Annotated in this window: 53 protein-coding genes and 6 tRNA genes (1 of these 59 running past the window's edge); 29 read left to right on the top strand and 30 right to left on the bottom strand. The window is 40.1% G+C overall.

Annotated elements, in window-relative coordinates:
• From ACSLUK_RS17075 to ACSLUK_RS17045, 7 genes are all read left to right on the top strand, one after another.
• Positions 1-2,197 carry the 3' portion of a heavy metal translocating P-type ATPase gene (locus ACSLUK_RS17075; protein ID WP_448549987.1) on the top strand. Its footprint begins 188 nt before the window's first position, so the window shows 2,197 of its 2,385 coding nt (coding positions 189-2,385); its start codon lies beyond the left edge, outside the window; it ends in the stop codon at positions 2,195-2,197.
• Positions 2,194-2,394: a cbb3-type cytochrome oxidase assembly protein CcoS gene (ccoS, locus tag ACSLUK_RS17070; protein WP_448549985.1), complete on the top strand. Its 201-nt coding sequence runs from the start codon at positions 2,194-2,196 to the stop codon at positions 2,392-2,394. The genes ACSLUK_RS17075 and ccoS overlap by 4 nt, the downstream gene beginning before the upstream one ends.
• Positions 2,391-3,065: a sulfite exporter TauE/SafE family protein gene (locus ACSLUK_RS17065; protein ID WP_448549983.1), complete on the top strand. Its 675-nt coding sequence runs from the start codon at positions 2,391-2,393 to the stop codon at positions 3,063-3,065. Before ccoS ends, ACSLUK_RS17065 begins: the two co-directional genes overlap by 4 nt.
• Before the next feature lie 35 nt (positions 3,066-3,100).
• Positions 3,101-3,820: a fumarate/nitrate reduction transcriptional regulator Fnr gene (locus tag ACSLUK_RS17060; RefSeq protein WP_448549981.1), complete on the top strand. Its 720-nt coding sequence runs from the start codon at positions 3,101-3,103 to the stop codon at positions 3,818-3,820.
• Positions 3,821-4,003: 183 nt separating this feature from the next.
• The gene (uspE, locus tag ACSLUK_RS17055; protein WP_448549979.1) at positions 4,004-4,936 is read left to right on the top strand and encodes a universal stress protein UspE; all 933 of its coding nucleotides are present in this window, start codon (positions 4,004-4,006) and stop codon (positions 4,934-4,936) included.
• 120 nt (positions 4,937-5,056) lie between these two features.
• Positions 5,057-5,995 carry a tRNA 2-thiocytidine(32) synthetase TtcA gene (gene ttcA, locus ACSLUK_RS17050; RefSeq protein WP_448549977.1) on the top strand — a complete coding sequence of 313 codons (939 nt, stop codon included), beginning with the start codon at positions 5,057-5,059 and terminating at the stop codon, positions 5,993-5,995.
• A 206-nt stretch (positions 5,996-6,201) separates the two neighbouring features.
• Positions 6,202-7,494 (top strand): NCS2 family permease, encoded by a 1,293-nt coding sequence (locus tag ACSLUK_RS17045; protein WP_448549975.1) that lies wholly within the window; start codon positions 6,202-6,204, stop codon positions 7,492-7,494.
• A 19-nt stretch (positions 7,495-7,513) separates the two neighbouring features.
• On the opposite strand, the gene ACSLUK_RS17040 is transcribed toward ACSLUK_RS17045, so the two are convergent.
• From ACSLUK_RS17040 to ACSLUK_RS17020, 5 genes are all read right to left on the bottom strand, one after another.
• On the bottom strand, positions 7,514-8,338 hold the full coding sequence (locus ACSLUK_RS17040) for a glucosaminidase domain-containing protein (protein WP_448549973.1): 825 nt from the start codon (positions 8,336-8,338) through the stop codon (positions 7,514-7,516).
• A 26-nt stretch (positions 8,339-8,364) separates the two neighbouring features.
• Entirely contained in the window at positions 8,365-9,159 is a 795-nt protein-coding gene (locus ACSLUK_RS17035) for a YciC family protein (protein ID WP_448549971.1), read from the bottom strand.
• Positions 9,160-9,306: 147 nt separating this feature from the next.
• Positions 9,307-9,852: a DUF1415 domain-containing protein gene (locus tag ACSLUK_RS17030; RefSeq protein ID WP_448549969.1), complete on the bottom strand. Its 546-nt coding sequence runs from the start codon at positions 9,850-9,852 to the stop codon at positions 9,307-9,309.
• 3 nt (positions 9,853-9,855) lie between these two features.
• Positions 9,856-11,640, bottom strand: a complete 1,785-nt coding sequence (locus ACSLUK_RS17025; RefSeq protein ID WP_448549967.1) for an ABCB family ABC transporter ATP-binding protein/permease — start codon at positions 11,638-11,640, stop codon at positions 9,856-9,858.
• Positions 11,641-11,845: 205 nt separating this feature from the next.
• Positions 11,846-12,418: a hypothetical protein gene (locus ACSLUK_RS17020; protein WP_448549965.1), complete on the bottom strand. Its 573-nt coding sequence runs from the start codon at positions 12,416-12,418 to the stop codon at positions 11,846-11,848.
• An 82-nt stretch (positions 12,419-12,500) separates the two neighbouring features.
• On the opposite strand from ACSLUK_RS17020, the gene ACSLUK_RS17015 reads away from it, so the two are divergent.
• The gene (locus ACSLUK_RS17015; RefSeq protein WP_448549963.1) at positions 12,501-13,028 is read left to right on the top strand and encodes a DUF2937 family protein; all 528 of its coding nucleotides are present in this window, start codon (positions 12,501-12,503) and stop codon (positions 13,026-13,028) included.
• A gap of 141 nt (positions 13,029-13,169) precedes the next feature.
• Here ACSLUK_RS17015 and ihfA read toward each other — a convergent pair whose 3' ends face one another.
• Genes ihfA through pheS form a run of 3 tightly spaced genes read right to left on the bottom strand, consistent with a single transcriptional unit; the run spans position 13,170 to position 16,845 of the window.
• Positions 13,170-13,460, bottom strand: coding sequence for an integration host factor subunit alpha (gene ihfA / locus ACSLUK_RS17010; RefSeq protein ID WP_448549961.1), 291 nt, complete (start codon positions 13,458-13,460; stop codon positions 13,170-13,172).
• Positions 13,461-13,464: 4 nt separating this feature from the next.
• On the bottom strand, positions 13,465-15,852 hold the full coding sequence (pheT, locus tag ACSLUK_RS17005) for a phenylalanine--tRNA ligase subunit beta (protein ID WP_448549959.1): 2,388 nt from the start codon (positions 15,850-15,852) through the stop codon (positions 13,465-13,467).
• 12 nt (positions 15,853-15,864) lie between these two features.
• Positions 15,865-16,845 (bottom strand): phenylalanine--tRNA ligase subunit alpha, encoded by a 981-nt coding sequence (gene pheS, locus ACSLUK_RS17000; RefSeq protein ID WP_448549957.1) that lies wholly within the window; start codon positions 16,843-16,845, stop codon positions 15,865-15,867.
• A 486-nt stretch (positions 16,846-17,331) separates the two neighbouring features.
• Between pheS and ACSLUK_RS16995 the strand changes: the two genes are divergently transcribed.
• On the top strand, positions 17,332-18,537 hold the full coding sequence (locus tag ACSLUK_RS16995) for an EAL and HDOD domain-containing protein (RefSeq protein WP_448549954.1): 1,206 nt from the start codon (positions 17,332-17,334) through the stop codon (positions 18,535-18,537).
• 108 nt (positions 18,538-18,645) lie between these two features.
• On the opposite strand, the gene ACSLUK_RS16990 is transcribed toward ACSLUK_RS16995, so the two are convergent.
• The 5 genes from ACSLUK_RS16990 to thrS form a co-directional block, all read right to left on the bottom strand.
• Positions 18,646-19,749 (bottom strand): phosphoribosylaminoimidazolesuccinocarboxamide synthase, encoded by a 1,104-nt coding sequence (locus tag ACSLUK_RS16990; protein WP_448549952.1) that lies wholly within the window; start codon positions 19,747-19,749, stop codon positions 18,646-18,648.
• Between the two features lie 186 nt (positions 19,750-19,935).
• Positions 19,936-20,292: a 50S ribosomal protein L20 gene (rplT, locus tag ACSLUK_RS16985; protein ID WP_184422580.1), complete on the bottom strand. Its 357-nt coding sequence runs from the start codon at positions 20,290-20,292 to the stop codon at positions 19,936-19,938.
• A gap of 19 nt (positions 20,293-20,311) precedes the next feature.
• Positions 20,312-20,509 carry a 50S ribosomal protein L35 gene (gene rpmI, locus ACSLUK_RS16980; protein ID WP_448549949.1) on the bottom strand — a complete coding sequence of 66 codons (198 nt, stop codon included), beginning with the start codon at positions 20,507-20,509 and terminating at the stop codon, positions 20,312-20,314.
• Between the two features lie 181 nt (positions 20,510-20,690).
• Positions 20,691-21,230: a translation initiation factor IF-3 gene (gene infC / locus ACSLUK_RS16975; protein WP_448550005.1), complete on the bottom strand. Its 540-nt coding sequence runs from the start codon at positions 21,228-21,230 to the stop codon at positions 20,691-20,693.
• 30 nt (positions 21,231-21,260) lie between these two features.
• Positions 21,261-23,171 carry a threonine--tRNA ligase gene (gene thrS, locus ACSLUK_RS16970; protein ID WP_448549947.1) on the bottom strand — a complete coding sequence of 637 codons (1,911 nt, stop codon included), beginning with the start codon at positions 23,169-23,171 and terminating at the stop codon, positions 21,261-21,263.
• Between the two features lie 175 nt (positions 23,172-23,346).
• On the opposite strand from thrS, the gene ACSLUK_RS16965 reads away from it, so the two are divergent.
• The 3 genes from ACSLUK_RS16965 to ACSLUK_RS16955 all read left to right on the top strand — a co-directional run bounded on the left by ACSLUK_RS16965 (position 23,347) and on the right by ACSLUK_RS16955 (position 25,384).
• Complete coding sequence (locus tag ACSLUK_RS16965) at positions 23,347-24,099, top strand: START domain-containing protein (RefSeq protein WP_448549945.1); 753 nt, start codon at positions 23,347-23,349, stop codon at positions 24,097-24,099.
• 38 nt (positions 24,100-24,137) lie between these two features.
• Positions 24,138-25,007, top strand: a complete 870-nt coding sequence (locus ACSLUK_RS16960; protein WP_448549943.1) for a fructosamine kinase family protein — start codon at positions 24,138-24,140, stop codon at positions 25,005-25,007.
• A gap of 170 nt (positions 25,008-25,177) precedes the next feature.
• Positions 25,178-25,384 carry a CPXCG motif-containing cysteine-rich protein gene (locus ACSLUK_RS16955; RefSeq protein WP_448549941.1) on the top strand — a complete coding sequence of 69 codons (207 nt, stop codon included), beginning with the start codon at positions 25,178-25,180 and terminating at the stop codon, positions 25,382-25,384.
• On the opposite strand, the gene ACSLUK_RS16950 is transcribed toward ACSLUK_RS16955, so the two are convergent.
• Complete coding sequence (locus ACSLUK_RS16950) at positions 25,381-26,004, bottom strand: riboflavin synthase subunit alpha (protein ID WP_448549939.1); 624 nt, start codon at positions 26,002-26,004, stop codon at positions 25,381-25,383. The two genes, ACSLUK_RS16955 and ACSLUK_RS16950, sit on opposite strands and share 4 nt — an antisense overlap.
• Positions 26,005-26,055: 51 nt before the next feature.
• On the opposite strand from ACSLUK_RS16950, the gene ACSLUK_RS16945 reads away from it, so the two are divergent.
• The 3 genes from ACSLUK_RS16945 to ACSLUK_RS16935 all read left to right on the top strand — a co-directional run bounded on the left by ACSLUK_RS16945 (position 26,056) and on the right by ACSLUK_RS16935 (position 28,924).
• The gene (locus ACSLUK_RS16945) at positions 26,056-27,420 is read left to right on the top strand and encodes an MATE family efflux transporter (RefSeq protein ID WP_448549937.1); all 1,365 of its coding nucleotides are present in this window, start codon (positions 26,056-26,058) and stop codon (positions 27,418-27,420) included.
• A gap of 114 nt (positions 27,421-27,534) precedes the next feature.
• A tRNA-Val gene (locus ACSLUK_RS16940) sits at positions 27,535-27,611 on the top strand.
• Positions 27,612-28,060: 449 nt separating this feature from the next.
• The gene (locus ACSLUK_RS16935) at positions 28,061-28,924 is read left to right on the top strand and encodes a prohibitin family protein (RefSeq protein ID WP_448549935.1); all 864 of its coding nucleotides are present in this window, start codon (positions 28,061-28,063) and stop codon (positions 28,922-28,924) included.
• A gap of 110 nt (positions 28,925-29,034) precedes the next feature.
• On the opposite strand, the gene ACSLUK_RS16930 is transcribed toward ACSLUK_RS16935, so the two are convergent.
• Both ACSLUK_RS16930 and ACSLUK_RS16925 read right to left on the bottom strand, forming a co-directional pair.
• Positions 29,035-29,451, bottom strand: coding sequence for a GNAT family N-acetyltransferase (locus ACSLUK_RS16930; protein WP_448549933.1), 417 nt, complete (start codon positions 29,449-29,451; stop codon positions 29,035-29,037).
• A 69-nt stretch (positions 29,452-29,520) separates the two neighbouring features.
• On the bottom strand, positions 29,521-30,549 hold the full coding sequence (locus ACSLUK_RS16925) for a TRM11 family SAM-dependent methyltransferase (RefSeq protein ID WP_448549931.1): 1,029 nt from the start codon (positions 30,547-30,549) through the stop codon (positions 29,521-29,523).
• A 226-nt stretch (positions 30,550-30,775) separates the two neighbouring features.
• Here ACSLUK_RS16925 and ACSLUK_RS16920 point away from each other — a divergent pair, with 226 nt between their 5' ends.
• Positions 30,776-31,045, top strand: a complete 270-nt coding sequence (locus ACSLUK_RS16920) for a hypothetical protein (RefSeq protein WP_448549929.1) — start codon at positions 30,776-30,778, stop codon at positions 31,043-31,045.
• A gap of 51 nt (positions 31,046-31,096) precedes the next feature.
• On the opposite strand, the gene ACSLUK_RS16915 is transcribed toward ACSLUK_RS16920, so the two are convergent.
• The 3 genes from ACSLUK_RS16915 to ACSLUK_RS16905 form a co-directional block, all read right to left on the bottom strand.
• The gene (locus tag ACSLUK_RS16915) at positions 31,097-32,146 is read right to left on the bottom strand and encodes an AI-2E family transporter (protein ID WP_448549927.1); all 1,050 of its coding nucleotides are present in this window, start codon (positions 32,144-32,146) and stop codon (positions 31,097-31,099) included.
• A gap of 132 nt (positions 32,147-32,278) precedes the next feature.
• Entirely contained in the window at positions 32,279-34,798 is a 2,520-nt protein-coding gene (locus ACSLUK_RS16910) for an ABC transporter permease (protein WP_448549925.1), read from the bottom strand.
• Between the two features lie 4 nt (positions 34,799-34,802).
• On the bottom strand, positions 34,803-35,510 hold the full coding sequence (locus tag ACSLUK_RS16905; protein ID WP_448549923.1) for an ABC transporter ATP-binding protein: 708 nt from the start codon (positions 35,508-35,510) through the stop codon (positions 34,803-34,805).
• Between ACSLUK_RS16905 and ACSLUK_RS16900 the strand changes: the two genes are divergently transcribed.
• The 5 genes from ACSLUK_RS16900 to ACSLUK_RS16880 all read left to right on the top strand — a co-directional run bounded on the left by ACSLUK_RS16900 (position 35,509) and on the right by ACSLUK_RS16880 (position 39,386).
• Entirely contained in the window at positions 35,509-36,129 is a 621-nt protein-coding gene (locus ACSLUK_RS16900; RefSeq protein WP_448549921.1) for an arylesterase, read from the top strand. The genes ACSLUK_RS16905 and ACSLUK_RS16900 overlap by 2 nt on opposite strands.
• Before the next feature lie 7 nt (positions 36,130-36,136).
• The gene (locus ACSLUK_RS16895; protein ID WP_448549919.1) at positions 36,137-37,702 is read left to right on the top strand and encodes a cation:proton antiporter domain-containing protein; all 1,566 of its coding nucleotides are present in this window, start codon (positions 36,137-36,139) and stop codon (positions 37,700-37,702) included.
• A gap of 703 nt (positions 37,703-38,405) precedes the next feature.
• Positions 38,406-38,552 (top strand): hypothetical protein, encoded by a 147-nt coding sequence (locus tag ACSLUK_RS16890; RefSeq protein ID WP_448549917.1) that lies wholly within the window; start codon positions 38,406-38,408, stop codon positions 38,550-38,552.
• Positions 38,553-38,554: 2 nt separating this feature from the next.
• A complete protein-coding gene (locus ACSLUK_RS16885; protein WP_448549915.1) occupies positions 38,555-38,728 on the top strand; it encodes a hypothetical protein in 174 nt (57 codons plus the stop codon).
• 130 nt (positions 38,729-38,858) lie between these two features.
• Positions 38,859-39,386 (top strand): CPBP family intramembrane glutamic endopeptidase, encoded by a 528-nt coding sequence (locus ACSLUK_RS16880; RefSeq protein WP_448549913.1) that lies wholly within the window; start codon positions 38,859-38,861, stop codon positions 39,384-39,386.
• A gap of 255 nt (positions 39,387-39,641) precedes the next feature.
• Here the strand turns inward: ACSLUK_RS16880 and ACSLUK_RS16875 are convergent.
• The 5 genes from ACSLUK_RS16875 to ACSLUK_RS16855 form a co-directional block, all read right to left on the bottom strand.
• Positions 39,642-39,717: transfer RNA gene (locus ACSLUK_RS16875), tRNA-Glu, on the bottom strand.
• A gap of 148 nt (positions 39,718-39,865) precedes the next feature.
• Positions 39,866-39,941 (bottom strand) — tRNA-Glu (locus tag ACSLUK_RS16870).
• 148 nt (positions 39,942-40,089) lie between these two features.
• A tRNA-Glu gene (locus ACSLUK_RS16865) sits at positions 40,090-40,165 on the bottom strand.
• Between the two features lie 139 nt (positions 40,166-40,304).
• Positions 40,305-40,380: transfer RNA gene (locus ACSLUK_RS16860), tRNA-Glu, on the bottom strand.
• A 95-nt stretch (positions 40,381-40,475) separates the two neighbouring features.
• Positions 40,476-40,551 (bottom strand) — tRNA-Ala (locus ACSLUK_RS16855).
• Between the two features lie 576 nt (positions 40,552-41,127).
• Here ACSLUK_RS16855 and ACSLUK_RS16850 point away from each other — a divergent pair.
• A complete protein-coding gene (locus ACSLUK_RS16850) occupies positions 41,128-42,081 on the top strand; it encodes a gluconeogenesis factor YvcK family protein (RefSeq protein ID WP_448549911.1) in 954 nt (317 codons plus the stop codon).
• Positions 42,082-42,153: 72 nt separating this feature from the next.
• On the opposite strand, the gene dcd is transcribed toward ACSLUK_RS16850, so the two are convergent.
• Positions 42,154-42,738, bottom strand: a complete 585-nt coding sequence (gene dcd / locus ACSLUK_RS16845) for a dCTP deaminase (RefSeq protein WP_448549909.1) — start codon at positions 42,736-42,738, stop codon at positions 42,154-42,156.
• An 18-nt stretch (positions 42,739-42,756) separates the two neighbouring features.
• Entirely contained in the window at positions 42,757-43,872 is a 1,116-nt protein-coding gene (gene apbC, locus ACSLUK_RS16840) for an iron-sulfur cluster carrier protein ApbC (RefSeq protein ID WP_448549907.1), read from the bottom strand.
• Between the two features lie 46 nt (positions 43,873-43,918).
• On the opposite strand from apbC, the gene metG reads away from it, so the two are divergent.
• The 5 genes from metG to ACSLUK_RS16815 all read left to right on the top strand — a co-directional run bounded on the left by metG (position 43,919) and on the right by ACSLUK_RS16815 (position 50,331).
• On the top strand, positions 43,919-46,030 hold the full coding sequence (gene metG, locus ACSLUK_RS16835) for a methionine--tRNA ligase (RefSeq protein ID WP_448549905.1): 2,112 nt from the start codon (positions 43,919-43,921) through the stop codon (positions 46,028-46,030).
• Between the two features lie 152 nt (positions 46,031-46,182).
• Positions 46,183-48,294 carry a cation:dicarboxylate symporter family transporter gene (locus ACSLUK_RS16830; RefSeq protein WP_448549903.1) on the top strand — a complete coding sequence of 704 codons (2,112 nt, stop codon included), beginning with the start codon at positions 46,183-46,185 and terminating at the stop codon, positions 48,292-48,294.
• Positions 48,284-48,682: an Rcs stress response system protein RcsF gene (gene rcsF, locus ACSLUK_RS16825; protein ID WP_448549901.1), complete on the top strand. Its 399-nt coding sequence runs from the start codon at positions 48,284-48,286 to the stop codon at positions 48,680-48,682. Before ACSLUK_RS16830 ends, rcsF begins: the two co-directional genes overlap by 11 nt.
• 5 nt (positions 48,683-48,687) lie before the next feature.
• The gene (gene tsaA, locus ACSLUK_RS16820) at positions 48,688-49,395 is read left to right on the top strand and encodes a tRNA (N6-threonylcarbamoyladenosine(37)-N6)-methyltransferase TrmO (RefSeq protein ID WP_448549899.1); all 708 of its coding nucleotides are present in this window, start codon (positions 48,688-48,690) and stop codon (positions 49,393-49,395) included.
• 39 nt (positions 49,396-49,434) lie between these two features.
• Entirely contained in the window at positions 49,435-50,331 is an 897-nt protein-coding gene (locus ACSLUK_RS16815; RefSeq protein ID WP_448549896.1) for a DMT family transporter, read from the top strand.
• 38 nt (positions 50,332-50,369) lie between these two features.
• On the opposite strand, the gene ACSLUK_RS16810 is transcribed toward ACSLUK_RS16815, so the two are convergent.
• The 4 genes from ACSLUK_RS16810 to ACSLUK_RS16795 all read right to left on the bottom strand — a co-directional run bounded on the left by ACSLUK_RS16810 (position 50,370) and on the right by ACSLUK_RS16795 (position 55,957).
• Positions 50,370-51,662 (bottom strand): metal-dependent hydrolase family protein, encoded by a 1,293-nt coding sequence (locus ACSLUK_RS16810; protein ID WP_448549894.1) that lies wholly within the window; start codon positions 51,660-51,662, stop codon positions 50,370-50,372.
• Positions 51,663-51,852: 190 nt separating this feature from the next.
• On the bottom strand, positions 51,853-52,335 hold the full coding sequence (locus tag ACSLUK_RS16805; protein WP_448549892.1) for an FKBP-type peptidyl-prolyl cis-trans isomerase: 483 nt from the start codon (positions 52,333-52,335) through the stop codon (positions 51,853-51,855).
• A 77-nt stretch (positions 52,336-52,412) separates the two neighbouring features.
• On the bottom strand, positions 52,413-53,300 hold the full coding sequence (locus tag ACSLUK_RS16800) for an EamA family transporter (RefSeq protein ID WP_448549890.1): 888 nt from the start codon (positions 53,298-53,300) through the stop codon (positions 52,413-52,415).
• 233 nt (positions 53,301-53,533) lie between these two features.
• Positions 53,534-55,957, bottom strand: coding sequence for a DUF748 domain-containing protein (locus ACSLUK_RS16795; protein ID WP_448549888.1), 2,424 nt, complete (start codon positions 55,955-55,957; stop codon positions 53,534-53,536).
• A gap of 256 nt (positions 55,958-56,213) precedes the next feature.
• On the opposite strand from ACSLUK_RS16795, the gene ACSLUK_RS16790 reads away from it, so the two are divergent.
• Together ACSLUK_RS16790 and ACSLUK_RS16785 are read left to right on the top strand one after the other, a co-directional pair.
• On the top strand, positions 56,214-56,612 hold the full coding sequence (locus ACSLUK_RS16790) for an ExbD/TolR family protein (RefSeq protein ID WP_448549886.1): 399 nt from the start codon (positions 56,214-56,216) through the stop codon (positions 56,610-56,612).
• Positions 56,613-56,956: 344 nt separating this feature from the next.
• Positions 56,957-57,367 carry an ExbD/TolR family protein gene (locus ACSLUK_RS16785; RefSeq protein WP_448549884.1) on the top strand — a complete coding sequence of 137 codons (411 nt, stop codon included), beginning with the start codon at positions 56,957-56,959 and terminating at the stop codon, positions 57,365-57,367.
• Positions 57,368-57,671: the final 304 nt, after the last annotated feature.

The raw sequence follows: 57,671 nt of genomic DNA, 5'->3' as shown, positions 1-57,671 counted from the left end.
AATCCCTGAAGAATTGCAAAAGAAGAAACTACTCGACGAAGCGTGTCTGCAAGATGAGTTTGCCTATCAAACTGAAGAGTATAAAGAAACTATTCTAACTGTAGAAGGTATTAGTTGCGCGGCATGTGCGTGGTTAATTGAAATGCAGTTGAACAAGCTTACTGGGTTAGTTTCAATTACCGTCAATGCAACGACCCAGCGCGCTACAGTGCGTTGGTTAGAGCATGAAATACAGCTCAGCGATATCTTAATCGCCATCGAAAAAGTTGGCTACAAAGCACTGCCGTTCAAAGCCAGTGCGGTAGAAGAAGCAAATAAAGCACAAAGTAAGACCTTTATAAAGCGCCTTGGCATCTCAGGTATTCTGATGATGCAAGTAATGATGATTGCGGTAGGGCTATATTTTGGGGCGTTCACTTACATGTCGGAAAACATTGAGCTCTACCTTCGTTGGACTAGCCTAATGTTAACCACACCGATTATTTTTTACGGCGCCTTCCCCTTTTATGCTGGTGCTTATTCAGCATTAAGAGCTAAACGTTTATCGATGGACGTCCCCGTATCAATTGCCATACTGTTAGCCTTTTTCGCGAGTACTTGGGCGACAATTTCGGCCCAAGGCGAAGTCTATTTTGAATCAATCTCCATGTTCACTTTCTTATTACTTATAGGCAAGTTTTTGGAGTTTCGTGCCCGCTCTAGAGCATCTGAAGTTTCTGCAAACCTGCTAAAATTAATGCCTATGACTGCCACTAAAGTCGACGCAAACGAAGAAGTTTTTATTCCGGCTAAAAAACTCAAAGCAGGCGACAGTGTGATTATTAAGCCTGGAGAACTAATCCCCGCTGATGGCTCGATCGTTAACGGAAAAAGCCAAATTAATGAGTCAATGCTCTCAGGTGAACAATTACCCGTAACAAAAGGCATGGGTGATCTAGTATTTGCCGGTACAATTAACGGTGATGGCAACCTGATTGTTCGGGTGAAGCACGACAGCCAACATTCGTTTCTTAGTCAACTAATTAGACTAAGCGAATCAACGCAGGCACATAAGCCCAAATTAGCGCGGTTATCAGATAAAATTGCACAATCATTCGTCGCTATTATTCTACTAACGTCTATTGCTACGGCCCTATATTGGCAGCAACATTTACCTGAAGAAGCATTTTGGATAACACTTTCTGTATTGGTTGCAACATGCCCATGTGCCCTCTCGCTAGCAACTCCTACTGCCCTTACCTGTGCTACAACGCGCCTTAACCGTGATGGCATCATGATCAAATCAGGCCATGTGATGGAAACTATTCCAAAGTTAGACTGTTTCGCTTTTGATAAAACCGGTACGTTGACCTCAGGCAGCTTTGAAATTACCAATGTAACAATAATCGACGCAGGCTTCACAAAGGAGCAATTACTTGCGTATGCAGCTGCATTGGAGAGTCATTCAGAACACCCCATAGCTAAAGCATTTGCGAAACACCGTGATTTTGCATATAAGGCCAGCAATGTTCAAGTTGAAGCTGGAAAAGGGGTTACAGGTACCGTCAGTGGTGACAATGTAGCGATTGGTAAACCAACTTGGTTGTTGACCGAAAATGATATGCAGTCGTTTCAGGATGCTAACTGTATTTTGGTAATTAACAATAGGGTTTGCGCTGCGTTGTATTTAACAGACGAAGTACGCGAAGACGCACCTGCATTAATCGGTGCGCTATCTCGTGAAAATATTCGCACACTTATGGTATCAGGTGATCATTTTAAGGGTTGTGAAAAAGTGCAATCAGTCTTGAATATGGACGCAATTTATAGTGACAAAACAGCGCAAGACAAAATGACGCTTATCAAGAAAGAGCAAGATAATTATACCGTAGCGATGATAGGCGATGGTGTTAACGACACACCTGTATTTGGTGCCGCCCATGTTTCGATTGCTATGGGCAGTGGTACTGACGTCGCTAAAAGTGGTGCTGATGTTATTTTGCTCAACAATAAATTGAGTGCTATTAATACCTTACGAAACGTAGCAACACGTACAAAAAAAATAATTGTACAAAACTACTTATGGGCATTTGGCTATAATGCCATTGTATTGCCACTTGCTGTTAGCGGTTATATTACACCGTACATGGCAGTAATAGGCATGTCATTAAGTTCAATCTTAGTTGTTACCAACTCATTAAGGTTACTAAAGAAATGAGCATAATTTATATATTAATCCCAATCGCGGTATTGCTCACGGCTATCGGCATCTATTTGTTTTTTTGGGCAGTGAAATCTGACCAATTTGATGACCTTGAAAAGCAAGGTCTTAGTATTCTATTCGAAGACGACGAAAGCAATAAAAAGCCTATTAACAGTGTTGAAAATAACAAGGAAGAAGTCGATAAAAAATGAGCATTGATTGGCTGTCGGCATTTATTATTGGTTTAGTAGGTTCAGGTCACTGCATTGGCATGTGTGGTGGCATTTCAACTATGTTAACCAGCTCAGTTAAAAAAACACCCGATAGCGCACAGTCGTTCACACTAAGCTTCGGCTATCACTTGGGCAGAATCTCGTCTTATAGTTTTATTGGCGCGATTGCTGGATTAACCGGTTCACTGTCGGTTAAACAGCTCGGCTTGCCAATAATCACGCTACAAGTTATTGCTGGTATATTCTTAGTATTGCTAGGGTTTTACATTGGCCAGTGGTACATGGGCCTAACTAAAGTTGAAGCTTTAGGTAAACGTTGGTGGCGTTACTTGTCGCCTATGAGTCAAAAGCTAATCCCCGTTGATTCGTTTAAGAAATCACTTGGCCTAGGCGCTTTATGGGGCTGGTTACCCTGCGGCTTGGTCTATTCTACCTTAACCTGGTCAATTGCCAGTGGCAGTGCATTTAATGGTGCATTGATCATGTGCTTTTTCGGCTTAGGAACAATACCTGCACTTTTAACTGTTTCATTTGGCATCATTAATTTGAAGTCCTTGTTATCTAGCAAAATTTTTCGACAATGTATGGCGACAATACTCATCATTTATGGAATAATGACGCTAAATACTGCCTTGGGTATATTTCATTAAAAAACCCATGGTTTTAAAGCCAAATAAGGGATCTTATGCAAAAGCATCCATGTTCTGGTCAATCACATATTAATTGCCAAAGTTGTAGTATTAGTGAACTTTGTATCCCCTACTCGCTTAATGAAGACGAGTTAAACCGCCTTGACCAAATAATTGATCGGAAAAAACCGATTCATAAAGGTGAACAAATATTTCAAGATGGTGAACAAATGCGGTCATTGTACGCTATTCGTTCCGGCACCTTTAAAACTTATACTGTCGATGAGCACGGTGAAGAGCAGATTACAGGATTTCATCTGGCTGGTGATTTACTAGGTTTCGATGCTATTGCAAACGCGAAACACCCGAGCTTTGCTAAAGCACTTGAAACATCTATGGTGTGTGAAATTCCATTTGATACATTAGACTCATTATCAAATGCCATGCCGCAACTTAAGAAACAGATAATGCGCTTAATGAGCAATGAAATCCGCTCTGATCAGGAAATGCTCACTTTGCTCAATAGAAAGAATGCAGAGCAACGCCTAGCAACATTTCTAGCTACGCTTAGCCGTCGTTATCATGAGCGAGGGTTTTCAGCCTCAGAGTTTCGCTTATCTATGACACGTTCAGATATAGGTAATTATATTGGTCTAACGGTTGAAACCATCAGCCGATTACTTAACCGCTTTCATAAAAATGGCTTGATCAATGTTGATGGCAAGCTCATTACGATTACCGATCACGAAAAACTTGCTGAGTGTGCCGCTATGTAAGCGGTACATTCTCACTCACTATAACCTTTCATTATTAAAACCTTGTTTCTTATTGGCTAATCGTTGATCTAGCGCAAATGATCTTGACATTAATTCTTGCATGATGACTATAATTATACCAAGTTGACTAAATGCTTAGTCAAATTGCCATAATACATATTTAGCTGTCATTAGGAGACGGTCATGGAGAAATATCAGAATATTCTTGTCGTTATTGATCCGACAACTGAAGATCAAAAGGCACTGAAAAGAGCAGTAGAACTCGCAAAATGTACTAATGCGAAAATTACGGCATATCTGTGTATCTATGATTTTTCCTATGAAATGACGACGATGTTATCGGCAGATGAACGTGATGCAATGATGAAGTCTGTTATTAATGATCGCCAACTTTGGTTATCGTCGTTAATAGAAGAGATTGCACATGACGGCCTCAATATAGAAAGCACGGTCGTTTGGCATAATCGCCCTTTTGAACCCATTCTTGAACAAGTCATTTATAATGGCTTCGATATTTTGATCAAAGGTACTCACCAACATGATAAGTTGAAATCGGTCATATTCACGCCTACCGATTGGCATTTATTGCGTAAATGTCCTTGCCCAGTACTACTGGTTAAAGATCACCAATGGCCAAAGAATGGCAATATCGTAGCTGCGGTTAATGTTGGTAGTGATGAAGAAGAACATCAGCAGTTAAATAATAAGATAGTTGAAGAAACACAAAACTTAGCAAAACTAATCGAAGCAAATGGTCATCTAGTCAATTCTTATCCCGGCACGCCTGTCAATATTGCCATAGAAATTCCAGAATTTAACGCGAATGAATACAACGATTCGATGAAAAACCACCATATTTCCGCGATGAAAGAACTTGCTGAGCAATTTGATTTTGATGTTGCCAATACGCATGTAGAAGAAGGCCTTCCTGAAGATGTCATAGAAAACGTCGCCAAGAAGCTTGACGCTGAACTGGTCATTCTCGGCACTGTTGGTCGAACTGGACTATCTGCAGCACTTATCGGCAATACAGCAGAACACGTCATCGATCGGCTTAACTGTGATTTGCTCGCATTAAAACCTGATAATTACATTTCACCAGCGGCGAAAAAATAACGAGTTATTTCCATCCAAGCTACTAAGCACTTTCAGTTTGCCTTAGTAGCTTTTTACTTTTAATACCATTTAGTACGAGAGTTACGTATAATACGCGCCGAAATAAATTCAGGTATTACTATGAGCGCTCAATCAACTCTTACATCCGAACAGTTACCATTAACGCCGACCGAAAAAGTCCAGTTGGCTAAATTAGAGAAAAGGCTCCGTCGTCACGTTGGCAAAGCGATAGCGCAGTACAACATGATAGAAGATGGTGACAAAATCATGGTATGTCTATCGGGTGGTAAAGACAGCTATGCATTACTGTCGATATTGATGATTTTAAAAGAATTAGCGCCCATAAATTTTGATTTAGTAGCCGTCAACCTGGACCAGAAGCAACCTGGATTTCCTGAACATGTGCTACCAGAATACTTAAACAAACTTGGCGTCGACTATAAAATTGTCGAAGAAGACACCTATGCTATTGTAAAAGAGAAAGTACCTGAGGGAAAAACAACCTGTAGTTTATGCTCTCGTCTTCGTCGTGCGATTTTATACAAAGCCGCAAATGAGCTAGGTGCAACCAAAATAGCGTTAGGCCACCATCGTGACGACATGATTGAAACTCTCATGTTAAACATGTTCTATGGCGGAAAAATGAAAGCCATGCCTGCGAAGCTCATGTCTGACAATGGTGAACACATTGTTATTCGTCCATTGGCATTCTGCAAAGAACCAGAATTAGTGCAATACGCAAAACTTAAACAATTTCCTATTATTCCTTGTAACTTGTGTGGTTCACAGCCGAATCTGCAACGACAAAACATAAAGCAATTGCTGCAAACATGGGATCGCGACTTCCCCGGTAGAATCGAATCAATGTTCACTGCAATGCAAAATGTAGTACCTTCACACCTTTGCGACAGTGAGTTATTTGATTTCAAAGCGATCACCAAAGATTCTGCTATTGTTGCTGGTGGGGATTTAGCATTTGATCAAGAATCGTTTAAGGAATCAAAGCCTGCGACACCTGTTACCGCATTTGACTCACTGGATATCGTCGAAATTAAATAGGGTTAATGCAAGTTCATTCCGTGCGTTTGAAACATCAAACGCACGCTCCACCTCTACTCGCTACAATCTCAACAGTTTATAGAATGTAAGTTCTGGTCTTTCAATTCATGCCAATTGGTAGATTTGTATATCAAAATACTTTAGTGTGATAATCATTCTCTCTTACAAAAGCTTAGCTTCGTGCTCAAATAAAACTGACGATTAATATGCTAAATACACTATTCAAACTAGAACAACACAATACCAACGTTAAGCAAGAAGCACTTGCTGGTATTACAACGTTTTTAACCATGGCGTACATTATTTTCGTAAATCCCGCCATTTTAAGCGATGCCGGTATGGAGCACGGTGCTGTATTTGTTGCTACGTGTATTGCCGCAGCAATCGGCTGTTTTGTTATGGGGTTTGTTGCCAATTACCCCATTGCATTGGCCCCAGGCATGGGATTAAACGCATTTTTCACCTATACAGTTGTCTTAGAAATGGGATATAGCTGGCAAGTCGGTCTTGGCGGTGTATTTATTTCAGGTCTAGTATTTATCTTACTCAGCCTGCTTAATATCAGAGAATGGATTATAAATAGTATCCCTCAATCGTTGAGATTTGGCATCGCAGCAGGCATTGGTCTTTTCTTGGCGTTTATCGCCTTAAAAAATGCAGGTATTGTCGTCGACAGCCCTGCTACGCTACTGACGATGGGAGACATTAGCGCCCTACCTGCATTGCTCGCGGCACTTGGGCTATTTATCATCGTTGGCCTAGTACGACGCAACATAAATGGCGCTGTGATGATATCGATCTTAGTCATCACAACCATAGGCTTGATCTTAGGTGACATTGAATACCAAGGAATTATTTCAGCGCCTCCGTCAGTGGAAGCGACCTTTATGCAACTCGACATCATGGGTGCGCTTGAAGTCGGTATGTTGAGTGTTATATTTGCGTTTCTTTTCGTCGATTTATTCGATACGTCGGGCACTTTGATAGCCGTTGCCCAACGCGGCAATCTACTCGATGAAAAAGGCACATTGCCTCGATTAGGAAAAGCGCTATTAGCAGATTCAACCGCAACTGTTGCAGGAAGCATGTTGGGGACGTCGACCACCACAAGCTATGTTGAAAGTACAGCGGGTGTAAGCGCAGGTGGAAGAACTGGGTTAACAGCGGTGGTCGTGGGCATATGCTTCTTATTGTGCTTATTTTTTTCACCGCTTGCAGGGATGGTGCCTGCTTATGCGACAGCAGGACCTCTATTTTATGTGGCGGTATTGATGCTTGCTGGTTTAGTAAATGTAAAATGGGACGATGTGCTTGAAGCAGTGCCTGTTGCTGTAATCTGTATTACCATGCCGCTCACATTCTCAATTGCTCACGGCATTGCGTTTGGCTTTATCAGCTACAGCGCAGTGCGAATTTTCAGCGGTGAATTTAATCAAATCAGTAAGAGCGTATTAGCTCTGTCGATACTGTTTATTATTAAATTTGCGTTTTTCGCTTAGCGCCAACACATAGATAGCTTTAATTAGACAGATATTTTTGATTCTGTCTAATCATAGCTGAAATTTCTAACACGTAATCTGTACCACGCTCTGAATAAGGTAATAAACCCGTTGCCAATACTTGTGGCGACAGAGGTAATTCCTGTTCGCGTAGTTGTGCTCGAATAGAGCGAAATACCATGTACGCATTATTGGTATTGATATTGTGTACATAGCGCTGAACAGCATGTTTCACAGAAGAATATGCAGCAACTTCATGCTTTGCACCTGTATCACGACCATTAGGCACCATGCCACACCCCTTTTTAAAGCACCACATACCAAAGAAATTTAATCCAATTCGGGCAAACCGTGATGTACCCCAAGCAGATTCATTCGCAGCCTGCACCAAAATTAATGCGGAAGGTATAATGTCAACACGTACTAACAGTTCGTCTATTTGCCGCATTTGTGAAAAACGTTTATTCACTTTGTACTTTTTCACCAACTCAGCCAACAGTTGCTCTTGTGGCTGTGATAGCGCTTGGTCAAGCGACGCTACCTCTTGTATTTCAAGTATTTGCTGTCGAAGTTGTCTAATCGCATTGTTTTCCGCAACCACAGCAGGTTTAAGAAATTCAAAAAAAGTGCGTTTTTTAGTTGGAATATCGCGAATCTTAGCAAAATTCGGCAATTTAACGTTATGTAGTGGCTTTTCTGGCACTGCTTTCTTGCTCGGCGTTGGTTTGTGCGCTGACGTTAGATCAGGTGGTAGGTTATCGTCCTGATAATAAAACGGCCACAGCAACGCAACTGCACACAAGGCAACCACCGCCATTCGAAGGATGTAAAATAGGTTTTTCATGACTAAGCTATCCTATGCAACGAAAACTAAGCAGCAAAATAATTGTCGTCGCCAGCATTTCCAGAACTACTAACGCTAAGTTGCATGCCATATATTTCGCGATATAAAATCCCCTTCACATTATAAAACCAAGGAGCTAGGTAGGTCATACCAAAAATAAATAGTGCGACACCAACAACAGCCATATCTAATCTAGAAAGAAAAACAATGGGTAAAGTTAAAAGGACAAATACACCTAACAATACGCCATATATAGAAAATAGCTTAAACCATTGAAATCTCGTAGTTTGAACGCTCAATGCAATTGCTTTAAGTGGTGACATACGCTTTTCAACCACTAAAGGCAGCACTAAAGACAGTGCGACGATTAAAAATATTCCGGGCACGACAAGTAAGTTAAGCCCTAAAGCAACAAGTGTTGACGTAAGTAGCGCCGTAATGGCCACCCAACTTCCTCTACGTAGGAATGCCATGACCAATCGAGGGTGAGTTTTTATGCCAACCGCATGAAAAATCCCCATCATCTCTACGCCCACTAAAAAAGGATAAACGACTAATGTCACAATAATATTTGTCAGCGCGCTTGCTTTTTGATCTTGCAGAACATTTTCGATGCCACCGAAATTCAAGGCAACTAAAAAGGTCGTAAACATACCCAATAATAAAACAAAAACCAATCCGATATTTATGGCTAATCTGGAAGCAAGTGTAAGTTTCCACCCTTCTCTTAAAACAGCAGCAACATCAATGTGGTAGTCGCCTTTTAACGCTGATTCAATGTTACCACCAATTTGCACAACAGCTGACTTTTCTTCTGACAATGTGAAAACCTCAATATAAAATAAATTAAGCAAAGCTTATTCAATACAATCTGCGCGCTATTATACCTAATGAAATTGCAGAATGTTACTAACCAAGATCTCTTTCCTGGGCGTTGCAATTATTAGCACCTGAAAAAATGCGCGCGCTTAGGATTTTATTCGTGCTAAAAACGCAACAAAAAAATCAGTGCCCTTCTTTCTCGCTAGGTCTATATTTCGTTCAGGTATCAGTTCAGGTGAAGGATACTGAGATAATGCACGCTCGATACTTTTTTCTCGCAGCAAGTGAATCATAGGAAATGGTGAGCGATTTGTGTAATTAGCTGGGTCATCAAATGCTTCTCCCTCAAAACAATAATCAGGATGAAAACTTGCTATTTGATATACGCCTTCAAGTGATAATTCTGCTAGCAAATCGTTAGCATAGTCAACTAAATCTAAGTAAGCTTCAAATCTTTTGAACCCATCACTATAGACGATAAGCGTTGTTTCTATTTCAGGATGATTAGTTAAATAATGACACTGTAGCGCAATCTCTTCTAATGCGTTTTTTATTTGACGCTGTGTAGACACACAATATTCAATGGTGTCATTGACCAGCTCCCTTTTAGCGAACGGGCAGAAATTAAGATCGACAATGATATCTTTCAACCAAGCTTGGGTTTGTTGTTTGGGTGTTAAAGGTTGCTGCATATACTACTTACTCTTATCCGCTTGAAGCTTCCACATATTATAATACTGACCCCGCTGTTGTATAAGCGATTCATGATTGCCCTGCTCTAAAATTTTTCCTTGATGCATTACGACAATTGTATCGGCATCTATGATTGTAGACAGTCGGTGAGCAACGACAATACTAGTATGCCCTGCCGAAATTTCGCGGATAGCTTCAAGAATGGCCTGCTCTGAATGACTATCTAACGATGAAGTGGCCTCATCAAATGCTAGTATCTTAGGTTGTTTAAGTATAGTACGAGCAATCGCTACTCGTTGCTTTTCACCTCCCGATAATTTTAGCCCACGCTCACCAACAACGGTTTGAGCTCTATCAGGAAGGTTTTCGATGAATTGAGCTAGATGCGCCATTTTGGCAGCATTGTTTATTTTAATGTCATTTGCGCTCGGATCACCATAGGAAATATTGTCATATAAGCTAGTATTGAACAGCACTGTATCTTGCGGCACAACGCCAATAGCTTTTCGTAGCGAATGTTGGCTCACCTCTTTGATATTTTGATCATCAATAAAAATACCTCCACTTTCGCAATCATAAAACCTAAATAGTAACTTAACCAAAGTGGACTTTCCTGAGCCACTTTCACCAACTATGGCAACCTTTTGGCCGGGCTCCACCGTTAAACTAAAGTCTTGTATGATGGGACGCTTTTGATGATAGGAAAACGAGACAGAGTCAAATACGATTCGTCCATTTGAAACAACGAGTTCTGGCGCATCAGGTATGTCGATTACCTTAGGTTGCCGACGAAGCAACTCGAACATATGCTCAATATTAGCAAGTGAACCCTTAATTTCTCGATAAACAAATCCTAGAAAGTTTAACGGCATGAATAGTTGCATCATAAATGCATTTATTAGGACAAAGTCGCCCAGCGTCATATGCTGTTGAGTGACTTGATGTGCAGCCATAGCGAGCATCGCAGTCATAGAGATGGCGATAATCGTCGCTTGCCCCCCATTTAAAGCAAAAAGTGACAATCGGTTCTGCGATTTAGCCTTCTCCCAATCCGCCAATTGCTGATCATAAGCTTTGGCTTCGTATGACTCATTTGTGAAATATTTGACTGTTTCATAATTAAGTAAGCTATCAATTGCACGGGTATTAGACGATGAATCGGCCTTATTCGCCGCTCTTACATAGCGAGTTCGCCATTCAGTAGCAAAAATAGAATATGCAATATAAGTGGCAATAGATACAGTCGTTGTTACGGCAAACCATACACCGTAATTGAACCACAAAATACCAATAACCATCACTATTTCTAATAATGTGGGGACTATATTGAAAACCATGAATCGCATTAAGAAACTAATACCAGACGTACCTCGATCAATATCCCGCGATAAGCCACCGGTTTGTCGCGAAAGATGAAAATCGAGATCTAAAGCATGCAGATGTTGAAATACTCTTAAGCCAATTCGTCGAATGGCTCTCTCGGTAACTCGGCCGAACAAGGTATCACGTAATTCAGCAAATAAAACAATTGAAAGGCGAACAACGCCATAAGTGACGATCAGCATTATCGGCACAACCAGAGGAGAGCTTTGTGTTTCTTTATCGAGATAGTCAACGATATCTTTCAACACAAAAGGTAAATACACACTCGCCAGTTTTGTCAGTATCAGACACAATATCGCGAATGAAATGCGAGATTTAAATTCAAATAGATAGGGGATCAAAGATTTGACAACACGCCAATTAAAAGACGTTGATTCATTGTCATTATATCGACTTGCGCGCACGTAGCCTCAACTCAATTCATTTATTATCAGATTGCATTATATCACTGATTTATTATTGAATTCTTTCACAAATGCAAATGTATTAACAAAATGAAGTGATATAAATCAAAATGCCACTATCACCTTCACAGTAATAGTGGCATTGCTTTTCTGAATAGCTTAGTTAGTTTGTTTCAGAAAGGACTAACTATTTAGAATAGAGATGCTAGTTAAACTCTAGATATCCTGCACCGGGTATTATGGTAAAAGTATTTTTTCTATAGTCGCTATCACCAACACACATGTTGACGACACCTTCAACAAATATACTACCGCCCGTTAAATTAGCGAAATCGCCACTGCCTTCCGTCACTTTAATCTCTTCAACCCCTGTTAATGGGACACCTTGACTACAAAAAAAGTCACCCGCTTCAGGAATTAATGTGTCATCGGCGGAATAAATCACCCCTGTACGAGACTTATTCACTAGAACGTGAGAAGCCTTGCCTGTTTGTAGGCTTACAGTGCCCGTAATGACACCACTGATTGTGATTCTTCGATGAGTAGTAGCTTTTTCTTCTAGTGAAAGCGCATGCCAATCTTCCTTCACTAATACGATACGATATCGGCCTTGTTGGCGTGGACTATCGCCTAACTCCATACGTGCCGTTTCGAATGTTTTAGCCCACCCCTTCTTGGTTACGTACTTGCCTCTGTATTGCTTTTCTATTTGTGCATTAACTGAGAAACTTACCAAAGTAAGCGCAAAAATTCCTATAACAATTTTGTAAATATTCAATGTTCAAATCTCCATTTCACCTTTATTATTATTAATGCAGCTCTCTGCCGCCCACGTATGTTACAACAAATTAGAAATGATAATGAAGATATTAATTGGAATAATTGACAAAATTACATTCACACTGGCATTTATTTGCGGTATTCAACTGCCCGCTTTTATGTATAGTTATGGGCACCACCTACGGGGACGTATAGCCGAAGCAAATGTAGAAATGCAAAATTTTCAAGCAATAGCCGATCTGCAATTTGAAGGTAATCTGGATCGCCTAATTCAACACTTCAGTAATAATAGCGACGTTGCGATTCAGCAAACGGGGCAACTGATGCTGAACTTAGTTGATAGAATCACGAGTTACCAAATTCAGTTAGACGCCTTAAGCCAAAATTCCTACCTCGATAATATCATTGGATTTATCCGATATTTCAACGCTGAAATTGCATCGCAAACCTGGCAGCAATATGTGCCGAGCATACCTTTGAATGTTGAAAGCTTAACAACAGGTATTGTTTGTGCAATCAGCATTTCAGTTTTACTTAATTTGTTCTTTTTCGTAACGAAAAAAGTTTCAATGAAATTTGCCCATAAATCAGCGGTAGATATTCAATAATTTAAACAAAAAAATCGCAAAGCGCGCCAGTGACGCTCTGCGATTTTCAAAGATATTTGTATGAACTTAAGCGCCACAATAATAAGACTAGCTAACGTAATGTAGAGCTAGCCTAATTATTTACACTAATTTCAATAAGGGCTAACCGTTGCCGTCTTCAACACGACTTTTCAGTTTTTGTCCCGGTCTGAAAGTAACTACCTTACGGGCAGAGATAGGAATATCTTCGCCCGTCTTTGGATTACGTCCCGGTCGTTCACTTTTTTGTCTTAAGTCAAAGTTACCGAAACCAGAAAGCTTAACCTGCTCTCCGTTTTCTAATGTTGAACGAATTTCTTCAAAAAATAATTCAACCATTTCTTTGGCGTCGCGTTTGCTCAAACCGACTTTTTCAAATAAATGTTCTGCTACTTCTGCTTTGGTTAGCGCCATGGGCTTAATCCCTCAGTGATGCATTTAGTTCATCTTTCAATGTATCGACCACGCGATTAACAACATCGTTAATGTCTTTCTCTTCAAGCGTTTTCTCTTGATCTTGTAAAATCATGGCAATTGCCAAACTCTTAAAGCCAGGTTCGATACCGTTACCTTGGTATACATCGAACAAGTTTAGATCAACTAAATAATTTCCGCCAACATTTTCAATGAGTTGTAGCACTTTTTTTGCATCAACGTCTTCTTCAACGATCACTGCAATGTCACGTCGATTCGCCGGGAAGCGTGATATTTCCTGAGCCTCAGGGATTTTTCGGCTACCAATTTTTTCTACAAGTAATTCAAATACTAACGTTCTACCATTTAGTCCTAATTTACGTTCAATCTCTGGATGAAGCGTACCAACGTAACCAACATACTCATCATTATGATAAATAGCGGCTGTTTGACCCGGATGCATGGCGTCAATTTCAGCTTTCGCAAAACGGAACGCTCCTGCATTGGACGTTGTTTCAAGTAACGCTTCAACATCACCTTTCATATCAAAGAAATCAAACGCAGCCTTTTCTAATGACCAGTGTTCTTTGTTACGCTGACCACTGATAACACCCGCAATCATTTGTTCCTGACGCACGCCATTTTCAGCACTCTCATCAGGAATGAAACGGAGACCCGTTTCAAATAATCGCACGCGCGTTTGTTGTCTGTTTTGATTATAGCTTAGTGATTGCAATAATCCTGTTAATAAACTGACACGCATTACCGACATCTCAGACGAAATTGGATGTGGCAACGTCATAAAGTCTGCATCAGGATGAAGTATGGTTTGCACTTTTGGGTCAACGAAGCTGTATGTAATAGCTTCTTGGTAATCTCTGCTAACCAATACGTTACGTAACGTGCTCAATGCTAAACTAGCTTCGCGATTAGGGCACATTTTCAATGATGCATGCGGTGAAACATTAGGAATGTTGTTGTAACCAAAAATACGCGCTACTTCTTCTACCAAATCTTCTTCAATGGCAATATCAAAACGATATGGCGGAACGCTTACTTGCCATTCACCTTGTTTCGCATCAACGTCAAATCCTAATCTCGTCAGAATTTCACTTACTTTCTCGTCAGCGATCACGTGACCAATACGACGATCTAATTTAGCACGGCGAAGTGTAACTGATTTAGATGCAGGAATGTTGTCTTCATTTACGGCTTCAACAATTGGACCAGCCTGGCCACCAACAATCTCTATCAACAGCTGCGTTGCACGCTCCATAGCCTGACGTTGTAATAACGGATCGACACCACGTTCATAACGGTGTGAGGCGTCAGTGTGTAATCCATATTGGCGTGCTTTACCCAAGATTGCCAGTGGAGCGAAAAACGCACTTTCTAAAAAGATATCTTTCGTTTCGCTGCCTACACCTGAATGCAAGCCACCAAAAATACCTGCCATTGCGAGTGCTTTATTGTCATCTGCAATAACAAGTGTCTTAGCATTCAAAGAGACTTCATTCTCATCAAGTAGGACTAGCTTTTCATCAGCTTTAGCTAAACGAACATCAATACCACCGTCTATTTTTGCAAGATCAAAGGCATGCATCGGATGACCAAGTTCTAACAATACATAGTTAGTAATATCAACGACAGGATCAATAGAGCGCACACCACAACGACGTAGCTTTTCTACCATCCATAAAGGCGTTTTTGCATTTACGTCAATATTTTTAATGACACGTCCTAAATAGCGAGGGCAAGCATCATCAGCACTTAATTTTATTGTAAGCTTGTCGTCAATTGAAGGCGCTACTGCCTCTACAACAGGTTCTGTAACTGACAAGCTATTAAGTACACCTACTTCTCTGGCTAAGCCCTTAATGCCTAGGCAATCGCCACGGTTAGCTGTTAGGTCAACGTCAATGGTAACGTCATCTAAATCGAGGTATTCACGGATATCAGTCCCAATAGGCGCATCTGCTGGTAATTCAATAATACCATCAGAACTTTCAGCTAAACCCAGCTCAGACTCAGAGCATAACATCCCGAAAGAAGGCTGGCCTCTCAGTTTTGCTTTCTTAATTTTGAAGTTACCAGGTAACACTGCACCTACGGTTGCAACAGCAACTTTTAACCCCAATCGGCAATTACTAGCACCACAAACAATGTCTAATAGCTCGTCTTCGCCAACATTAATTTTAGTCACTTGTAATTTATCAGCATCAGGATGTTGGCCACATTCAACGACTTCACCGACTTTAACGCCAGTGAACTCTCCTGCTACCGCGTCTACACCATCAACTTCAAGGCCCGCCATTGTAATTTGGTGCGCCAATTCTTCAGAGTTAATCGCTGGATTAACCCATTCACGTAACCATGATTCACTAAATTTCATTTTCTGGCATTCCTACTTAAACTGTTTCAAAAAGCGAAGATCATTCTCAAAGAATGCACGCAAATCATTTACGCCGTAACGCAACATTGTTAATCGTTCAACGCCCATACCGAACGCAAATCCAGAATATACTTCAGGATCTATTCCCACTGCTTTCAATACATTAGGATGAACCATGCCACAGCCTAGTACTTCTAACCATTTGCCGTTTTTCCCCATTACATCTACTTCTGCAGAAGGCTCAGTAAACGGGAAATATGATGGTCTAAATCGGATCTCTAAATCTTCTTCGAAAAAGTGGTGAAGAAAATCATGCAAAATCCCCTTCAAATGCGTAAAGCTTACGTCTTTATCAACCATTAATCCTTCAACCTGATGGAACATTGGCGTATGAGTTTGATCGTAATCGTTACGGTAAACTTTTCCTGGCGAGATGATACGTAATGGCGGCTTTTCAACTTCCATTGTGCGAATTTGAACACCAGACGTTTGCGTACGAAGTACCAACTTAGGGTTAAAATAAAACGTATCGTGATCTTGGCGAGCCGGATGATGCTCAGGAATATTTAACGCATCAAAATTGTGAAAATCATCTTCAACTTCAGGGCCTGATTTTACTTCAAAACCTAAGTCACCGAAAAAGCTTTCAATACGTTGAATGGTGCGAGTGACTGGATGCAAACCACCAACATCATTAGTTCTGCCCGGTAACGTTACATCGATTGACTCAGCCGCAAGTTTCTTACTGATGGCTTCTGCTCGCAAGAGTTCGCCACGTTCAGTTAGTAACTGCTGCACTTTTTGTTTCGCTTGATTAATTACCTGACCAGCTTTAGGTTTTTCTTCCTTTGGAAGCTTACTTAGGCCCTTCATTTGCTCTGTGAACAAGCCTTTTTTGCCTAAAAAATTGACGCGAACACTGTCTAGTTCAGCAAGGTCTTGTGCTGCTGAAATCGCTTGTTCGGCCTGAAGTATAATGTCATCTAAATTCATGTGTTCCTCGAAAGCTTAATGCTTTGGATAACCTCGGTTTATCGATTTCTACCTGTTGACTTTGCTTACTAGCATGCGTGTTCTGTCAGCTTATTAATAACTAACGTTCTTTGTATGTCTATGATAGTTCTTAACTGTATTCAGTCGAAAACACTCTTTTCATACTTAACGACTTAAAAGTAACCACAAAGCAATCAAATAAGAGAGCAACAAACCCTAAATTCTATTCATAAAAATGGTCAGACAGTTTACACAATAAGCCATCATAAATGTAGTGAAAATAAGGGATTTAATGAAATTATTTTAATTAAGATATTCTTTTAAGTACTCGCTAAGAAATTAGCAATTATATGGTCTATACAAGCAATTGCCATTGCCAACGACGACACAATTAGAAATCAATGAATAAGTGTCTACAATTAAAAAAGGGACTAAGTGAATCGCGTAATCTATTTATTACGTCTAATTAAAATTTTAGGGATGAATATGCACGTTTATACTGCGAGACAAGCCATTTTCAACCGTAGTCAAAACGTTGTCGCATATGAGTTGCTTTATCGCAACAGCATGGAAAACATGTTTCCAAATATAGACCCCCAAGAAGCAACGTCAAAAATGATAATGCAAACCCATCTAAATCAAGGGATTAAGCCTATCACCGGTGGCAAACCTGCACTTATTAATTTCTCTGAACGCGCCTTGCTAGACGGTTTACCGCTAGTACTGCCTCACGACCAAGTCATTATCGAAATTTTAGAAAATGTTTCACCTAGCGATGAGGTATTTGAGGCCTGCCGCCAACTGTTTCATCAAGGATACCGGCTCGCCTTAGATGATTTCGTCTATGAACCTGGATGGTTGCGATTTTTTAACATCATTAAATTAATAAAATTCGATATTGTTGAAACGCCCCTTGCCAACATTGGTTCATTGGTTGAGCAAATTAAGCTCAAGAAAAATATCAAATTACTTGCAGAGAAAATTGAAACCAAAGAAGAGTTCGTTGAAGCGAAAGTTATGGGCTTTGATTATTTTCAAGGCTACTACTTTTGCCAACCCGAGATGGGCAAAACAAAAGACTTCGATAATAACAATCCATTGCTATTGAACTTACTACAAGAAAGTTTACGCACGCCGTTTGATATCACAAGAATTTCGGCATGTTTTGAGAAAGATCCAGGGTTAAGTTTTAAATTACTGAGGTTCGTGAACTCGGGTGTACTCCCCATAAAGCAAGAAATTCACTCCATAAAAAACGCGGTAGTCTATATTGGTGAGGAACAACTTAGAAAGCTAATATTATTATTAACTTCCGACGTTATGTTAACTAACAAACCCAAGGAGCTCAGCAGAGTGGCGACAATGAGAGCCCGTTTTTGTGAGCTCATTGCCAAGCACTACATACCAACCCATAGTGATGATGCATTTATTGTTGGGTTATTTTCGTTGTTAGACGCTATGTTAGATCAGCCATTGGAAAACATACTCATATCGTTGCCCTTAGCTAAAGAAGTAACCGACGCGCTATTAACAGATGCGCCCTCCCCACTAAAATACACCTTAAAAACCGTGATAGATTTTGATAAAGGTTTTTGGCACGAAACTGTACATAACGCGGAAATCGTCAGATGTTCTATCGAAGAGTTACAATGTTTTTATGCTGAAGCAATAGAATGGTCAACCAAAATATAAAGCGACAATTCTTCAAAATAAATGAAAAGAAGTTTATGGAACGAGCTAAAACTAAATATAAACATCCAGCCGTTACTAATTTGTACAGCTGGATGTAGTTAATAATAATTAGTCTATTAACTGATACTGATTTCTGAGAACTTGGATAATCTCAGCTTTAGGATTATCACTAATAAGAATTTTCTCACCTGTAATTTTTTCTGCAATGCCAACGTAGGTTTTAGAAACAGCCATCAATACCTCTGTAGGTAACGCATTGTCACGGGCAAGTGCTTCACGCTCTTCCATACGATCCTTATTTAACAAAATATCCGGATCAGGGAAATGATTTAGCAGTAATTGTCTGAAGCCTTCTTTAGAATTCTCCACCACTTTGCCTGCACGATATTCTTCACCGTCCCAGATTCTTGATGAATCAGGCGTTCCTACTTCATCCATATATATTAATTTGTCGTTACCGTTGATATCCTTGACGTAACCAAATTCAAATTTAGTATCAATGAACAATTGATCGATCTTTGCTAACGCGTCAGAAATGACAGCAAAGCCCTCTTTTAACAATCGTTCATACAAACTGATATCTTCTGCTTGCTTAAAGTTAAACGCAGTATAGTTTTCTTCAATATTTGCACGCGTAATGTTTACGTCATCTGCTTCAGGTACGCCAGGTATCCCTTTTAATATCCCTTTTGTGGAAGGCGTCATCAGTAATTCAGGTAACTTGCTATCTTTAGTCAGGCCATCAGCTAGTTTTATGCCACAAAACTCACGCTCACCTTTTTCGTACGCACGCCACATCGATCCAGTGATATATTGTCGACATATCGCTTCGATTTTAACTGGCGTCGCTTTTTGTACAATCCATACAAACGGGTGAGGAATATCAAGAATATGACTGTCTGCTAAACCTTGCTCTTTAAATAGCTTGAACCAATGATTAGAAATAGCATTGAGTGCAGCACCTTTACCAGGCACACCTTTCATTCCATCTTCGCCATGCCATATGCAGTCAAACGCAGATATACGATCGCTGATCACCATAATCGCCAATGGTGTATTAGACGGCACAGGGTAATTTTTCTCTTTGATTAGTCGCTGACTATCTTCTTCTGTTAACCAATAAACTGAGCGCACTTTACCACTATGCACTGGTAGGTTTGTTCTAATGGGCAAATCGTCATTCACAGCAAGTACGTTGTCTGCAAGGCTCATGGTATTTCCTACTTTTAAAATTTGCATAAATTAACTTTGCTAATCATATGGTGAACATTACGTTTAGCAAAAATAACTATTTACAAAAGCGCTAGTTAAAATATTGACCATAAAGTCAATTTTTCAACTCACCTAAATAAGAAAAGGACGCCAAAGCGTCCTTTTCTTAAATATTCAACTCTCTAATTAAGCTAAAGAAGCTTGCGCTTTTTCAACTAATACAGAGAAAGCTGCTTTATCGTATACTGCGATGTCAGCTAGGATCTTACGATCGATTTCAATAGAAGCCTTTTTAAGACCATTAATGAAACGGCTGTAAGATAAACCATTTTGACGAGCTGCCGCGTTAATACGAGCAATCCAAAGTTGACGGAATTGACGCTTACGTTGACGACGGTCACGATATGCGTATTGGCCAGCTTTAGTTACAGCTTGGAAAGCAACGCGATATACGCGACTACGAGCACCGTAGTAACCTTTCGCTTGCTTAAGAACTTTTTTATGACGTGCGCGTGCTACAACACCGCGTTTTACTCTTGCCATCTTGCTTATCTCCTCTTAATTAAGCGTTGCGTAGTAAACGATCTACTGATTTAACATCAGCAGCAGCGACCATGCTTTTAGCACGTAAATGACGCTTAACTTTCGTACGACGCTTAGTCAAGATGTGACGAAGACCAGCTTGCTTGCATTTGTAACCGCCTGACGCAGTCTTTTTAAAGCGCTTTGCAGCACCTTTGTTTGTTTTCATTTTAGGCATGAAAATAACTCCGCATTTATACTTTAACTAAATAAAGTATTTGCTTTCAAATATAGTAACCTAGGCGAAAACTCCATCAATATTCTGACAGGTTTTACTTTCAAGCCTAAAATTACCGGCTAAACAACGATAATGGTGAGCCAAAGTAAACTTTGACTACTTGCAAGACCAAAATACCGTCTTATTTTCTAGGTGCGAGTACCATCACCATTTGACGCCCTTCCGCTTTTCGAGGGAAAGACTCAACTAAAGCAAGTTCTTCTAAATCACCTTTAACGCGATTCAAAAGTTCAATGCCTAAGTCTTGGTGGGCCATTTCGCGACCACGGAAGCGTAAAGTAACTTTAACTTTATCGCCACCTTCTAGAAAGCGCTTCAGGTTGCGTAGTTTTACCTGATAGTCGCCTTCATCAGTACCAGGACGGAATTTTATTTCCTTAACCTGAATCTGTTTCTGCTTTTTGCGTTGTTCTTTTTGTTGTTTGCTTTTTTCGTAAAGGAACTTACCGTAATCCATCACGCGACAAACTGGCGGTTTAGCTGTTGGGCTAATCTCTACAAGATCAACACCAGCCTTATCAGCTTCATCCAATGCTTCACTTAATGAAACAACGCCAATAGGCTCATTATCTAGACCAACTAAACGCACTTCTTGCGCAGTAATCAGTTCATTTAAACGATGTTGCGGTTCTTTTTGACCGCCTTTTAAACCACCTTTAATAGTTTGTTTCCTCCAAAAGGCCTTTACAAATTATGCCCGTGTATTCACTTCTTCAGCTAATTTAGCAACGAAGTCGTCCACCGACATTTTACCAATATCTTCACCAGCGCGGGTTCTAATAGCAATTTCACCATTTTCCATTTCTTTGTCACCTACTACTAACAAATATGGAACACGCTTTAAAGTATGCTCGCGGATTTTAAAGCCTATTTTCTCATTTCTCAAGTCTACTTTGGCTCTAAATCCATTTTCTTTCAGTTTTTTTACTACTTTTTGACAATATTCACTCTGTTTGTCAGTAATATTCATCACCACGGCTTGAATTGGAGATAACCATGTTGGGAATTTACCCGAGTATTCTTCAATCAAAATGCCGATAAAACGTTCAAGCGAACCTAGTATAGCACGATGAATCATGACTGGCTGATATCTTTCGTTATCTTCGCCAACATAAGTTGCCCCTAAACGTTCAGGTAAAGCAAAATCTAGCTGAACTGTACCACATTGCCAGTTACGGCCAAGGCAATCTAACAACGTAAACTCAATTTTCGGGCCGTAAAACGCACCTTCTCCAGGCAGATACTCAAAAGCTATATCATTTGCTTTAAGCGCTTCAGCAAGTCCTTCTTCTGCTTTGTCCCACATTTCGTCATTACCAATGCGTTTTTCAGGACGCGTCGATAATTTCACTAAAATATCGTCAAAGCCGAATGTTTTGTATACATCATAAACCATTTTGATACATTGGCTTACTTCTTCTTGTACTTGATCTTCAGTACAGAAAATATGCGCATCATCTTGCGTAAAACCACGAACACGCATGAGACCATGTAATGCACCAGATGGTTCATTACGATGACAACAGCCAAATTCAGCCATTCTCAATGGTAAGTCACGATATGACTTCAACCCTTGGTTGAATATTTGCACGTGCCCCGGACAGTTCATTGGCTTAATCGCATATTCACGCTTTTCTGATTCTGTCGTAAACATCGCTTCAGCGTATTTATCCCAGTGCCCAGACCTCTCCCAAAGCACACGATCCATCATTAGTGGACCTTTTACTTCGTCGTAATCATATTCATGAAGTTTTTCACGAACAAACTTTTCTAGTTCGGTATAAATCGTCCAACCGTCGTTATGCCAGAACACCATGCCAGGTGCTTCTTCTTGCCAGTGGAATAAATCAAGTGTTTTACCGATTTTACGATGGTCGCGTTTTTCGGCTTCAGCTAATCGCTGAATATATGCCTTAAGCTGTTTTTTGTCTGCCCATGCCGTACCGTAGATTCGTTGTAACATCTTGTTATCTGAATCACCACGCCAGTATGCACCTGCCACTTTCATGAGTTTTAAATGGTGACAATGACGCATATTCGGTACGTGAGGACCACGGCACATATCAATGTATTCTTCATGATGGTATAAACCAGGACGATCATCTTTATCAATATTCTCGTCTAAGATTTCCATCTTGTAGCTTTCACCACGCGATTCGAACGTGTCTCGCGCTTCTTGCCAAGAAACCGTCTTCTTAACAACATCATAATTAGTTTTAGCTAAGTCAAGCATACGCTTTTCAAGTTTAACTAAGTCTTCTTCGTTGATTGAATGTTCAAGGTCAATATCGTAGTAAAAGCCATTATCAATTACTGGGCCTATTGCCATTTTTGTTTCAGGCCACATTTGCTTAATTGCGTGTCCTAATAAATGCGCACAAGAGTGACGAATAATCTCTAGCCCTTCAGCATCTTTACTGGTGATTAGTTGTAGATTGGCATCTTCGGTGATTAATTCACAAGCATCTACAAGTTCGCCGTTAATACGACCAGCAATGGTAGCTTTTGCTAAACCAGGGCCTATATCAAGTGCGACATCCATCACAGAAACATTATTATCAAAAGAGCGTTGACTACCGTCAGGCAAAGTAATTACAGGCATGAAATTTCCTTTATACAGTGGTGGCACCTACCAAGTGTCACTTGTTTTTATTTGAAACAGCAACGTTAAGTGTTGCAAACTATAATTTATCGTAATTGAAATAACTTTTTGACAGATATTTATCTCAATTAGGTTCAATGTACTCAACTAGCACATATTAAGCGTGGAAATATAGGTGAAAACCATACCCTTTGCAATCCCATTAACAACAATAATTCGTCATTTTTTAAGACGTTTAAAAGCCTATAGCTCAATGCAAATGAATTCAGCTTTCCTTAAAGTTCTATTTTTGGCATCTTTTGTAATAATTCAACCGCCAGTCATAGCGAAAAGTGAAGGTGTTCAACCACTTGAAACATGCGAGAATATTGTTCAAGAACGCCAAGCAACAATGAACAAACAAAAGTGGAAAAAATGGCGGAATAATAAAGATTTCAGTGTTGCCTACATTGGCAACGAAAATAACCTCATCACTATCAAAGCAAGTATTACCTTAGCGATACCTGCGAACGAACTCATCAGGATCCTTCATGACGCTGAATCAATCCCTGATTGGACAGCACAGGCAGAGTCTGCGCGCATTGAGCAACTATCACCCACTCGTAATATTCTAACACTCAATTTTTCTGAAACCTGGCCTGTTGGACCGCGCGAACTAGTCATTGCATCAACTATTAGCCATTGCACTCCGTTTATTTTTATTGACGTTAAAAACGTCGAGCGTGCACCTTCTAACCCTGACGTTATAAAAATGGAGTTACTCGAAGGCTATTGGTTAATTCAAACGCTGTCAGCCAACAAAATAGAGGTTCACTACGTATCGTCTGTTGATCCTAAAGGCGATATTCCACATTGGATTGCACAAAAAGTGGCGCTGCGTAATATTTGGCGTACGCTGTCTAACCTCCATCAATTAGCAAAAAGCTAACTATAATTAGCTTAAGTTAGCAATGGTAAGAATTACTTATGTGGCAAGAAATTTGTAGTCATATCTCTGAACAATCAAAAGAAAATTTTTCGATCGTGCACAGACAAAATGTAGCTGGTGGAGACATTAATCAGAGTTTTTATATAACAGATGAACTAAAAGAGTATTTCGTTAAAATAAATGATGCTCAGCACTATGATAATTTTTTAGCCGAAGCTTATTCACTCGAAAAAATAGCGACTACTGAAGCAATACGAACACCAACAATAATTTGCCACGGTCAAACTGAGGAAAACAGTTATCTAGTACTTGATTGGTGCAATATGACCAGCGGTACCTCAAAACATTGGAGTGATTTAGGCAGACAACTAGCCACAATGCACTTAAATACCGAACATGGCGAGTTTGGTTGGGAGCAGAATAATTTTATTGGAAAGACGATACAACCTAATGTGTGGCATGCTAACTGGCGAACATTTTTTGCAGAACAACGTATAGGTTGGCAATTACAATTATTAAAAGAAAAATCGATTTCGTTGGGTAACATTGATCGAATTGTAGACGCTTGCCACGAAATATTATTACAACACAAAGTAGTGCCTTGTTTAGTACACGGTGATTTATGGCGCGGAAACACGGGGTTTGTTGGTAATCAGCCATTAATATTCGATCCCGCCTGCTATTATGGTGATCGAGAAGTCGATATCGCCATGACCGAGCTATTTGGCCAATTTCCTCAGGCCTTTTATCAAGGTTATCAGGAAAAATATCCGTTACCTCCTAAATATGAAAGTAGAAAGCATGTATACAACTTCTACCATATCTTAAATCATGCCAACATGTTTGGTGGCGTCTATATAGATCAAGCGCGTGCAATGCTCTCTAGATTGTTAGCAAAAGTGGGATAAATGCTGCAAGTTTCATTTCAAAATTCAGTCGTCCGTCATACTAGCGTCAATTGAAACAAATATTGGTAAAGCTAAGTATGTGTGATGCTTCATAAAAGCGTCACAATTAGCACTTTACTCAAAAACGGTCATAATAAATATACGGCTTGTAAATGCTCCGGGAGCTTGAAATGCCCAAAGAGATCACTGAGCAACGCATCGAATGTCCGCATTGCGGCCATCATTTATTTCTGACATTAGATATCAGCGAAGGAGATCAAGATTACTATGATGAATGTCCAGCATGTTGCAACGACATTCACCTTAATTTACACATTGATGAGTACCATCAGAAAATTCAACTCGCCGTGGATAGTGACGACGAGCAAGTTTTTTAAATTAACGCCTGCTCTTTCATTCGTTCCAGCGTTTTTACAATGGTCATTGTTTGTTGATCAAATTCTAGGTTAACTTTATCGCCGTTATTTAGCGCAGATAAATTCGTTCTCGCCAACGTCTCAGGAATTAAATGGACCGTAAAGCCACCATCAGTCACAGCTCCAACGGTTAAGCTAACACCATTAATAGTAATAAAGCCTTTCGGTAATATGTATTTCATCCATTGCTTGTCGCAGCCAAAAACCAGTTGGCAGTTATCGGTTGACTGAACTTTTTCATCAAGCAAGGCTACCGTATGCACATGTCCACTCACCTGATGCCCACCAATTTCATCACCAATTTTAAGCGAACGCTCAAAGTTTACGTTCATTCCAACATCAAGTTCACACAAATTGGTTACTGCCAGTGTTTCGTCAATCACATCAAATGTAATAAATGTTTCTTCTTGCTGAGGTTCGTACCTAACAACGGTTAAACACACGCCATTAATCGCTATGCTTGCCCCGAGCGACAAAGCGCCAGCCCAACTAGTATTTACAGCAACAACTATTTGAGAAAAGTTGTTGCGATTATTTACTGAAATTACGTTAGCTTGTGTTTGCACTATGCCTGTAAACATATATCATCTATCCAATTAGCATCGTTTAAAAAGAATCTCTTGAAGTTGTCGATGAAAACCTCAAATTTTATAGAAAATACCAAAAGCTTAATGAAATTGGCGTATCCCATTCTCATTGCACAGCTTATCCAAAACCTAATGGGTTTTGCCGATACCGTGATGGCTGGGCGCGTTAGCCCCACCGATATGGCAGCAGTTGCTGTTGCCAGTAGTGTTTGGTTGCCGCTTATCCTCACCATTTACGGCCTCATTATGGCATTGGCTGCTATTGTCTCACAACTTGCTGGTGCTAAAAAATTTGGTGACGTTGCTAAACCGGTATACCAAACTGGATGGATAGCATTGTTTCTGGGATGCATGCTAATCGTTTTATTTTATCTAGCTTCACCGTTCATTGAGCAACATGTTTCACTTGAGCCTAAGCTAAAATCTTTGATGTTTGACTACCTCAACTATATTGTTTGGGGCGCACCAGCATTTTGTTTATATTTAGTGTTGCGTAACTATGCTGAAGGCCTTTCTCACACAAAACCAACAATGATCATTTCAATCATCGGCTTGATCATTAATATTCCCGCCAATTACATATTTATTTACGGTGAATTTGGCGCACCACAATTAGGCGGCGCAGGATGTGGCATTGCAACGGCACTAGTGTATTGGGTAATGTTTATTGCAATGTTTATATACGTGCTAGTATCGAAAAAGCTTAAGCACGCGCCTCTATTCAATCAGTTTTATTGGCCAGATTGGTCGGAAATCAAAATAGTACTATCAATCGGTATTCCCATCGCTATGTCTCTACTTTTTGAGGTAAGTCTTTTTGCGGTAGTCGCCATCATACTTGCGCCATTCGGTGCAGAAGTGGTTGCCAGCCATCAAATAGCCATCAACTTCTCCGGCTTAGTATTTATGGTACCGCTAAGTTTAGCGATGGCAGTAACTATAAAAGTAGGTTTTGCAGTAGGTAATGATGATTTTGAAGGCGCGAAACAACTCTGCAAAGACTCTGTTGCTTTTGGGCTACTCATCGCGGTTATAACAGCTTTTGGTACGTTGTTGTTTAGAGAACAGATTGCCAGTATTTATACGACCGATATTGAAGTTCTAACGCTGGCCGCAAATCTGATGTTTTTGGCGGCATTGTTCCAGTTTTCAGATGCTATTCAGGTTATTTCCGCAGGTGCACTGCGCGGATACAAAGATACAAAATCGATTTTATATATCACTTTTATTGCGTACTGGATAATTGGCCTCAGCTTAGGTGCCACACTTGGTTTAACAGATTGGATTGTAGACCCTATTGGACCCTACGGATTCTGGGTAGGCTTTATCTCTGGCTTAACGGCAGCCGCTATCATGTTAGCAATACGATTAAGAATCATACAAAAACGTATAGAACAACCAGCAATTTGACGCTAAATTGCGCAAACGATCTGAAATTTGAAATTTTTACAATAAAACTACTTGCAAGACTAAATTCAGATCGATAACATAGCGCTCCGTTGAGTCATTCAAGACCAACATTGTACGACCGTAGCTCAGCTGGTTAGAGCACCACCTTGACATGGTGGGGGTCGGTGGTTCGAGTCCACTCGGTCGTACCAAATAGCAGCTTTTTCTTCTTTAGTAACGCTGCTTTTTTTATGTCTGAAATTCAAGTTAACGCCGCTAAGAGAAAGCACCACCTACTCTTTACATCCCGTACCAAGCCGGTGGTTCGAGTCCACTCGGTCGTACCAATTAAGCAGCGATTACTTAATGAAAGTAAGGCTGCTTTTTTTATGCCTGAAATTTGTGTATTGAACTGATTAGAAAGAAAGAGCACCACCCGCTCTTTGCATCCCGTACCAAATCGGTGGTTCGAGTCGCGAACTATTGCCGTACCTTACATGCTTACATCGCGAGAAAGTCACACATCCCAATTAGCCATTTAATTTCCTCTATTGACTAAATATAAATCACGACATATTATGTCAAACAAGTTAAACGAACTAAACAGTAAAGGGATATTTAAACCTAATAAGAATTACATAAGATTTGACAAGGAGATATTATGCAAATCGATAAAAAAAACTTACCAATCAAAAAAACCATTGCTGCTCTTGCAGTTATTGCTTGCCTTTTTAATAGTATTTACACAGTAAACGAAGGCCATATTGGCATCGTAAAACGTTTCAGTGAAGCAAAAGAACAGGTAAATCCTGGCTTACATTTTAAAGTGCCTTTTATTGACGATGTTGAAGAAATCGAAGTAAGAACCAGAAAAAATGAAGAAAAAATGGCTTCTAGTACGGCTGAACAAATGCCAGTCACTATTAGTGTTTCGGTGAACTGGACAGTAGATAAAACAGCGGCTCTCGACCTTTTTCGTCAATATGGTGGTTTATCTCAATTTGAAAGTCGCATCTTAGACCCAAGATTCCGCTCCGCAACAAAAGATGTTATTCCTAAATTCGACGCAGAACGATTAATTCAAGACCGAGCAACCGCAATTCAAGCAATTGAAGCGAATTTAATTGAGGAAATGAAAGACTTTCCTGTAACGGTAGATAACATTCAAATTGAGAACATTCAATTGCCTTCAAAATACCTTACTTCAATAGAAACTAAGCAAACGGAGAAAAACTTAGCTGCGGCAGAAGAGCATAAGCTAGCAAGACAAAACCTTGAAGCACAGCGAGATGTAAACACGGCGAAAGCAAAAGCTGATGGGATTAGAGCCGTTGCCCTTGCAGAAGCTGAAGCGATTCGGTTAAAGGGCTTAGCAGAAGCTGAGGCAATTACAGCTAAAGCCAAAGCACTTGGCGACAACCCTTTGATCATCAAACTAACAGAAGCACAAAACTGGGATGGTAAACTGCCTCAAACCATGTTGGGCGGTGAAAACATGCCTATCTTAGATATGAGGACTAAATAGCTAATTGATTGAAATAGTTAATTGTTTTAATTAAACCTATCATGCGCTCGTGTTGAGCGCATAACCTACTCTGCCATATATCTTAATCTACGAAACTGCGTAAATAGCCATTATTTAACAAACTTACACATGCCCATGCCAAGATTTTCGCCATTACGTGCACAATACCCGAACTTTTGATAAAAGCCTTCTTTGCCTTTTGACGCTAACAGGCCAACAGTAGCACCTTTTTTAACGACTTTAGCAAGATAGGCTTCGATATGTTCCATCACAAGCTTACCTAATCCTTGGTTTTGATTGCTTGGGTCCACTACTACGTCCTGAACATAAAAGAACATTGCTCCATCACCTATCACTCTCCCCATAGCAATTAACTTTTCACCTTCTCTGACCGTTACGTGAAAAAGTGAGTTATTGAGACTAACGCTAGCCATGTCTAAGCAAGTGTTTCCCCAACCAATTGTTGCTCTTAACGCGGAGAATTCGCTAACATTGGGTGGTTCGTAGGTAACGTTAAATTGCTGCACTATTCACTCCTTATGCGCCAGTCAATATGTTCGATCATTAAATTGGGTTAATAGATAAATTAGTTTTTATTATTTCACTGCCACAATTAGGTTGCGGTTAATAGACTGATCAACACGATGAACGTAATTAATGTAAGGCGCATCGTTGAGAACGGTGAAACCAACATCGGATAATACCTCGGCAACATCAGCTCGTTTCATCGTAAATTCATTAAACGACAGTACCATTGCCCCTTTGGTTTTAAGGCAACTCTTCCATGCTGGCACAGCCTCTTTCAATAGTTGCAAAGCGCTGCGGTCCATCTTCGGATCATTGGTCTGTTTGTTACCGTGTTGCACGCCATAAGGTAGATCAGACACAATAATGTCACAGCTATTTTTCTTCACTAAATAATTAGCAAATCGAGTGTCAGCCGGAAAAAGCTTAAAATTCTGTACGTCGCCTGCTTGATACGCATTCTTTTCAACTGCGGTTTCTACCGAGAAGCAATCAGCCAGCTTTTTGCCATCTTTGCCATTGCGTTTTTCTTTCACCACCTTGTGTTTGTAACGCCCTTTTTTCAAAAACTGAACGACATAAGTTTGAATTTCCTGTGCCCACTTTTTGTTAATCTCTATCCCTTCCACATGAAAGCCACGTACAAAGCCTTCATAAAGGGTTGTCCCTTTGCCACACATTGGATCAAATAAGCGAAGCGTTGTACTGTTTGTGTTGCACGCACTTACCGCTAAATTGATCATCATGCGCGTGAACTGCTCATTCGTTTTTCCTACATATTTAAGTATCTGACTCATACTAGTTGGAAATGTATAGATATTCGGGGCTTTTATCGGCTTGAGTAATTGCGCGTCGGTCACTTCAAATAGGGCGTAAAAAATTGAGCTGGCAACAAGTGCGCGAAGACTCTGATCATCAATTGGCTTTTTCGTTGAAAACGAAATGCACGCTGGCAAGCCTAAATCATCCTCATGAAATTCAACAATATCCATGTTAACTGAAGTCAGAATTGCCGTTAATTCCGATTGAGCTATCGTTAGAGCGGCGTCAAAATAAATACGATTGTGGCCAGGATTTGCCAATATAACGTACTGATGCATTGGGAGAACCTTTCATTACAGCAACGAGCCCTTTACTCATTGCTCAAGACTAAAAATTAGAGGTATTTTACACTATGCCAAGAACAAAGTATTAGCAGAAAATGTGTTGCTTTATATTGGAGTTACACAATTCGATTGGCAACTAATTCAAACATACCATTACAGACAGGTTACATGCATCTTTTTAAACTGTATAAAACTACTTAATATGAGTTACAGATGCATTATGAAAAAGAAAGTTATTACCATAACTGCTGTGGCCTTGTTTTTTATTCTTCAGTGGCCTGTAGGCTTTGGTAAAGGCTATCAAATAAAAGACCGCGAACTGTGCGAGTTAGTTACCACAAATCCGAATACTTTCAAGTATGCCGCTGGCGCAATTATCAAAGGTGAGAGTCATGAAGGTCGCCTGCAAACACGTTGGTATTCAGATGGCTTAAAGAAAGGTATGTTGTATAGTTTAAAGCAATGCTTCGATGGTGAGAATGAGGCGTAAAAAAGGGATGCCGTGGCATCCCTTTAGTCATATACAAGTAACATGATTTGCTTACTGTTGCTTAACAACCGCATCTTCATCGCCAGACAATAACACTGCCAGCCATTGGCCCTCTTTAGAGCTTTCCAGCGCAATCTTGATGATCATAGTTAACGGTACAGACAACAACATGCCTACAGTGCCTAACAACCAGCCCCAAAATATTAACGACAAGAATACGACTAATGTAGAAAGCCCTAGCCCACGTCCTAAATAGCGAGGTTCAACCACGTTCCCCATCACGGTATTAATAACAAGATAACCTAAGCCAATAAATCCAGCTTCTGCAAAACCAAGTTGCAATACAGCTAGTGACATCGCAGGCACTGCGGCAATAATTGAACCGATGTTTGGAATATAATTAAGCAAGAACGCTAGTACGCCCCACAACAAGTAAAAATCTAGGCCAAACGCCCACAACATCGCAGAAACAGCTAAACCCGTACCAATGCTCACCAAGGTTTTTATCGCCAAATAGTGATTTACCGACGAAAGAAAGCGATCAATTTGTTTCATGCGCATTTCAGGATCATCTAATGCCAAATGCAGCTTCGCAGGAATAGACGACGCCTCAAACAACATGAATACTACGGTAATTATGATCAAGAACATGTTCGCCATTACATTACCTAAGCCACTTAACATGTCTGTCGCTAACCCCATAGCAGCTGCAGGGTTAAAATGCTCCACCAACAGATCCGTTGAAATGGTAATGTTGAAATGTGCCAGTTTCTCGGTCACCCATACAAATTGCGTCGCTAACTGCGAACGGTACACAGGTAATAATTGTGACAACTCATTCAACGATTTACCCACTAAGCCAGCGAGTGACAACGCAATTGTGACAAATATAGCAATAACAAACGTTACCGCTAAGGCCTTTGGAATTTTATGTTGTGTCGCTTTTGCGACAATTGGATTGCAGATAATCGCAATAAATGCAGATAGCAAAAACGGTACTAATATATTTCCCGCAGTTTTAACGCCCGCTAATACGACCACTAGTGCAGCGCAAACTAATAGTACTTTTAGTACACCCGAAGACTGATTAAGAACACCCATAATTATTATTCTTTAGAAAAACTTAGCCCAACTATACTTGAAATTAATACTTGAATCGTCAACTTTTTTACAAAAAAATGGGAGCCAATTAGCTCCCATGTTCAATTTTTCAGAATTAGCTCAAATTTGCGGTTACATTGTTCTTCTGATCAGCGTAACGCTTGATAGATTGAGCAAGCGCCAACAGCTCACCAAACCAACAGCGCCAACGAAAAACGCGCCAGAAAGTATACCAACTCCCCAATAACTTAAGTGTAAGCTAGGCTCCATGTCGAAAGTTTGCGTTTGCAGAAAATACAAAGCCAGTTCCATTGCGATGCTGGCCATTAAACCTGCAATCGCACCAAGCGCTAAAAACTCAAATAGAACACTGTTACGTAACAAAGCACCTTTTGCACCTAAAGTACGCAAGATTGCTAATTCTCTCTCACGTTCTTCCATACTGGCCTGTACTTGCGCTACCAACACTAAGCTGCCGGCAACTACAACGAGAATTAAGATTAACTCTATTGCGACTGACACTTGCTCAATGACCGAGCGCAATTGACCAATAATGGCATCTACATCTATCATTGAAACGGTTGGGTATTGCGTCATCAATTGGGCAAAACCATCGAGTTCAGTCTCAGGTACGTACAAGCCCGAAATATAAGTAGCCGGAAAATCCTGTAATACCGCAGGGTTGAATATCATGAAGAAATTTGGCTGCATCGATTGCCAATCTACTTCACGTAAACTGGTAATTTCAACCGTTACTTCGTCACTTCCTAAAGTGAACGTTAATGTATCGCCCAATTTGAGTTCTAGTCGTTCTGCAATGCTCGACTCTACCGACACTTGCAGTTTAACATCGTCGTCCTGAAACCATTCACCCTCAATAATCTTATTGCGTTCAGGCAAATCGGCACGCCAAGTAAGGTTGAGTTCTCGCCCTACGCCACGACGCCCTCGGTCAGCTTCTTTGTTGTCTTCTTTAGTCACTTCTTTAGCGACCTTTTCATCATTGATGGCAGCCAAACGACCTCGTACAACAGGGTATAAGCCACTGCTGGTAACTGTAGTCGTATCAACAAAGCTTTCTACAGCAGCCACTTCATTAGCTGCAATGTTCACTAAGAAACGATTAGATGCATCATCAGGTAGCTGATCCTGCCATTCATTGATCAAGGTATTTTTCAATACCAATATGACTAACAAAAGCTTGATGGCAACTGTAAAGCTCACCATTTGCACACTATTTTCGTTCGCACGGCGCTTTAGGTTTGCCAACGCTAAGTAGAAAGACTTCCCTGCGTTACTGCCGACCTGTCGCCCTGCTCCCATAATAAGCTTTCCGATTAACAGCAAAACTGCTGACACTACGATGCCACCTACAAGTAACGACAAACTTAACAACCAATCGCGACTAAACAATAGTAAAAGGCCAAACAGAGCAAGAATCGGAATGATAATTTGCACACTTACTTTGCCAAACGTATGTTGATTGAAGCCACGTATCACAGACATTGCAGGTGTTGATATCAAGGATTTCAACGGTGTAATAGCAAAAGCTGTTGCACAAACTAAGCCCGTTACAATCGCAACAATAAATGGATAAAGTGGCAACTGTGCATTACCAACCTCTAGATATTCACTGATTGCGTTTATACCCAAAGCAAGCAATACGTACCCAACAATCAAGCCAAAACCAATGCTAAACAGACTTAACAATGCCCAATGCAATAAATATAACTTACGAATGTGGCGCATCGATGCACCAAGGGCTTTAAACACAGCGACCATAGGTTGATGGCGCTGGCTATATCTGCGACTAGCTACGGCTACCGCCACAGCAGCTAATACAATACCAAGCATACTGGCTAACGATAAAAATTTCTCAGCTCGGTTCAAAGCGCTTGCTAATGGTGACTGACCAGACTTAATATCTCGCCAACGCTGTGTTTCGTTTACTTGTGGCTTTATCCACTCTTCAAAACGTTCAACAGCTTCTTCTTCGCCAGCAAATAATTGCGTATAAGAAACGCGACTCGCTGGTTTAATCAGCTGCGTTTTAGGCAAATCATCAATATTCAAAATAACCGTTGGGCCGGAAGTAAAAACACTAAACGATGCGTCAGGAATGTTATGTACAACACCTGCGATAGTAAACTTACCAACACCAACCTCAATTTCGTCACCAAGTACCACATCAAGTTTCATTAGTAATGCAGGCTCAACCCAAACAGTATCTGTCTTAGGCGCATTTACTGGTTTTTGGTTTTGCTTAACACCGTCAGTTGACACTAATAATTCGCCACGCAGAGGATACTTGGCTGATACCGCTTTTATTTCAGCCAACTGCATTCTGTCGCCTGCAAAAACGATTGAATCCGTTTCAATTTGTGCAGCATGATCAACATTTAGTTCCTGACTTTTAAGAATAATCGCTTCATCTACGGGCCGAGGAGTAATCAAAATTCTGTCAGCGGCGATAAATGTCGTACTGTTAGCCATAATCGCTTGGCGGATTTGCCCCGAAAAGCCTGACAAAGAAAACACAGTGGCTACAGCAAGGATTATCGCTAAACAGATAATAGTGAGTTCACCACGTCGTAATTCATGCTGAAATAAACGCAGTGATTGCTTGAACCAAGCACTTTTGAAAATACTCATATGACTACCCTGCGTTTGCGATTGTTGGCGACACTTCAGATAGCTGCCCACTATCCATCACAACTTGTCGCTGGCACATATTGGCTAACTTCTGGTCGTGGGTAACTAAGATAAGTGTGGTCCCGTTTTGTTTATTTAGGTCAAATAACAACTCAGTAATATGTTGCCCTGTAACACTGTCTAAGTTACCGGTAGGTTCATCGGCAAACAATACATCAGGTTGTGTAATAAACGCACGTGCAATAGCTACTCGCTGTTGTTCACCACCAGAAAGTTGCGATGGGTAGTGGTTTTCCCGCGCCTTTAAATCAACCTTAGCAAGTAACTCTCGCGCTTTTTCTTCTGCGTTGGGTACATTGGCTAATTCAGCAGGCAACATAACGTTTTCTATTGCAGTGAGACTACTAACTAAAAGAAATTGTTGAAAAATAAAACCAACATGTTGCGCACGCACTTCACTCCGTTGTTCTTCATTAAACTGGTGCAAAGGGTGATTTTTAAGATACACTTCACCTGCAGTAGGAACATCAAGTCCGGCGAGTAAAGACAATAATGTTGTTTTACCAGAACCTGAAGAACCAACGATTGCCAGACTTTCTCCTGCATTAACATCTAGCTGGATTGGGTGTAATAATTCAAGTGATTTGCCTTCGAGCTGCACTGTTTTAGTAAGCCCTTTAATTTTTAATATTGTTTCGGAACAGTAATTCATGATTAAAAACGTCTTCTCTGTTGGCCTAATGTTGCTTTTATTGAGCTTTGTCAATATCGCATACGGTAATACATCTATTCTACTACTAGGGGATAGCCTGAGTGCAAGTTATGGCATGAAAGAAAATCAAGGATGGGTTTACAAATTAAATGAGCGATTAGAAGACAATAAAGCAGGTTATAGAATCATTAACGCGAGTATCAGTGGAGAGACGACAGCTGGCGGTTTATCAAGGATTGAAGGTATTTTGACGAAAACAAAAGTTGACCATTTAATCATTGAATTAGGCGGAAATGATGGATTAAGAGGGTTCAATCCTGTGCTAATTAAAAATAACTTGTTACAAATAATTGAAATAGCAAAGAAGCATAATGTGACACCACATATCATGAATGTGAAGATTACACCGAATTATGGACCGCGATATAACCAAATGTTTGAAGCGATATTTCCTGAAGTAGCCAACGAGGCCAACATTGATTTACTGCCATTTTTCATGAACGACATTGCGGTAAAACCTGAGCTTATGCAAGCTGATGGCATCCACCCCACGGTGGAGGCTCAACCATTAATCGTCAACATCATGGCACAAACATTAGAGAATATGGAGCTGAACTAGTAAAACAATGGACTTTATCTGGATTCTTTTTGCATTTGTCTGCGGCTTAGCAGCTAAAAGCATTACCTTACCGCCTTCAATTGGCTATTTGCTTGCCGGTTTTGTGCTCAATTTTATGGGGATGCAAGCAGACGACACCATTTTAAATCTTGCCAATTTAGGCATCACCTTAATGTTGTTTACGATTGGACTGAAACTCAACATTTCTGATCTACTAAAACGCGAAGTGTGGTTTGGGAGTATCGCACATACGACTATTTGGATGGTGGCTATCATTGCCATTTTGAAGTTGTTCGTTATATTGACCGTGCCGTATATGGTCGATTTAACGACTGAAACTGTTGCCCTTATTGTATTCGCGTTAAGCTTTAGCAGCACAGTATGTGTTGTAAAACTGTTGGAAGAGCATGGCGAAATGAAAACACGCCATGGCAAGTTAGCCATTGGTATTCTGGTAATGCAGGATATCTTTGCCGTGATATTTCTTGTGCTTGCAACACAAAAGGTCCCCTCTGTTTGGGCGCTACTTTTGTTGTTGGCATTTCCATTAAAACCACTAGCTAATAAATTAATTGATCAAGTTGGTCACGGTGAATTACTGCCGCTTGCAGGCTTCTTTATAACGTTTGGCACCTATGAAGTTTTTGAACTTTTAAACATCAAAGGAGATCTAGGTGCCCTGCTCGTTGGTATGTATTTCGCTTCACACAGCAAAGCAACCGAAATTACCAAGTCGTTACTCAGTTTCAAAGATATATTCTTAATTGGCTTTTTCTTATCTGTTGGCTTTGCTGCGTTGCCAAGTTTAGATATGTTAGTCACCGCATTTTTGCTTACATTGCTGCTTCCGGTGAAGTTTTTGCTGTTTTTCACATTACTCGTTGCATTAAGACTACGTGCTCGAACAGCATTTTTATCAGCTTTAGCGCTCAGTAATTTCAGTGAATTTGGTTTAATCGTCGCTTCATTAAGTAGCAAGAATGGCTGGTTAACCAATGAGTGGTTGGTAATACTGTCAATCACGGTCTCAATTTCGTTTGTTATTACTAACGTTTTGTACAATTTCGCTCATGAATTCTATGCAGCGCATCGAGAATCCTTCACTAAGCTTGAGAAACCTGAACGTTTAGCGGAAGATATCTTTGTACAGCCATGTGACGCACCAATATGTATTATCGGTATGGGGCGAGTTGGTACAGGTGCCTACCTTGCATTGGATGGTCAGGTAGAAGGCCAAGCGTGGGGATTAGACACAGACAAAGAAAAAATTGCACAACTTCAAGAAGAAGGTGTTCAAGCCTATTGGGGCGATGCTGAAGATGCTGATTTTTGGGAGAGAATTTATCTTGACCGCATTGAGCTGATCCTGCTTGCTCTACCTTCTGTTCAAGATGTTAAAAACATCACTTATCAGCTAAAGCACGCTGATTTCAAAGGAAAGATCGCTGCCATTGCCCGATACAGTGATGAACAAGAAGAACTGCAAGAATTCGGTGTTGATAAAGTGTTTAACTTCTATAGTGAAGTTGGTGTTGGTTTCGCTGAAGAAAGTAAAGCTCTGATAACAACTTAGTGTTGAGAGGATAACTCAAACAAAAGAGCAGCTTATTAGTTGCTCTTTTTTTGTTCCTTCTATCTCTAATGAAATTTGAAGATAATTGAAAGAACAATCCGCAACCCATGTGCCATGATTTACTGAAGCCAGTTGTACGAAGTGTTAAACTAACAGATCACTGTTTGACCATTCAACTGTTCAATAAAAGCATGTGCTCTTGTACGCAAAGAACGTTTATTAAACTTCATTATATCTACGCCAACACTCTCCCCAACAACAAATCAGTATAGAATTAGTTATCAACTAAGCGTTTGTTAACTATCGAAAAATTTTTATACTGATTAATACAACAATTTCCCAACCTTAATTAGATTGAAAATAACTTCCACTCTAGCTAAATTTCAAATCAATTCACGATTCAATGGATGAACAAGACGCAAAGTACATAAGGAATATCTAAAAATGTGGAAAGGATGCTTAATCCCAACTTCACGAATTCTCACATTTCCGAGCTTACATAAATGCCATTCATTTTGCTCCTAGAGCTATATCCATTGAATTGGCACAAAGGGATTTCTTTAATCGGCAGAATATGGCTAATAGTCTTTTGCTTAAGGAGAAAGTCGCTGGCTTTAGTCTTACTTATGCGAGAGCAGCTAAGGCCAGATAAATCAATCACTTACTATATAGTGAGTTAGACCGAGTAATGGAGTATGACAGAATGCGGGAATTAAGCATTAATGTAGTAGAAGCAGTAAATGGTGGGGTTATGGCACTATTAGATAGCCCATTTATTAGATCAGCAGGTAATGTCTCATTGGTATTAGGCTTCATATATGGATTTGCAGCAGAAATGGAAGGAGTTTAATTATGATAACGTTATATGGCAATGAGCTTAAGGAAGTGCAAGGTGGTGCAGTAGCGGTTGGAAGAGCAGTAGCCCGAGCAGTAAAATCCGCTGGTGAAGCTGTTGGTGAATGGGCTGACGGAGTGATGGCAGCCTGGTTACCAATTGCCAAATCGATTAATCAAATTATCCGTTAATGTATGAGGGGCCATTCCCCCTCTTTCTTACAACTCATTTGTTTAGTCATATAAGTCTATGTACAAACTACTATTTCAACCGATTCTATTAATTATTTTGCCCGTATTAATCAGTGCAATCCTACTAAATATGTCTGAATTTCACAGTGATGACCTTGATTTAATTTTGATACAAGCTTCCTTCTTTATCGCGATTTATTTACTAAAAATTGAATATATATTTCAACAGGTTAAACTCTTAACAGTAAAACAATTTCAACTCACGATAAGCAGTTTCGGCATTATATTTATCATTGATAAGGTTCTTTTATATTCATTTGGTAATTTTTCTGACGGCTTAGAAGATCCTATTGAAAATACGAAATTAATCCTGTTTGTATATTTGGTTCTATTGGCGCCTATTGCAGAGGAGGTCATTTTTAGAGGGTGTATTTATGCTAATTTTAAAAAGCGTGATTTTCAGCTATTAGGGAGAGTTGTAAGCTCGGTGCTTTGGACTTTAATTCACTTTTCTTCTTCTTATTTTCTTCACTATTATCTCGCCATTTTCATTAGCGGCTTAATTCTTAGCTACTTGTATGACAAAAACAACGGACTTTCAATAGTCATAGTTGTTCATGCTTTGTCTAACTTAGGTTACTTTTTTACCATAATTTAAGCTTCATAAATAAATAGTAGATTTCATAAAGAATCGGTATAAGGGGTAACAGAAGTATAGATTATGGACTGATAGCACAAAAAATATTACCAAGACATTACATAGTGAATTCAATAGGCATTGTTTCCATTGGAATTAGCTTGATTTGCTATATCTTGATTGGCACTAACACTCAATTATTTGAAACTAAGCCAGATTAACAAACGACAAAAACACAAAAGCCAGCATTACGCTGGCTTTTGTGTCACTTAAAAGTGGCATCCCTAAGGGGATTCGAACCCCTGTTACCGCCGTGAAAGGGCGGTGTCCTAGGCCTCTAGACGATAGGGACGCAGAATAATCATCTAAGTTTAGTGCATTGGCACCAACTTAAATATATTAAGCATCATGTAACATCGTTATAAACAACATCACAGTTTCGGTTTTCAACCATAAAACCGAGGACAAAGTATGACCTAGTTACTTCATCCTAATAAAAGTGGCATCCCTAAGGGGATTCGAACCCCTGTTACCGCCGTGAAAGGGCGGTGTCCTAGGCCTCTAGACGATAGGGACGCAGAATAACCATCTAAGTTTAGTGCATTGGCACCAACCTAAATATATTAAGCATCATGTAACATCGTTAAAAACAACATCACAGTTTCGGTTTTCAACCATAAAACCGAGGATAAAGCATGACCTAGTTACTTCACCCTAATAAAAGTGGCATCCCTAAGGGGATTCGAACCCCTGTTACCGCCGTGAAAGGGCGGTGTCCTAGGCCTCTAGACGATAGGGACGCAGAATAACCGTTTTCAGTTTAATAAATTCGTTTAAACTGAAACATATTAAGCATCAACTAACGTTCAATGAACGTTAGATTCCGACTAAACTAGTCGAGGATAAAGTATGACCTAGTTACTCTACCCTTTTAAATAGTGGCATCCCTAAGGGGATTCGAACCCCTGTTACCGCCGTGAAAGGGCGGTGTCCTAGGCCTCTAGACGATAGGGACGCAGTAACAATCCCAATGGAATTGTATCAAGCGAAAGTGCACTATACACTTTACACGTCTTAAGTCACATTATAGTCGTTACCAACCAGTTGACTTGGTGGAGCTATGCGGGATCGAACCGCAGACCTCTTCGCTGCCAGCGAAGCGCTCTCCCAGCTGAGCTATAGCCCCGCTACTTAAACACACGTTCAAGCTGCTTCTCAGAGTGACCTAGTACTCGTTGAAAGCGAGGCGCATTCTATGCACTGCCCTGTTAAGTGTCAACCCTTTATTTCGATAAATTCTCTTTTTTTTACGATATCGCGTTTGTTTGAACACATAAAATACAAGTTGACTAAATTTTGAGTAATCAGAAGGTTAACAACCAACTGAATAAAAGAATAAGGTAAGTTTCTCTCCAATTTCTGCCAGTACCAATAATTTGATTCAGTTAATATTGACTGTAGCTAGTATTAACGAAATCACGAAAATATTTTAAGTCATCTGCGATCCAAATTTTTTGCCGACACAAATTTCCGGTTAGTAAAAGCCACATATTGTTCAACTAATTGTAGGATACTGAAAAATAATGCGATTAAGCATGAAGTTAACTTCACAACACTCAATACAGTACATTTAACTCCCCTTCTCTCCTTTGAATTTAGACATTTATCCAATATGAAAAACACACTTTAACATGCCTTCGTACTTTATTTTTAAAGGTTTTACCGTTATTGTAAGTACAATGTTTTGGTTAATTTCCCATTTATGCAGCTTAAAAATTCAAATGTCGTAGCAATTGGCGGTGGGCATGGACTCGGGCGAGTACTCTCCACTTTGTCATTCTTAGAAAAGCAGTTAACTGGCATCGTAACGACGACAGATAACGGTGGCTCTACCGGCAGGCTTCGAAAAAGAAGCAGTTCAATCGCTTGGGGCGACTTAAGGAATTGCCTGACCCAACTCGTCGATGAATCGTCCATCGGTAGCCAATTATTTAACTTCCGCTTTGATGGTCAAGATGAACTAGGTGGTCACAACCTGGGTAACCTCATTCTTTACGGTCTAGGGCAAATTCAATCTCGTCCATTAGACTCAATTAAGCTCGTTCGCAGGTTATTAAAGGTTAAAACATCGCTTCTTCCCATGTCTGAAACTCCAACAGATTTAATGGCGTTTTACCCTAAAGGTAGATGTCGTGTAGGTGAGCTTTCAGTTGACGAAATGCCGATTATGCCTAAAAAGCTCATGCTAGCGCCTTTAGTCAAAACACTGTCATCATGCAAAGAAGCAATAGAAAAAGCCGACCTGATTATTTTGGGGCCTGGTAGCTTCCTCACAAGCGTTATTCCACCTCTACTTGTGCGCGATATCGCCAATGCCATTGTCAACAGTGATGCACATTGCGTGTTTATAGACAATATAGTGAATGAACAGAGTCCAGCAGGTGCTCTTTCTCTTGATGAAAAACTTAAATGGATTGAAGACAACATAGGCATGCAGCCTGTTGATAGCGCTATTGTGCATAGTGAGCAGGCAACTTCAACTATAGTCCCTACTTTCACCAGCGACTTATCGAATGAAAAAATTCCGCACTATCATGACTCGGAAAAGCTGCTGCTTGCTTTAGAGCAATGTCTCATGCAGACACCTCAACCGCCAAAGCCATGTATAATTCAGGAAGAAAATATAGATGATATAGCTGGTATTGTTAACTCTTGAATCAATTGATTTTATGATAAAAAAAGCCGCTTATTAGCGGCTTTGTTGTTTAATTCATCTATTGAATGGTAATTAGTCGTCTTGGCTAATACGACTGGCTACCGCGCCCATTTGTCCTTTGTATTTAGCGTCATCGCGCTTGTTGTATGGACGCTCAGCTTTGCCTGACATCGTTTCAAAATTTAACGCAGCTATTTTCATTTTAGGACGAAGCGCTAACGGTAGTTTACCGCTGTTATAAAACTCCAAAACAATTTGCCCTGACCAACCTGGATCAATGCGATGTGCAGTTACGTGTACCATTAGTCCAAGGCGCGCTAATGACGAGCGGCCATCTAACCACCCTACGATATCATCAGGTAACGTTACTGACTCATAGGTTACCGCCAGTGCAAGTTCGCCAGGATGAAGGAAGAACGCTTCGCCATCTGGGATCACAATTTCTTCACTCATGACCGAGTTCATCGCTTTTTGCACTTCTTCACGCGGCCCACTCAAGTCAATATAAGGCGCGGTATGATCCTGAAATACACGAAATTCATTACCTAAACGAATATCAACACTCACACCTGATATCATAGTTGCATCAGGCTTTGGACTTATCGCAATATGCCCTTGTTCGATTAAATTCGTAATATCTCTGTCGCACAATCTCATAGCGTTTCTTCTTTAATGTTATTTAATTTCTTTTATCAGGATTTGGTCTGTCTGCGGACTACGCGGATCTCGACAATTAAATAGCTTGGCAGCCATAATGGCCGCTATTTTACGGTATTCTTTTGCAATTTCACTAGTGTTATTTGCAATTAATGGCGAAATCCCCTCGTCACCAGCTTCGCGTATACGAATATCTAATGGCAATTGGCCAAGCAGTGCCGTTTTATGACTAGCTGCAATCCGTTTTCCACCATCTTGGCCAAATAAATGATCTTGATGACCACAGTTTGCACACTGGTAGTAACTCATGTTTTCAATAATCCCTAACACCGGCACACTCACTTTATTAAACATGGCAATCCCTTTTTCTGCATCAGCCAGTGCGATGTCTTGGGGCGTTGTAACTATGACTGAGCCTGCTACAGGAACTTGTTGCGCGAGTGTCAGTTGAATGTCGCCAGTACCTGGCGGCATATCAACAATGAGATAATCGATATCCGGCCAATTCGTTTCATTGAGTAATTGCATAAATGCCCTACTCGCCATAGGCCCACGCCACACAGTGGCATCCTTTTCATCTACCAGAAAACCCAGCGACATTGCATAAAGCTCGTGCGAACACATAGGCAACAACGTTTTACCGTCTTCAGATTCGGGCCGATCATCACGAATACCTAGCATCATAGGAATTGAGGGCCCGTAAATATCAGCATCAAGAATCGCAACCTTAGCGCCCTCTTCGATTAATCCATATGCTAGGTTTACCGCAGTGGTCGACTTACCTACGCCGCCTTTTCCTGAAGCAACCGCGATAATATTCTTGATTCCTTTAATATCATGGTGTTTTACTTCAGTAACAACCGCATTAACATTAAACGTCAACTCGATTTGTATGCTTTCGCCCAATGAAGAGCTGACTTCATGTAGTTCAGTTGCACAAGGAAACGGCACAGTTATATTGAACTCAAGCTTTTGTTGCTCAACATTTGCCACAGAGATATCAGCAATACATTTTATACCAGAGGGAAATGTTTCGGAGCGATATTCATCCAAACAATCAATGACCGTATCTACCAATGATTGTTGTTCTTGCTGAGATGTTTTTTTGCTGCCAAAGAATTTGGAGAAAATCATAAATTTTGCGTAATCACTTTTGTGCTAAGAAATACAATATTTCTTAATGAAATCTGACGCTAAATTCTGTACCATTCGTGCCATTATTACCACTAAAAGTTTTATAGGTTATACGACATTGTCCACATCAACTGTTAACGATACAAATAAACGCAAGATTTTAGTTACCTGCGCGTTGCCGTACGCGAATGGCTCAATTCACTTAGGCCACATGCTAGAGCATATTCAGACTGATATTTGGGTACGCTTTCAACGAATGCGTGGACATGAGACTTACTTTGTGTGTGCTGACGATGCACACGGCACGCCTATAATGCTAAAAGCACAAGAGCTTGGCGTCACCCCTGAGGAAATGATCGCAGGAGTGCGTGAAGAGCATATGGCAGACTTCGCTGATTTTCATATTAGCTTTGATAACTACCATTCTACACATAGCGATGAAAACAGAACATTCGCCAATGAAATTTACAATAAATTGCATGCGAATGGCTATATCAAAACACGCACTATTTCACAGTTGTACGACCCAGAAAAAGGCATGTTTTTACCGGATCGTTTTGTAAAAGGTACTTGCCCAAAATGTAACAGTGAAGATCAAAACGGTGATAGCTGTGACAACTGTGGTGCTACCTATTCTCCAACAGAAGTTATCAACCCACGTTCAGTGGTTTCAGGTGCTACACCTGAACTAAGAGACTCTGAACATTATTTCTTTGATTTGCCAGCGTTTGAGCAAATGCTAAAAGACTGGACGCGCAGCGGTTCTCTTCAAGATGAAATGGCCAATAAATTGGCAGAATGGTTCGAGCAAGGCTTGCAGCAATGGGATATTAGCCGCGATGCGCCGTATTTTGGTTTTGAAATTCCAAATGCTCCAGGCAAATTCTTTTATGTGTGGCTAGATGCACCGATTGGCTACATGGGAAGTTTCAAGAACCTTTGTGATAAACAAGGTATTGATTTTGATAGCTACTGGCAGGAAAATTCTGATGCTGAACTTTACCACTTTATTGGTAAAGACATTATTTATTTCCACAGTCTATTTTGGCCAGCTATGCTCGAAGGTGCAGGTTTACGTAAACCAACATCGGTATATGCTCACGGTTTCGTAACTGTGAATGGGGCTAAAATGTCTAAGTCGAAAGGTACTTTTATTAAGGGCCGCACCTATTTGGAGCATTTAAACCCAGAATATTTGCGCTATTATTACGCAGCTAAACTAACTAGCCGCATTGATGACTTAGATTTAAATCTCGAAGATTTTGCACAACGTGTAAATTCAGATTTGGTTGGTAAAGTGGTAAACATTGCATCGCGTTGCGCCAGCTTTATTACTAAGAAGTTCGACGGTACGTTGTCAGCTAATGTTGATGATCAAGCACTCGCCGATGCGGTAACCTCTGCGGGCGATACCATTGCTAATTACTATGAAGCTCGTGAGTTTGGTAAGGCAATGCGTGAAATCATGGCACTCGCTGACCGTGTTAACGAATACATAGCAGTAAAAGAACCATGGCAATTGATTAAAGATGAAACTAAACAGCAAGAAGTACACGATATTTGTAGTTTAGGTATCAATTTGTTTAGAACTTTAATGATCTACTTAAAACCTGTTCTTCCTAAACTGGCTGAAAGTACAGAAGCGTTCTTAAATGATGAGTTGCATTGGAATGGTCATAAAACTTTATTGGCCGACCACAAAATCAATAAATTTAAAGCGATGTTACAACGCGTAGAAATGGATAAGATCAACGAAATGGTAGATGCTTCAAAAGAAAGTTTAAATGCCCCGGCACCAGTAACAGGCCCACTTGCCGATGACCCAATTGCGGATGAAATTCAATTTGACGACTTTGCCAAAATCGATTTACGTGTTGCCAAAATTGTAAAGGCAGAGCATGTTGAAAAAGCCGATAAACTCCTTCGTTTAGAATTAGACTTAGGTGGTGAAACCCGCCAAGTGTTTGCCGGAATCAAATCTGCGTATCAACCAGAAGACCTAGAAGGCAAGCTAACCGTAATGGTTGCAAACTTAGCGCCACGCAAAATGCGTTTTGGTATGTCTGAGGGGATGGTATTAGCTGCTGGTCCTGGTGGTAAAGACTTATGGATTCTCAATCCTGAAGAAGGCGCACAGCCTGGTATGAGAGTGAAATAACCGCCTCATCTATTCGTAATTGAAAAGGCCAAATAAGTGATTATTTGGCCTTTTTTGTTATCTGGCATGGCCAATGCCCTACAAAGCCCAGTCATAAGTAAGTATAATACCGAGCAATATTTCTCAAATTACTTCAGCCAGTAATCGTACCTATGACATTAAAATCGATACCGCTTTCTGTGAAAATACTCGTTGGTTTATTTCTAGGCATAGCGGTTGGCCTTGTCTGGCAAGCTCAAGTACAACTGGTTGATAAACTTGCGCAGGCATTTTTGCTGTTACTTCAAATGACAGCATTACCTTATATCATGCTGTCACTTATCGTTGGCATTGGTGGTCTATCACCAACGAAGGCTAAGCGAGCACTCTACTACAGCACAATGGCGATAGTTGCACTAATTGCGATAGTATTGTTATTTATTTTTATTACCCCAATAGCCTTTCCTGATTGGGAAAATGCTGATTTTTACAGTGTAAACACAATTAAGACCAACGCTGAAGTCGATTTGGTCAGCTTGTTTATTCCGGCGAATCCATTCAATGCGTTAACACAAGCCATTATTCCATCGATTGTCTTATTTAGTTTTTTTATTGGTATCGGCTTAATGACAGTACGATACAAGCGCCGTGCAATTTTGGTCGTTGGCAGCTTGCTTCAGTCTGTTGCAAACATCAATGGCATCGTTATGCAATTAGCACCTATTGGAGTTTTTTGTATTGGGTGGCGAGCCGCTGTCACTATCGACAGTTCGCAGGTTGATGGCTTAGTCGTGTATTTCGCCAGCGCAATATTTATCGTCGTGATGTTAGCTTTGGTGGTGCTGCCAGTGCTGACAGCGATTATTACACCTTATCGTTACCGTGACGTTATCAAAGCATCACGCTCAGCGATGATCACCGCATTTGCTACAGGTAGCTTCTTAGTGGTTATTCCACTGATCGTTGAAAAGATAAAGCAACTATCAGCAAAAAACAGCAACATGCATGATGATTCAGAGACAGTTGCCGAAATATTAGTACCTATTACATTCAGCCTGCCTGTTGGCGGCAAACTGCTGGCTTTACTTTTTGTATTGTTTGCCGCGTGGTTTTCAGGCGCACATGTGTCGGTTGGCGATTATTTCAACCTCGCCTTTGCTGGCTTGCCACAGTTATTTGGCACGTCAACTATCGCCATGCCATTCTTACTAGAGCTGTTTAATGTCCCCAGCTCGATGTTTGATATGTTCATCATTTCAGAGAACTTACTGGTAGGCCGCTTGAGTACTATATTATCGGTAAGTTTTGCCGTGTCACTTCCGCTGATTATTGCGAGCGCGTTACAGCATCAATTAACATTAAAATGGCGTCACTTGGTAAGAAACGTCTTAATTATTCCAACGCTAACCATTGCAATATTATTTGTACTTCGCTTCAGTTTTGACGCCATCAGCCATCAATATCAAGGATATGAAAAATTCATTAATCGTGACTTTATCTTAGCACCAGTGAGTTCCAAAACGATTACCGACCCCAAACTACCTACCTCTTATAATAAAGAATACCGCAGTGCGCTTGAGCGTATTCAGCACAGAGGAATATTACGTGTCGGATATTTTCGAGACGATTTACCTTATTCTTTCCATAACAAACAAGGAAAATTAGTCGGCTTTGATATAGAAATTCTCAATCAATTAGCGATTGATCTCGGCGTTTCAATCGAATTTGTTCGAATTTTTCATACTCAAGCGGCTCCTTTACTTGCTAATGGCTACTTGGATATTACTTCAGGCATTCCTGTGATTCCTGATAATATGACGAAGTACACTATGACTATCCCCTATAGCAAGCAAACTGTTGCATTCATAGTGAAAGATTTCCGACGTAATGAATTTTTAGAGTGGTCAAAAATTACGGATAACGAAAAACTCACCATCGGTATTCCTGAAACTTTCTTTTATAAAACAGCCGTAACACGCGCATTTCAAAAAGGAAAAGCGTGGGAAATTTCAACACCGAGATTGTTTTTTAAAGAAGAGTATCAACATATTGACGGTATGCTGTTTGGTGCAGCAGCGGCATCAGCTTGGACATTGTTGTACCCTGATTACACCGTTGTAGTGCCTCGCCCTGCACTTGAACCTTTATCAATGGCATTTCCAATTGCAAAAAATGATCAAGAATTTGAGCTGTTTATGCGCAACTGGATAACGATGAAACAGCAAAGTGGTACAATTGACAAATTATTCAACTATTGGATTGCAGGTAAAAATGATGAAAACTAGTCATACGAAACAACGCGCTATGCGTATCATTATTGCAGCTTGCAGTATTAGCTTATTAAGCTTTTGCGCCAGCCATTACGAAGTATCGACTAATTTAGATCGTGAAAACTTTGTCCAATATTTCGCCCCTGCTAAAGTTAAAATTTTTAAATCAGAGCAAGACATTCAAGGAAAATATGTAGCGGTTGGTCGTGTTGAAGGAGAAGATTGTCAGGAAAAAGCACATCATGCGATTGCTGATGAACAAATTGCCCTTACAGACGCGAGACGAAAAGCGTTTAACTTAGGCGCCAACGCCATTGTATTCAGTGGGTGTGCAACGGTAACGACGAAACAATGTGTAAGCCAGAAGATTTGCTACGGTCGCACTTTTAAGATATCACAATAAGTTTTATGACGAGCTTTTCAATCACCCCCATCGGTCTAATTTCAACCCCCTACAAAGAGAAGTTTGCGATTCCTCGCCAGCCAGGGTTAGTTAGCTCTGCGAAGGGCAAAGTCAGACTTATTGGTGAATATAATAACCCTCATATGGTACAAGGTTTAGATCAATACAGTCATATCTGGCTACTATTTCAGTTTCACGAAACCGTTGAACAAGGTTGGAAACCTTTAGTTAGACCACCACGACTTGGCGGAAATGCCAAAACAGGTGTACTCGCAACACGCTCAACATTTAGACCCAATGGTATTGGCATGTCAGTTGTCAAACTGGATAAAGTAACAACAGTCAAAGGGCAAGTAGAAATACAAGTTTCCGGTATCGATTTATTAGACAACACGCCTATTGTTGACATCAAGCCCTATATTCCCTATTCAGACGCTCGCTCAGACGCGTATGGTGGCATCGGATCAAATGCGCCACGATTGTTAAAGGTACAGTATAATACCACCGCGACTCATCAACTAATCCAATTCAGTCAAGACACCCCTGAGCTTGACACTTTCATCCAGCAAGTGCTTGGCCAAGATCCTAGACCTGCCTACCGTAAATCGAAAGTTGATGAGAAAACATATGCGATGCATGTCTATAACTTGAACGTTTCTTGGCGTATGATAGCGGCCGACATCATTGAAGTAACTTCACTCGAACATCGATAACGAGAGCATGCTGAAGTTCAGTACAACTTGAGGAATATCATGAAGTCCAGTCAGTATTTTGAACTTTTGTTGCTAGCAGCAATTTGGGGTTCATCCTTTTTGTTTATGCGTATTGGTTCACCTGAACTTGGCCCAATGTTATTCAGCGGTATACGCACACTCATTGCGAGTATTTTTCTTGTTGGCTGTATCAAATTCATGCGCCCCGTTTATAATTTTCAACAAATAGCATGGCATATGTTCATTGTGGGCCAAATAAATACTGCTATTCCTTTTGTATTGTTTGGTTACGCAACCCTAACACTTGCTGCTGGCACTACGTCAGTACTCAATGCGACAACGCCTATGTTCGGAGCAATTGTCGCCTATGTTTGGCTAAAAGATAAATTGTCGTTAACAGCCATTAGTGGTTTAGTACTGGGCTTTATTGGTGTGTACATTTTAGTAGCAGATCAACTAGCCATTGATCAGACAGCACTGTTGCCAGCACTTGCAGCCATTACAGCCGCACTGTGTTATGGCATATCGGCTAACTATACCAAACAATATCTAACAAATGTTAAGCCACTAGTTTTAGCAGCAGGAAGTCAAATTTCAGCGACCATTACCATTCTGCCACTGAGTTTATTCTTTTTGCCAGACCAAATGCCTTCATTGCCAGCGATAAGTTCTGTCGTTATGATTGGCGTTCTTTGTACCGGTATCGCGTATATTATATTTTTCAGATTAATTAACGCACTTGGCCCAGCAAAAGCTATTACCGTCACTTACTTGATCCCTGTTTTCGGATTATTCTGGGGAGTCATATTTCTTCAGGAAACTATCACGGTCAATATGTTAGTGGGCTGTGTAGTAATATTGTTGGGTGTTGCAATTACTACGGGTTTGATCAGACTAAAGCTAGCGAGAAAGTCCCCATCTAACGACCAAATTTAAACAAGTGATTTTGGTGCCCTTGAGGGCACCACGCAGTGCTACTTGTATACAACACCACCTTTCATCACAAAATCAACATTCATTAATGCCTTGATATTCTCTCTTGGGCTTTCATTGGTCGCGATAATATCTGCTTCTTTACCAACTTCAATTGTACCTAGTGAATTGCTCATGCCGAGTAAATCTGCGGCATTAATTGTAGCAGCTTTCAGGACATCATCAGGCGTCATACCAGCCTGAAACATTAGCCACGCTTCCTTGCCATTATTTCCGTGTTTTGACACGCCACTATCTGTTCCATAGGCAATCTTCACACCTGATTGATGCGCTCGTTTAAAGTTTTCAATCATATCTGCACCAACGCGAATTGCCTTGGCTTTTATATCTTTCGACATGAAATTAGTTGTTTTTGCCAAATTGACTACTGTGTCACCTGCCATGAGTGTTGGTACTAAATATGCGCCTGATTTTTTAAACAACCGAATGCTTTCTTCGTTTGCATAACTTCCATGCTCAATACTATCTACGCCGGCACGAAGTGCAGCATTTATACCTTCAGCGGCGTGCGCATGGCTGGTTACTTTACGGCCTAACGCATGTGCAGTTAGCACCACTTCTTTTAACTCATCATCAGCCATTTGCTGACCCGTTCCTGTATTTGTGTCTGACAAAACACCGCCTGTTGACGTGATTTTGATGACGTCAGCCCCAAACTTAATCGCTCTACGGGTAGCACGGCGACAATCAAACGGCCCATCACAAACTGTTTTAGCGGTATTCATTTCTAATAAATCAGGTCGCATACCGTCGACATCACCATGTCCACCAGTTACTGCAACGCTAGTGCCAGCAGCAATAATTCGCGGCCCTGGTATCAGCCCTTTATTAATGCCATCCCTTAATGCATAGCTTTGCTCTGCTTTACTGCCAAGATCTCTTACCGTTGTAAATCCAGCCATCAACGTTTTCTTAGCGAAGTTGACACTCTTAATTAAAACGTCAGCGTCAGATAAACGTATACCATCTCTTGCGTTATCTGGCCCTAACTCGCCTTGCATATGCACGTGCATATCCATTAAACCCGGCATCACAAACTGATTTGAAAGATCTATGTACTTAGCATTCGCATCAAACTGTTTAACGTCAGCAAAACCACTGTGAATTGATTTTATTTTGCCGTTTTCGATCACTATTGTTTGTTTATCTAAAGCAGCTTCTCCCGGAACTGCTAGCAATTTTCCGGCATGGATGACGGTTGTTTGTGCTAAGCTAGAAAATGAAGATAGCCCGACAATAGTAGCTAAGGATATTGCTAAAATCTTAGATTTCATTGTTTTATTCCTGTCTAATTTTTTCTTACCTTATCAGGAAATTAGTCGGTGACAAAGCAACATTGATCTTGTATCTAAGATACGAATAGAGTGAATTAAAAGAATTTAGGAAAGGATTATGTACACAGCACCACTACCGCTATTAATTATAGTGATATTGATGCTGTGCAATATTTAAATGCTGTTTTATTTAGTGGTGATGACCACCAACACCGTGAGCATGTTTATGTTCGATTTCTTCTTCTGTCGCTTCTCGTACATCTACAACGTCTAGATCGAAAGTAACAACCTGACCAGCTAATGGTGGGTTCAAATCAACAGTTACCATGAAACGCCCTACTTTCAATACAGTTACTTGACGCTGACCTTGCTCAGTACTAATTACAGCTGTCATGCCTGGACGCCATTTAGCTGCACCATGTAAATGTTTGACAGGTACACGTTGCTCAGCATCTTCCTGTCTGACACCATACGCATCTTCAGGTTGAAGTGTAACAGAGAACTTATCACCCGCTTCTTTACCTTCAAGTGCTTTTTCTACGCCAACTAACATGTTATTGAAGCCATGTAAGTACGCCATAGGATCACCACCAAGAGAAGATTCTAATTCTTCACCAGCTTCATTCTTTAACGTGTAGTGAAACTGGACGACAGTTTTGTCAGTAATTTTCATTTTTAAATCCATATCAGGAAAGCAATTGCGGGAAGTTTATCAAACAAATTAGCAATACAATAGCCAGAATTGGTGTCTTATGCCCAAATGAGTAAAATTAATACACTCACCACAATAAGCGCCATACCTACATATTCTCGTTTAGTAATTTTTTCGTTAAATACCTTATATGTAAGCGCCAACGTTATAAAGAATTCTACTTGGCCTAACGCTTTAACATAGGCAGCTTGTTGTAGGCTTGCGCCAGTAAACCATCCAATAGATCCCAATACACTGGTAATGCCAACAAACAAAGACAAACGCCAATTTTTGAAAATGTTGACGAATTGCTCTCTTTCTCTCACTAATAGGTAAATAATTGATAATACTGACTGGACTGAAATCATCACAACCAATGTTACTGCAGCACTTAGAAATAAATCAGTATTCAACGCTAAGCTAGATTCTCGAATAAGTAAGGTGGTAACCGCCAAACCTAATCCACTAGCCATTCCATAGCCAGCACCAGGATTACGCACAAAATCGTTCACAGAAAATCTTACCTTTGAAAGTATGACAACTCCTATAACACCAATAATTACTGAGAGCCAACCGAGTAAGGTAAGCGACGCTGAAAATATCAAGGCACCAACTATAGCGACCTGAATTGCTTCCGTTTTGGATAAACTCGTAGCAACAGCAAAATTACGAAAAGAAAAAGCAGCGACCAAAAAGGCAGTACCTAAAATTTGAGAGATACTTGCAATGCCAACATATATTGCAAATGTTGAATTAAATTTTGGAAACTCAATGCCTTGCATCGAAAATATCGCGTATAGGTATGCAAAGGCAAAAGGGAGTGCAAATAAATAGCGCACAGAAGTGGCGGCCATTGGAGAAAGTTCTAACGATAATTGTTTTTGACCAGCTGTTCGAACAGCTTGCATGGTGGCGGCGAGAAGCGTGAAATAAATCCAATAATCCATGAATATATACTAACCCCGACACACATTTTGTTATTATTCCATAATCCTTAAGTATATCAGATAATTGAATTTTTTCTCGGGTATTATTAGAACTAATGCTTCATAGATATATAGATGTGGCTACTAATGTGCCAGATTTTTTACTGAGTAAATAACCCGCTTGGGAGCGAACACGATTGATAGTTAATCACAAAAAAAGTGTTCACTCACACTAAAGATTTGTATGGTTAAAGTTAAAGCTTAAACTCAATACGAGGTTTAGCGCCTTTCTTGGTATCAACTTTTGGTTTGCATAGTAGTAATCGCTTGGAACCTACGCTGAATCTTTCAACCAACTCATCTTTAAACAATTGACCTCGCTCGTTTGCAAGCTTAACCAATGCCAATTGCTCTTCGTTAGTGATTTTTAGCTCTGCGTCAATATCTGCCGGCACACTAAACGCACATACCTTTAGCTGTTTCTTTGGATATTCAGCCAACAAAGCAACCAGATTTTCAACGAAGCCTAGCTGATCTTCGGACAAGTCTAATTGCTCAGGCTGATATGTGAGATCATCAATTGTAACCCTTAGCATATACTCACCAGCAATTCGCGCAACTGATACGATGTTAGAGTACGGCACAAATGTTTGCATGAGATAAGACTCTGTTGCTGACATAATTGCTTTTTTTGCCACTAACCCAACAAAACTTTGAACGCCAAACGACGGGTCATTAACGTTACCTGACAATGGTATATTTAGCTCCACATTATCATCACTGTCTTTTAGCATATTCAGTGCAACATTCAACGGTACCATGCCTGACTCTTGTACAACATTACCTTTTTCATGACTCGTGCCAGCTAATTCCATCCCTCTAAGCGTTACGAGTGCATTGCCGTCTAACATATCATCAGTTACGTTAAGTTTGATGTCACTGTCGAGTTGGCCACTCAAGAATTCAAGCCCAAGGGATTTCCCCATATAACTGGAGATTTTAGGTAAAGACAGCTCAGTTAATTGTACTTCTGTTATCATGTTCAATTTAGGTGCAAACGGTTGAATATCCGAATTCACTTTGATATTGGCGTGCTTTCCAATATCAGTATCCAACAATAACGTTGTAAATGTAGACTTTTTAGCAGAATTTAAATGAGATAATTGGGCTTTTCTGATCACCAATGTTTGTTCAAATATAGGTGACACACTTTCATCGTATATATCAATTTGGCTACCTTGAGCGATTTCAATACTATCAATTTTAAAATTAAACGGCATTTTTTCAGTATTGGCATCGACTGTGGCGTTTGAATCTGTAGCACTAGCGGGCTCTTTAGGGGCTTCAGAGCTTGATTGTGAATTAGTGTCATTGCCAAAAGAGACTAGATTGGTTAGCTGCTTTTCTTCGTCAATCGGTAGGTATAACCTTAGATTATCTAGAAAAACTCGCTCTAGTATCATCGAATCTTGCGTGAACTGTGCATTGTTTATTGCTAATTGGTTTAACGCAACTAAGCTCGTATTATTTTCGTTTTGTGAAGATGATGAGCTTTTATCTGAAAATACTAAATTATCGATAACCAATTTTTCATACGAAGCGGCTAAGTCATCGTTATTGAACGTAAATTGAATATCAGCCGACGTTAACTTATCGAAACTTGCTATAAGGTGCTCAGTAGCAGGCTGTACAATACGTACTTGGTCCAGTGTTAACGCTAATTTAGAATTCGTTGAAATATCTTCTCCCACTACCTTTAACGATAATGAGTGAGTTGCTAACTCGACACTTTGAACCTTAATGTGAAGTTCGTCACGTTGAAACTCAACATCAGTCGTATTTAAAATAAAATTGTCTATTTTAAGATCTACGCCTTGTTGTGCAATTTGCACGTAACCTTTTAGTGTTAGTCCAGCTATTCCATCTACAAACTTACCCTGATCACCCAGATAAGCATTAAAGTCTGTTAGATCTAACTTGTTAATCCTCACAGTAAAATTCACTTTGCCAAGCCCATTTTGTAAAACACTTGAAAAATCAAATACTACTTGCGCATCGTGATACAGGTAATTCGATACAATCTCGAATTGTTGTAATGATTGTCCTAGCACCAATTCTGTAAGGTTTGCTTCAGTTAGCACAATTGGGTGATGAATACTTCCTTCCCGAAAATCTACAACGACATTATTTATCTTGGGGTTAGCCAATACAATTTGCCAACTATTCGGCTCAGCTACATCACTAACTTCTTCAGCTGCCTCATTTGTATTACTTGCTAATGGAATGCCGATTACCGAGAGTCTATTGTTCTCCTTGATAACTTCAATCACAGCATCACTGAGTTGAAAATCGTCAAATGCAATTTCCCTTGAAAACAATGAAAACACGTCTAAATCTACGATCATACGACCAATTTTCAACACGCTATGATTGTCTTCGTTAACTAGATCTAATTGTTTAATGGATAAGCGCGCAATAAACGGATTGAATTGTAGCTGGCTATCATTGCTCAAGGTGAGCTTGTAGGGAGATAAGTGTTTATTGAGTTGCGATGTAATCACTGGGGAACTTATGCCCCAAACTAATGCAAACAAAACGACATATATAGCAAATATAAATAGGCAAGCTTTCAATGCTTTTCTACTCAGTTTTGCGGAAGCAACATTTTCATTCAACATGAATTAAACCAATTCCTTTTTATTACAGTTAGTTAAAGTAAGTGCTATACCAGCAATTTCAGTAAGCCTACTTGCTAAATTATATATCAATCTCCCCTATAAAGTTTGATAAATTACGTCCTTTATCAGCATCCCTAACGTTTTTTATTTACCAATACAATTACCAAAATCTATCGAATACATAATAAACACTTGACTACTACGACAATACTCGTACATATTAATACGAACAACATCGTAAATAGGGATAAAAATAATGAGAAGAACTAGATTAAAAGAAGGAAAAAATGACGCTGACGTAGATATGACACCTATGCTTGATATAGTATTTATTTTGTTAATATTTTTTATCGTTACTACGTCATTTGTCAGAGAAGAGTCGCTATTAGTAAATAAACCCAAAAAGGGCGCCAACAAACCAAATAATGATCCAACTATGCTAGTTCGTGTAGACGAGAATGGCAGAATTACGTTTAATGGCAAAGATGTTGATATAGAGCGATTAGAAGCCAGAATAGAAAATTTCTTAGCTAAACACCAAACCAACAGTGTTATATTAATTCCCGCATATGATGCGAAATACGACAAAGTTGTAGCGGTGATCGATAAGGTAAAACTATTTGACCACTTAACTGTTTCGATTGGTAAATCATAATACCTTAATTGTCTTAATAACTGCTGTTTTAGAGTCAGTTACCGATTTACAGTTTAAATCTATAATCTGTATTTGGCTCTGACACAGTTAGAATGCAAATTTGATAAACCAGTTCAACACCATCGCTTCTCTTGAGAATTTGGACATAGATAAGCCATATTCGACACAGGCGCAGATTAAATTTTGTTAGTTCAAACCTGAATAATTTGCCACTTAATTCCAAATTAAATCTAATTCAAATATCCTCATTAACTGCTAACTCTACCAAAAAGAGCAACATTCTTATTTTAGGTAATAATTAAAGTATGCATTTGCGTAGGAAATAGTGCATATGGCACAGAGCAATGAGACGTCGTAAGAATAGAGTGATGCAAGATGAAGGTGCAAGTGTCGATATGACGCCAATGCTAGACATTGTATTTATTTTGCTAATTTTCTTTATTGTCACAACTTCCTTTGTAAAAGAGGAAGGTTTTATAGCAAATTATGTGAAATCAACAAAAGCCGATAGCAAGCCAGCTAAGAACATCATGATCCATTTAGATACCAACGGTATCATTTACTTCAACAATACTCCCGTTGATATAGAAAGAATCCCAGCTAGAGTAGAAAACTTTATCGCCAATACCCCAACCGACACTATTGTATTCAGACCACACGAAGAATCTGAATATCAAAAGGTTGTGAGTGTGCTTGATCAATTACAACCGTTTGTGCAACTAAGAGTAGTTATCGGTGTTAATAAAGCTAAATAGTAGAACCCAAATCTAACATTAGCTTCCATACTGATAACCCCTTCGATACGTCGTACCTCCTACTCAGGCCGTACGGAGAGGTTTTGTTATACCAATCCTCTTTGAAATATGATCTAATTAGCATCAGCAAAAAATAACAAATCGTGATTTATGACTCAATTGACTTCTGACGCTTTACTCAAGCTCTCTAAAAGAGAAAAGAACCCGCACAAACGTGTTCGTTTGTTAGCGGTTTCTTTATTTTTAGAATGCCAAAACCGCACTCAGGTTGCGAGACAATTAAAAGTGGCTAGGCGTAGCGTAA

The sequence above is a fragment of the Thalassotalea fusca genome (assembly GCF_053485835.1).
Note: the sequence above shows the minus strand (reverse complement) of the source record. Positions and strands in the feature narration are given on the sequence as shown.

What these genes read in the sequence shown, in the direction of transcription:
- ccoS (WP_448549985.1), top strand. Translation starts at nt 2,194, where the DNA reads ATGAGCATAATTTATATATTAATCCCAATCGCGGTATTGCTCACGGCT.
- ACSLUK_RS17065 (WP_448549983.1), top strand. Translation starts at nt 2,391, where the DNA reads ATGAGCATTGATTGGCTGTCGGCATTTATTATTGGTTTAGTAGGTTCA.
- ACSLUK_RS17060 (WP_448549981.1), top strand. Translation starts at nt 3,101, where the DNA reads ATGCAAAAGCATCCATGTTCTGGTCAATCACATATTAATTGCCAAAGT.
- uspE (WP_448549979.1), top strand. Translation starts at nt 4,004, where the DNA reads ATGGAGAAATATCAGAATATTCTTGTCGTTATTGATCCGACAACTGAA.
- ttcA (WP_448549977.1), top strand. Translation starts at nt 5,057, where the DNA reads ATGAGCGCTCAATCAACTCTTACATCCGAACAGTTACCATTAACGCCG.
- ACSLUK_RS17045 (WP_448549975.1), top strand. Translation starts at nt 6,202, where the DNA reads ATGCTAAATACACTATTCAAACTAGAACAACACAATACCAACGTTAAG.
- ACSLUK_RS17040 (WP_448549973.1), bottom strand. Translation starts at nt 8,338, where the DNA reads ATGAAAAACCTATTTTACATCCTTCGAATGGCGGTGGTTGCCTTGTGT.
- ACSLUK_RS17030 (WP_448549969.1), bottom strand. Translation starts at nt 9,852, where the DNA reads ATGCAGCAACCTTTAACACCCAAACAACAAACCCAAGCTTGGTTGAAA.
- ACSLUK_RS17015 (WP_448549963.1), top strand. Translation starts at nt 12,501, where the DNA reads ATGAAGATATTAATTGGAATAATTGACAAAATTACATTCACACTGGCA.
- ihfA (WP_448549961.1), bottom strand. Translation starts at nt 13,460, where the DNA reads ATGGCGCTAACCAAAGCAGAAGTAGCAGAACATTTATTTGAAAAAGTC.
- pheT (WP_448549959.1), bottom strand. Translation starts at nt 15,852, where the DNA reads ATGAAATTTAGTGAATCATGGTTACGTGAATGGGTTAATCCAGCGATT.
- pheS (WP_448549957.1), bottom strand. Translation starts at nt 16,845, where the DNA reads ATGAATTTAGATGACATTATACTTCAGGCCGAACAAGCGATTTCAGCA.
- ACSLUK_RS16995 (WP_448549954.1), top strand. Translation starts at nt 17,332, where the DNA reads ATGCACGTTTATACTGCGAGACAAGCCATTTTCAACCGTAGTCAAAAC.
- ACSLUK_RS16990 (WP_448549952.1), bottom strand. Translation starts at nt 19,749, where the DNA reads ATGAGCCTTGCAGACAACGTACTTGCTGTGAATGACGATTTGCCCATT.
- rplT (WP_184422580.1), bottom strand. Translation starts at nt 20,292, where the DNA reads ATGGCAAGAGTAAAACGCGGTGTTGTAGCACGCGCACGTCATAAAAAA.
- rpmI (WP_448549949.1), bottom strand. Translation starts at nt 20,509, where the DNA reads ATGCCTAAAATGAAAACAAACAAAGGTGCTGCAAAGCGCTTTAAAAAG.
- thrS (WP_448549947.1), bottom strand. Translation starts at nt 23,171, where the DNA reads ATGCCTGTAATTACTTTGCCTGACGGTAGTCAACGCTCTTTTGATAAT.
- ACSLUK_RS16960 (WP_448549943.1), top strand. Translation starts at nt 24,138, where the DNA reads ATGTGGCAAGAAATTTGTAGTCATATCTCTGAACAATCAAAAGAAAAT.
- ACSLUK_RS16955 (WP_448549941.1), top strand. Translation starts at nt 25,178, where the DNA reads ATGCCCAAAGAGATCACTGAGCAACGCATCGAATGTCCGCATTGCGGC.
- ACSLUK_RS16950 (WP_448549939.1), bottom strand. Translation starts at nt 26,004, where the DNA reads ATGTTTACAGGCATAGTGCAAACACAAGCTAACGTAATTTCAGTAAAT.
- ACSLUK_RS16945 (WP_448549937.1), top strand. Translation starts at nt 26,056, where the DNA reads ATGAAAACCTCAAATTTTATAGAAAATACCAAAAGCTTAATGAAATTG.
- ACSLUK_RS16935 (WP_448549935.1), top strand. Translation starts at nt 28,061, where the DNA reads ATGCAAATCGATAAAAAAAACTTACCAATCAAAAAAACCATTGCTGCT.
- ACSLUK_RS16925 (WP_448549931.1), bottom strand. Translation starts at nt 30,549, where the DNA reads ATGCATCAGTACGTTATATTGGCAAATCCTGGCCACAATCGTATTTAT.
- ACSLUK_RS16920 (WP_448549929.1), top strand. Translation starts at nt 30,776, where the DNA reads ATGAAAAAGAAAGTTATTACCATAACTGCTGTGGCCTTGTTTTTTATT.
- ACSLUK_RS16915 (WP_448549927.1), bottom strand. Translation starts at nt 32,146, where the DNA reads ATGGGTGTTCTTAATCAGTCTTCGGGTGTACTAAAAGTACTATTAGTT.
- ACSLUK_RS16910 (WP_448549925.1), bottom strand. Translation starts at nt 34,798, where the DNA reads ATGAGTATTTTCAAAAGTGCTTGGTTCAAGCAATCACTGCGTTTATTT.
- ACSLUK_RS16900 (WP_448549921.1), top strand. Translation starts at nt 35,509, where the DNA reads ATGATTAAAAACGTCTTCTCTGTTGGCCTAATGTTGCTTTTATTGAGC.
- ACSLUK_RS16905 (WP_448549923.1), bottom strand. Translation starts at nt 35,510, where the DNA reads ATGAATTACTGTTCCGAAACAATATTAAAAATTAAAGGGCTTACTAAA.
- ACSLUK_RS16895 (WP_448549919.1), top strand. Translation starts at nt 36,137, where the DNA reads ATGGACTTTATCTGGATTCTTTTTGCATTTGTCTGCGGCTTAGCAGCT.
- ACSLUK_RS16890 (WP_448549917.1), top strand. Translation starts at nt 38,406, where the DNA reads ATGCGGGAATTAAGCATTAATGTAGTAGAAGCAGTAAATGGTGGGGTT.
- ACSLUK_RS16885 (WP_448549915.1), top strand. Translation starts at nt 38,555, where the DNA reads ATGATAACGTTATATGGCAATGAGCTTAAGGAAGTGCAAGGTGGTGCA.
- ACSLUK_RS16880 (WP_448549913.1), top strand. Translation starts at nt 38,859, where the DNA reads ATGTCTGAATTTCACAGTGATGACCTTGATTTAATTTTGATACAAGCT.
- ACSLUK_RS16850 (WP_448549911.1), top strand. Translation starts at nt 41,128, where the DNA reads ATGCAGCTTAAAAATTCAAATGTCGTAGCAATTGGCGGTGGGCATGGA.
- dcd (WP_448549909.1), bottom strand. Translation starts at nt 42,738, where the DNA reads ATGAGATTGTGCGACAGAGATATTACGAATTTAATCGAACAAGGGCAT.
- apbC (WP_448549907.1), bottom strand. Translation starts at nt 43,872, where the DNA reads ATGATTTTCTCCAAATTCTTTGGCAGCAAAAAAACATCTCAGCAAGAA.
- metG (WP_448549905.1), top strand. Translation starts at nt 43,919, where the DNA reads ATGAAATCTGACGCTAAATTCTGTACCATTCGTGCCATTATTACCACT.
- ACSLUK_RS16830 (WP_448549903.1), top strand. Translation starts at nt 46,183, where the DNA reads ATGACATTAAAATCGATACCGCTTTCTGTGAAAATACTCGTTGGTTTA.
- rcsF (WP_448549901.1), top strand. Translation starts at nt 48,284, where the DNA reads ATGAAAACTAGTCATACGAAACAACGCGCTATGCGTATCATTATTGCA.
- tsaA (WP_448549899.1), top strand. Translation starts at nt 48,688, where the DNA reads ATGACGAGCTTTTCAATCACCCCCATCGGTCTAATTTCAACCCCCTAC.
- ACSLUK_RS16815 (WP_448549896.1), top strand. Translation starts at nt 49,435, where the DNA reads ATGAAGTCCAGTCAGTATTTTGAACTTTTGTTGCTAGCAGCAATTTGG.
- ACSLUK_RS16810 (WP_448549894.1), bottom strand. Translation starts at nt 51,662, where the DNA reads ATGAAATCTAAGATTTTAGCAATATCCTTAGCTACTATTGTCGGGCTA.
- ACSLUK_RS16805 (WP_448549892.1), bottom strand. Translation starts at nt 52,335, where the DNA reads ATGAAAATTACTGACAAAACTGTCGTCCAGTTTCACTACACGTTAAAG.
- ACSLUK_RS16800 (WP_448549890.1), bottom strand. Translation starts at nt 53,300, where the DNA reads ATGGATTATTGGATTTATTTCACGCTTCTCGCCGCCACCATGCAAGCT.
- ACSLUK_RS16795 (WP_448549888.1), bottom strand. Translation starts at nt 55,957, where the DNA reads ATGTTGAATGAAAATGTTGCTTCCGCAAAACTGAGTAGAAAAGCATTG.
- ACSLUK_RS16790 (WP_448549886.1), top strand. Translation starts at nt 56,214, where the DNA reads ATGAGAAGAACTAGATTAAAAGAAGGAAAAAATGACGCTGACGTAGAT.
- ACSLUK_RS16785 (WP_448549884.1), top strand. Translation starts at nt 56,957, where the DNA reads ATGAGACGTCGTAAGAATAGAGTGATGCAAGATGAAGGTGCAAGTGTC.